Source organism: Pasteurella dagmatis, from assembly GCF_900186835.1.
Taxonomy (GTDB): domain Bacteria; phylum Pseudomonadota; class Gammaproteobacteria; order Enterobacterales; family Pasteurellaceae; genus Pasteurella; species Pasteurella dagmatis.
On record NZ_LT906448.1, the window covers coordinates 1635857 to 1693527 of the forward strand.

Genomic DNA, 57671 nt, shown 5'->3' on the forward strand with positions numbered 1-57671 from the left:
TTGATAATACGTAAACTTCTGATTCGAAGTCTGTGTGTGGTGTGATTGAACCTGGTTTAGCAAGTACTTGACCACGTTCGATTTCTTCACGTTTAGTACCACGTAATAACGCACCTACGTTTTCACCCGCACGACCTTCGTCTAATAATTTACGGAACATCTCAACACCTGTTACAGTTGTTTTTGTTGTTTCTTTAATACCAACAATTTCAACCTCTTCACCAGTACGGATGATACCACGCTCTACACGACCAGTTACTACTGTACCACGACCAGAAATTGAGAATACGTCTTCGATTGGTAATAAGAATGGCTTGTCAATCGCACGCTCTGGCTCTGGGATATAAGAATCTAAGTGACCTGCTAACTCAAGAATTTTTTCTTCCCACTCTGGTACGCCGTTTAATGCTTGTAACGCTGAACCACGTACGATTGGTGTATCATCACCCGGGAAATCATATTGAGAAAGAAGCTCACGCACTTCCATTTCAACTAATTCTAATAATTCTTCATCATCTACCATGTCACATTTGTTTAAGAATACGATGATGTAAGGTACACCTACTTGGCGACCTAAAAGGATGTGCTCACGAGTTTGTGGCATTGGACCATCTGTTGCTGCTACTACTAAGATAGCGCCGTCCATTTGTGCCGCACCAGTGATCATATTTTTCACATAGTCTGCGTGTCCTGGACAGTCAACGTGTGCATAGTGACGAGTTTCTGTATCATACTCAACGTGTGAAGTGTTGATGGTGATACCACGTGCTTTTTCTTCTGGTGCATTATCGATTTGGTCGAATGCACGAGCAGCACCACCGTAGTGTTTTGCTAATACAGTTGTAATTGCTGCTGTTAAAGTTGTTTTACCATGGTCAACGTGGCCGATTGTACCCACGTTTACGTGCGGTTTTGTACGTTCAAATTTTTCTTTAGACACGATTAAGTTTCCTCAATAGATGCCACAAGCCATAATGGCTTGTGGTTTGTTAAACAAAATTATTTTTTGCGAGCTTCAATGATTGCATCAGCAACGTTTTTCGGAGCTTCTGCATACTTCAATGGTTCCATTGAGTATGAAGCACGACCTTGAGTTTGTGAACGAAGGTCAGTTGCATAACCAAACATCTCTGAAAGTGGTACTTCTGCATTGATCTTCACAACAAATTCATTTGCTTCTTGGCCATTAACCATCGCACGACGACGGCTTAAATCACCAATTACATCACCAACATAGTCTGGTGGAGTTTCTACTTCAACTTTCATAATTGGCTCAAGTAGAACTGGGTTCGCTTTATTAAATGCTGCTTTAAATGCCAAAGATGCAGCTAGTTTAAATGCAAGCTCAGACGAGTCAACATCGTGGTACGAACCGAAATGTAAACGCACACCTAAATCTACTACTGGGTAACCGGCTAATGGACCAGACTTAAGTTGTTCTTGAATCCCTTTATCAACAGCAGGAATATATTCACCAGGAATTACACCACCTTTGATTTCGTTCACGAACTCATAACCAGGGCCTTCTGGCTCTAAAGGATATAAGTCGATTACAACGTGACCATATTGACCGCGACCACCAGATTGTTTTGCATGTTTACCTTCAACATCATTAACTCGAGTACGGATTGTTTCACGGTAAGATACTTGTGGTTTACCGATATTTGCTTCAACTTTGAATTCACGACGCATACGGTCAACGATAATATCTAAGTGTAACTCACCCATACCAGAGATAATAGTTTCACCAGATTCTTCATCAGTGTGAACACGGAATGAAGGATCTTCTTGTGCTAAACGACCTAATGCAAGGCCCATTTTTTCTTGGTCTGCTTTAGTTTTTGGTTCAACAGCAACAGAGATTACTGGCTCTGGGAATTCCATACGCTCAAGAATGATTGGCGCATCTTGTGCACATAATGTATCACCTGTACCAACATCTTTCAAACCAATTGCAGCTGCAATGTCACCCGCACGAACTTCTTTGATCTCATCACGTTTGTTCGCATGCATCTGCACGATACGACCAAAGCGTTCACGTTTATCTTTTACGGAGTTCAATACTGTGTCACCAGAGTTAATTACACCTGAGTAAACACGGAAGAAAGTTAAGTTACCAACGAATGGGTCAGTCGCAATTTTAAATGCAAGTGCCGCAAATGGCTCTTCATCACTTGCGTGACGCTCACCTTCAGTTTCATCTGGGTTGATACCTTTAATTGCAGGGATATCTGTAGGTGCTGGTAAATAGTCGATTACTGCATCAAGCATTGCTTGAACACCTTTGTTTTTGAATGCAGAACCACAGCAAACTGGAATGATTTCACCAGCTAATACTCGTTGGCGTAAACCAGCTTTAATTTCTTCTTCAGTTAACTCTTCACCACCAAGGTATTTTTCCATTAACTCTTCAGAAGATTCTGCAGCTGACTCAACTAAGTTTTGACGCCATTCTTCACAAGCATCTAACATGTCTGCTGGAATATCTTCATAGGTAAATGTCATACCTTGATCTGCTTCATTCCAGTTGATCGCTTTCATTTTCACTAAGTCAACAACACCAACAAAGCTATCTTCTGCACCGATTGGAAGTTGTAGAGGAACTGAGTTACCACCTAAACGAGTTTTGATTTGCTCAACAACACGTAGGAAGTTTGCACCAGTACGGTCCATTTTGTTTACGAACGCAATACGTGGTACTTCGTATTTGTTAGCTTGACGCCATACAGTTTCAGATTGTGGTTGAACACCACCTACTGCACAGTAAACCATTACTGCGCCATCAAGAACACGCATTGAACGTTCTACTTCAATTGTGAAGTCAACGTGTCCTGGAGTATCAATTACGTTGATACGGTGTTGTGGATATTGTTGAGACATCCCTGACCAGAATGCAGTTGTTGCAGCAGATGTGATCGTGATACCACGCTCTTGCTCTTGCTCCATCCAGTCCATTGTAGCTGCACCATCGTGCACCTCACCGATTTTATGACTCACGCCTGTATAGAATAAGATACGCTCAGATGTTGTGGTTTTACCTGCATCGATGTGCGCACTAATACCGATATTACGGTAGCGTGAAATAGGGGTTGTACGTGCCATTCTTATTTCCTTGCTGGAATTAAATATGAAATTTTAAATATGTATAAGGCTTCACCGCATAATTAAATGAGATGAAGCCTGAAAAACGTAGTTGCTAAAAAATTACCAACGGTAATGAGCAAACGCTTTATTAGCTTCAGCCATACGATGAACGTCTTCACGTTTCTTAACTGCTGCACCTTTGTTATCTGATGCATCAGACAATTCGTTAGCTAAACGTAAAGCCATTGATTTGTCACCACGTTTACGTGCAGCTTCAACGATCCAACGCATACCTAATGCGTTACGACGAACTGGACGAACTTCAACTGGTACTTGATATGTAGAACCACCCACTCGACGAGATTTAACCTCAACAGTTGGGCGTACGTTGTCAAGTGCTGCTTCGAAAGCTTCTAATGCTTCTTTACCAGTACGTTGTGCTAACGTATCTAATGCACTATAAACGATTTTTTCTGCGATAGATTTTTTACCATCTACCATTAAAACATTGATAAATTTTGCAAGTAATTCTGATCCGAACTTTGGATCTGGAAGAATCTTGCGTGGTTCAATACTACGACGACGTGGCATTGCGAATTTCTCCGTAATTAATCTTCAGGATTTTCCAAAACTCTACATTTTGCGATAAATATCGCCTTTTGACTGGAGTTTATGGTTTAAATAGTTTTACTAATTTAGACGTTTGGCCTTACTTAACGGAGAACCATTAAGATTTAGGACGTTTAACGCCGTATTTAGAACGACCTTGTTTACGATCTTTAACGCCAGCACAGTCTAATGCACCGCGTACAGTGTGATAACGCACACCTGGTAAGTCTTTAACACGACCGCCACGGATAAGCACAACACTGTGCTCTTGAAGGTTGTGACCTTCACCGCCGATGTAAGAGGTTACTTCGTAACCGTTAGTTAAACGAATACGGCATACTTTACGTAATGCTGAGTTCGGTTTTTTAGGTGTAGTTGTGTATACACGTGTGCACACACCACGTTTCTGCGGGCAAGCCTCTAATGCAGGAACGTTACTTTTTACAACCTTTTTCACACGCGGTTTGCGTACTAGCTGGTTGATAGTTGCCATTAAAAAAGCTCCAGTTTTAACAATTATTCATAAAAGAATGTTTATACGTATTTCTATTTCATACAGAAATAGACGCGCTATTATAATGAAGATGGGCAAATAATGTCAAGAATTAGACGGTTCTATTTGTGGGCTGGTCGTTTTTTTGATTAATAGAAGAAGGAAATTTATAAAAAATTACCGCACTTTTCTCACCTCAGGTTAAAGGGCAAGTTGAGGAGTATGCTGCTCAGTCAATTTGACAAGTTCAGATAATGAAATTTGTTGAATCTTATCTTGCATCTCAAGCATAGTAATTAAATTACGTGCTTCCAAATCGATATCTAGTGCATAACAAGGTGCGTTGAGTTTCTCAAACATTGTGGGGTATTTTACTAAAAGATAAACGCCATCTTGCCATAAAACAATCACATCTTGCGCTGTGGTATTCTGCAAATGTTGCATTAACTCGTGCGTTACATAATTGGATTGAGAAAAGGTATAAAACATAATCTTTCCTTAAAAGGTCAGTACTTTTTCAGTTCTGTTAAGTAATGAGACTAAAGCAGTACGGTCGATTTTTTTACAAGAAATCACACAATCCTGTAATGTCATTTGTGCTGTTTCTAATGAACTTGCACACACATAACGTTGATCAATCTCATATAAATCCAATAATTTGAGCATACTCACAATATCTTTTTGTAAGATTTTTTCTGGATTTTGACTGTTCAATAAATTAAATACGCCATCATCAAGAAAAAACACACCGATATCGGTTTCATCACAAAATGCGGTTGCCGCAAGTAACGCATCCAAACCTTCTCGGCTGCTTGAAGTACCAAAAGGTGTTCCTCGAAAAACAAAGGCCAGCTTCATCATAATGTGATAACCCTATCCGCCTCTAAAGCAGCTTTAGTAAATTCACCTAAACCAGCTAGTACAAAGTGCGGTGCTAAATTTTCACTTTTTCTATCTGCAGACGTCAATTTATCCACAATGCCACGACGTTGTGCTGCTGCTACACATAAATGTAGCGGAAATTGATATATTTGAGCGAGTTCTTGCCAAGCTTTTTGCAAATTAAACTCATCATTCGCAGGGTAAACCAATACATTACCATGCGTTACACCATCTTGAAAGAAGAACACTTGATTGAGTTGATGTCCTTGTGCAAGTAAGGTTTTAGCGAACTGGTATGCAAGAAAACTCCCTTGTTTACCATAAATCGGCTGTTTGACACAAAGTACATAACGCATTATTTTTGCTCTTCCAGATCTTGTTTAACTTGACGAATATAGAGGTAGACAGTATGACGAGAAATATCCAAACGTTCCGCAACCAAATTAATCGAATCTTTAATATCAAAAATACCTTTTTCGTATAAAGACACCACGATTTGTCGATTTTTATTGTTATTCGACACAAATCGATCCGAAGTCACTTCCTCGATCGTTTTTTCAACGGTTTGTACTACCAATTCTTCAACAGAACTTGCAAAGTTGACTGATGATGTTGCATCTTGTTCTGGTATTGGCATTAACGCTTGCATAAATTGCGAAATGGGAACATCTAAATTAATGTTAATACACAATAAACCAATAATCCGTTGACTTTTATTACGGATCGCAATAGTCACTGACTTCATTAAACCGTTACTTTTCGCACGTGTAAAATAAGGTTTGGATACGCTATCCGTTTGCATATTATGAAGAGATTTCAATGCAAGGTCAGTAATTGGAGAGCCTATTTGACGATTGGTATTATGCCCATTTGCAATGCAAACTGTTGAATGTTCAAGATCTTCTAAGGAATGTAATACAATTTCACAATGACTGCCGATTAAGGCACTCACACCATCTACTACTGCATGATAAGAATTAAGAATTGTACGATCTTCATCGGTAAAGGGGCGCTTATCCGTCAACATCATGTTTCTCTCAATAATTTCTCTAGATATGACCGCACTTTATTCTTCTTATTATCAAAGTGCGGTCTATTTTTATACTTTTTTACTCTGATTTCACATCAACTACATCGACTTCAAAATGCAATGTTGAATTTGGTGGAATGATACCCGCACCTTGATCGCCATAAGCTAATTCAGGCGCAATCACTAATTCAATTTTTCCACCTTTTTTCACAAGTTGTAAACCTTCGGTCCAACCCGGCACAACTTGATTTAATTTGAAGGAAATTGGTTTGCCATGCGTGCGATCGAATACATCACCATTTGGTAGTTTACCAACATACTTCACCGTTACTGTATCTGTTGCTTTAATCGCATCACCACTACCTGCGTTAATCACTTTATAAAGTAAACCTGATGCTGTTTTTTTCACGCCTTCTTTTTTCTCAAATTCTGTGCGATATTTATCGCCCTCTTTTTTTGCTTGTTGGCTAAGTTGTTCAATTTTTGCTTGTTGTTCTTTAACTAGTTTGGTTTGTATTTCTTGCAATACAGCTTTAAGTTGTTCATTTTTAGCAAGTTCTACTTTGCCATTTAGCACATCTTCAACACCAGCTAGAACTCTTTTTGTATCATATGTGATAACCTCTTTTTGTGATGTCATGACTTCTTTTAAATTTGTTCCTAGTAATGCACCCACCGCATAAGAAGCTTCATCATTAAATTTTTTATTATCCGTTTTGCTATCTGCAACAACCACGTTTGACGTTACTGCACCAATTAAAAGTGCAATCATTGAATATTTTTGAATTTTAAACATATTGGTTATTCCTTTATAATAAAAAATGAATTTAAATAGGTTAAAACGGATTTAACAAATTCACAACCTTTATTTGGAGTTTATCTATGCAAATTGAAGAAAAATTAGAGCAACGTATTGCTGAGCTAGAAATGAAAGTGACCTTTCAAGAGAACTTATTAGACGAATTAAATCAATCCCTAATTGAGCAACAATTTATGATGGATAAAATGCAAATCCAGCTACGTTATTTAGTCAATAAATTAAAAGATATACAACCTTCGAATATCGCCAGCCAAGCGGAAGAAACACCTCCGCCCCATTATTAATCTCTAAAAAAGAAAAAATACCTCCGCACTTTTGCCTTGTTTTCATTTCCACTTAACGGGTAATTCACATTATTTACTGATAAATAAAAAATTAATTAAAACAGTAACTACTCTATTATGGAATAAAATAAAAATTGTGATATAGTCTTTGCCTATCAATCAAACTTCTAACTGTGTCTTTCAATACTGAGGTAAGAATGAATATCCGCGATTTAGAATATCTTGTTGCACTTGCTGAACATAAACATTTTCGTCGTGCTGCTGACGCTTGCCACGTAAGTCAACCAACATTAAGTGGCCAAATCAGAAAATTAGAAGATGAATTAGGTATCATCTTGCTTGAAAGAACAAGCCGCAAAGTATTATTCACACAGTCTGGCTTGTTACTAGTTAATCAAGCAAAAACAGTATTGAGAGAAGTCAAAGTACTTAAAGAAATGGCAAGTAATCAAGGTAAAGAAATGACGGGCCCATTACACATTGGTGTCATTCCAACGGTTGGACCTTACCTCTTACCTTATATTATGCCAGTAATTAAAGAAGCCTTCCCCGAATTAGAGCTTTTCTTATATGAAGCACAAACTCAACAATTAATGGAACAATTAGAAACGGGACATTTAGATTGTGCGGTAGTGGCCTCTGTGCGAGAAACCGAAAGCTTTATCGAAGTACCTATTTTCAACGAAAAAATGCTCCTGGCTGTATCCGATAATCACCCTTGGGCAACAGAATCTTCAATTAAAATGAGCAAATTAAATGGGTTGGAAATTCTAATGTTGGACGACGGACACTGTTTACGTGATCAGACAATGGGTTACTGTTTCAGTGCAGGAGCAAGAGAAAACTCACATTTCCAAGCCACGAGCTTAGAAACCTTACGTAATATGGTTGCTGCAAATGCAGGAATGACATTAATGCCTGAGCTCGCAGTGATGAACGAAGGGGCAAGAACGGGAGTAAAATATATCCCTTGTCATTCACCAGAGCCAATCCGTACGATTTCATTAATTTATCGCCCGGGTTCACCATTGCGTAATCGCTACGAACGCATTGCACAAACGATCAGTGCTTCTGTTCGTTCTATTTTGTCCTAAGGGCTACATATGGCAGGGATTCGAGCATTACAAAAAGAAAAAACAAGGAGAGCATTAATTGATGCTGCATTTAATCAATTAACCGCAGAACAAAGCTTTTCTAATTTAAGTTTACGTGAAGTCGCACGTGAAGCAGGCATTGCCGCCACCTCATTTTACCGACACTTCAAAGATATGGATGAATTAGGTTTAACAATGGTTGATGAGGCTGGTTTAGTATTGCGCCAATTAATGCGCCAAGCACGTAAACGCCTAGAAAAAGGAGGCAGTGTGATTGCTATATCTGTTGATACCTTCTTTGAATTTATTGCCAATAACCCCAATATGTTCCGTTTGCTCTTACGTGAAAGCTCCGGCACATCACAGGCTTTCCGAACCGCAGCCGCACGTGAAATTAAGCACTTTGTTGACGAATTAACAGAATATATTGCGCATAAAAATGGTTATCCACAATACATTGCTTATGTTCAAGCAGAAGGTATGGTGACCATTGTGTTTACTGCCGGAGCAAACGCATTGGATATGGGTAAAACAGAACGTGAACAATTAAAAGCGCGTGTGATCTTGCAATTACGGATGTTAGCTAAGGGTGTAGATTACACAGCAGACAAAGATAAATACGGGAAATAACCTGTATGAATAAAATCAAAAAGCTACTCAAAAATTTGCTTTCCCTGATCTTAACCTTATTAGTCATAAGTATTTTAATCGATTTTATTCGTAAGCCAAATGTACCAAGCCAAGCGAATACAACCGTTCTAAGAGATTTACAAAATCAGCCTTTTTTCCTTTCACAATTAAGTCAAGAGCAACCCGCAGTTATCTATTTTTGGGGCTCATGGTGTGGCTATTGTAAACATACCTCGCCTGCTGTGAATAGTTTAGTACAAGATGGAGTACCTGTGCTTACTGTCGCATTACGTTCAGGTAGTGATGATCAAGTAAAACACTATTTGAGTGAAAATAACTATAAATTCAGAACTATCAATGATCCAAATGGGAGCATCAGCTATCAATGGGATATATCGGTTACACCAACAATCATTATTTTGGACAAAGGAAAAATGGAATTTGCGACAACTGGATTAGCCAGCTATTGGGGACTAAAAGTGCGGTTATTTTTAGCAAAATTATTTTAACATTGAAGAATCAACGTACATAAAACGATTTTGGAATATCCTTATCACAAACCACAAAGTCAAAATCAGCCAAGTTTGCAATATAAGCTTGCTCTACAACTCCAAATTTTGAATGATCAATCACTAAAATGGATTGCTGGGTTTTAGCCAACGCCAGTTGTTTTGCTTTCGCTTCTTCAAAATTAAAACAAGTCACACCGTATTTAATATGAATACCCGCTGCAGAAATAAACGCCTTAGTAGTACATAACGCATCAAGTTCTGAAGTACGTTGAATAGGGTTAAGAAATGCATTATGGCGAGAATAACGCCCACCAGAGAGAATCAGATCACAATTTGGTTTATCTTTCAAAGCTAAAAACACATTGATAGAACAACAAAGTGCAGTAAATTTTATTGAAGGATCAATTTGAGAAGCCACGAAGGGGATGGTAGATCCACAGTCAAAAAACACAATATCACCTTCTTGAACTAATGCTGCGGCATCCTTGCCAACACGCATTTTTTCAGCGATATTTTTACCTTGATGTTCAAAGATGTGGTAATCCAGTCTACCTCGCCCTTGCGGATTCCTAACGATATAGCCACCAAGTAACTGAACTGGACCGCTGCCGACACTAAGATCTCGTCGAATTGTCATTTCTGACACCTTCAACATTTCGGCAGCCTCGCGTAAATGAATTTTATCCATTTGCCTGAGCAATAATTCTAACTTCTGAACACGAGAATTTAACTTATCCATAAGCTTATAGTCCAATCCAACCGACTAATAGTTACTGCTAGTATCAGCCAAACCGTTAATGATTGCAATCCCTGCACTTGCACCAATACGAGTGGCCCCCGCATTGATCATCGCCACAGCAGTTTCAGTATCACGAATACCGCCAGAGGCTTTAACTCCAATATTACCAACAGTTTTTTTCATCAATGCAACATCTTCCACTGTTGCACCACCTTTACTAAAACCTGTTGATGTTTTTACAAAAGCAACGTTCAATTCTTTACAAATTTCACAGGCTTTCACAATTTCATCTTTTGTTAACAAGCAAGTTTCTAAAATCACTTTTAATGGTTTTAAACCACAAGCCATAAGAACCTCTGCGATATCCGCTCTTACTGCATCCCACTTACCTGATTTTATCCAACCTACATTGATAACCATATCAATTTCATCTGCACCAGCCTTGATCGCTTCCATACTTTCAAATGCTTTCACAGATGTTAAATTTGCACCTAACGGAAATCCTACCACTGTGCAAATTTTCACATTACTTCCCTGCAATTTTTCTTTTGCTAAAGGAATATACCCCGAATTGATACAAACAGACCAAAATTGATTTTCAATCGCTTCTTCACAAAGTTGTAAGATATCCTTTTCATTTTTCTCTGTGGTTAAAGCTGTATGGTCAATAAATTGAGCAATTTCTTTCGCGTTCATTTGATACCTCGTATTTACACTTAAATTAGAAAGTCATCCTTTTCTATGATACCTGAAAAAAATGTAAAAACTGTGATCTATGTAACTTTTTTAACATTTTATATGTAATAAACTAAATTTCAACAAATTTGTTATTTTTATCACATTTTTCATTACTATTGATTAGATGAGGTACATTATTATGGGTATTTTTAAAGAAGCACCGGACATTCCGGTCACAAAAAGCAAAGAGGAAATTGACAAAACATACCGCTATTGGCGACTACATTTAATGATTGTGAGCTATATTGGTTATGCCGTTTTCTACTTTACACGGAAAGGATTTAACTTTGTCATGCCAGCAATGTTAGAGGATTTAGGCTTACAAAAAGCAGATATTGGTATGATGGGAACAGCATTCTATCTTACTTATGGTGTGTCTAAATTCTTATCTGGTGTAATCGGAGATAGATCAAATCCGCGCTATTTTATGGGACTTGGATTAATAGCAACAGGGGTTGTTAACATTTTCTTTGGCATGAGTTCTTCGATCTTTATGTTTGTTACACTTTGGATGATCAACGCATTTTTCCAAGGTTGGGGTTGGCCACCATGTTCAAAAATTCTCAATACTTGGTATTCTCGTAACGAACGTGGACTTTGGTGGGCAATTTGGAACACTTCACACAACTTAGGTGGTGCATTAATTCCAATTATCGCAGGTGCCGTTACCTTAGCTTGGGGTTGGCGATACGGTATGATTATTCCAGGTACGATTGCAGTCATCGTTGGTCTTGGTCTATGTGTATTGTTACGCGACCGACCAAGTTCAATGGGATTGCCTACTGTAGGTGAATGGCGTAACGATAAGGCAGAACAAATCCATGAAAGTGAAGGGATTGGTTTATCTACCTGGGAAATCTTAAAAGGCTATGTATTCAAAAACAGTATTATCTGGGCACTAGCAATTTCTTACGGGTTAGTATATATCGTACGTACTGGCATTAATGATTGGGGTAACTTATATCTCACGGAAACACATGGTTATAACTTATTACAAGCAAATGCAAGTGTGAGTTTCTTTGAAATCGGTGGTTTTATTGGGGCATTATTTGCTGGTTGGGGATCAGATAAATTCTTCAAAGGTAACCGTACACAGATGAATATCATTTATGTAGTTGGTATCATTGCTGTTGCACTTACATTATGGTTTTTACCAAGTGATAACCCATTCTTAATGTCAGCATTATTCTTCTTAATGGGTTTCTTCATTTTTGGCCCACAATTCTTAATCGCAATGGCAGCAGCTGAAAACTCACATAAATATGCTTCTGGTGCATCAACAGGCTTTGTCAGTTTATTTGCCTACATCGGTGCAGCGGCTGCTGGTCTTCCATTATCATTAATTATTGAAAAATTAAAATGGAATGGTTTCTTCGGTACATTGTTTATCATTTCATTAATCTGTGCATTATTATTAGTCTTAGTATATTTCTTACAACGTCGTAAAAACAAATATCGTACAGCGTAATTAAGCCTTAAAAAAACAATAAAGCCCCTAGCTTTAGGGGCTTTTTTTCACTTAGAAAATTAGAATGCAATTTTATATACTTCTAGAATTTCTTCGGCAGTACAATCTCTTGGGTTACCACCTGTACATACGTCATTAAAGGCATCTACTGAAAGTGCCGGTAAATCTTCTTCTTTCACGCCAATCGCAGAGAGTTTTTCTGGGATATTTACATCTTTTGCTAATTGTTTAACAGCAGTAATTGCAGCATCACGATATTGTGAAGGGGTCATATCATCTATACCTTTTACACCCATCGCACGTGCGATTTCACGGTACTTTTCACCTGTATAGTTTTTGTTAAACTCCATAACATAAGGTAATAACACTGCGTTTGCAATACCGTGTGGAGTATCGTAATAAGCTGAAAGTGGATGCGCCATACTATGCACCACGCCTAAACCCACGTTTGAGAAGCCCATGCCTGCTACATATTGTCCTAACGCCATACCTTCACGACCCTCAGGCTCATTATTGACTGCGCCACGTAATGATTTTGAAATTAACTCAATCGCTTTTAAGTGTAACGCATCCGTTAATTCCCAAGCAGCTTTAGTAATATAACCTTCAATTGCGTGTGTGAGTGCATCCATACCTGTCGCAGCAGTTAAACCTTTTGGCATACTCGACATCATATCTGGGTCAACAACCGCAACTGTTGGCACATCGTGTACATCCACACAAACGAATTTACGTTTTTTCTCTTCGTCAGTGATCACATAGTTAATCGTCACCTCTGCTGCGGTACCTGCTGTGGTTGGCACAGCAATCACTGGCACACATTTTTGATGGGTTGGTGCAACACCTTCTAAAGAAAGTACATCACTGAACTCAGGGTTGTTGATAATAATCCCAATACCTTTTGAACTATCAATTGGCGATCCACCACCAATCGCAATCATATAATCCGCACCTGCTGATTTAAAACGTTCAACTCCTTTTTTGATGACTTCAACACTTGGATTCGCTTTTACTTCATCGAAAATTTCATAGGCTAAGCCCGATTCGTCTAAAAGTGCGGTCACTTTGCCTGCTACACCAAATTTAATCAAATCTTTATCGGTAACCACTAACCCCTTTTTAAAACCTCTGCTTTTCACTTCGTGAACAATATTCGAAATAGCCCCTTTTCCGTGGTAGCTTGTTTCATTAAGAATCATTCTATTCGCCATAAGTATTTCTCCTATATTAATGAAAATAATAAAAAGTGCGGTCAGTTTTTATGAAGTTTCATAAATGCGACCAAAATGAATCATTATTGAATTGCTAAGAATATGATCAGTTATCGCCCGATTAGAGTAAATAAAAGACGCATTTAGTTGTTCATTTTGTTAAGTATTTCACATTTTTCACTTACTTTTTATAGGTATTTATTATCCATATTTGCCCGTTTATATTTAGACAACGGGCAATCAGGCAGGATTGAAAGAAAAAAGGAGCAAAAACAAGTACTAAACATCCACTATTGAAAAAAATGCCATAAAAAAACACCCAACTTGTTGATGCAAATTGGGTGTTTTATTCAAACGGATTTAACTACACTGTTTGATCATACTGCAAATAAACTACTTGGGTTTGTAGATACTCTTCTAAACCGTGTTTGCCATCAGCGCCGCCGATACCTGATTTACGCCAGCCTGCATGGAAGCCTTGCATTGCTTCGAAGTTTTCGCGGTTAATGTAGGTTTCACCAAATTTCAAGCGAGAAACAAGTTTCATTGCTTTATTGATATTTTGTGTGTAAACCGATGAGGTTAAGCCGTATTCACAATCGTTGGCGAGTTTGATCACTTCATCAATAGTGTCGAATGTTGCCACTGGAATAACTGGTCCAAAAATTTCTGAACGTAGAATATCCATATTGTTATCAACATTATCAATGACTGTTGGCTCAAAGTAATAACCTTTACCTTCCACCGGTTTGCCGCCTAATAATAAGCGTCCACCCGCTTTGATCGCCTCGTCTACCATCTGTTTGGCGTGAGTTTGACCTTGTTTATTGACCATTGGTCCCATATCGAGAGTTTCATCTTCTAATGGGTTTCCTGAACGCACTTTTTTCATACGCTCGATCAATTTTTGTGTGAAGACCTCTTTTACTTCACGTTGTACATACACACGTTCTGCGCAGTTACACACTTGTCCAGAGTTAATCACACGTGAGGCGACGATTGCATCTGCGGCTAAATCAAGATCTGCATCAGCAAGTACGATAGCCGGTGCTTTACCTCCTAACTCTAAGTTCACTTTGATAATGTTTTTACTTGCCGCTTCCATTACTTTACGGCCTGCCGGTTCACTACCGGTTAATGAAACTAAACCCACTTTTGGATTGGAGGCGAGCTCATTACCCACTTCACCACCCGATCCGTGTACTAAGTTAAACACCCCTTTCGGTAAGCCGACTTGATCGACTACTTCGGCAAATAACACCGCATTAATTGGTGAGTCAACACTTGGTTTTAACACAATTGTGTTACCAGTGACTAACGCTGGTGCGGCTTTACGAGCAATCAAGAAAAATGGAAAGTTCCAAGGTAGGATCCCTGTGGTGACACCAATGGCGCGTTTATAGAGGAAAATATGCTCATTTGGGCGATCGCTTTGGATAATTTCACCTTCATAACGGCGTGCCCATTCAGACATATAGTCTAAATAGTCTGCGGTAAAATTCACTTCGACACGTGCGAGAGGAAGGACTTTCCCCATTTCAGAGGAAATCGTTTTTGCAATTTCTTCCGAACGTGCACGAATACCTTCGGCAATTTTACGCAAATAGCCCGCACGTTGAATTGCAGGTAATTGCTCCCAAGCATCTTGCGCCGCCTCTGCAGCATCAATCGCTCTCGCGGCATCAGCTGCTGTCCCCTTAGTTACTTTTGCAATCACTTCTTCTGTTGCTGGATTCAATACATCAAAAGTTTGACCGCTTTCAGTTGCGACGAATTGCCCATCGATATACATATTTAATGTTTGCATAATTGCCCTCTATACTGGTTAGTTGGGAGTAATTTGCAAAATCGCTGCAAAATTGGACCGCACTTCCTTGTATCTTTTCAGATCGACAATGACTACAAAAGGCGAATTTGACTTCGCCTTCTGTACTGACCGCCAAAAGTGCGGTCAAATTTGCGTTAATTTTGCAAGATGAATGACAAAATTAGTAAAGTACTGCTTTCGCTTCTTCTGTATCGATGTTGTCTTTAGTGACAAATACTACACCAGTATCGATGAATTTTTCTACTTTTTCACCTTTTAAGATGCGGTTAATTGTTTCAACACCTTTGTAACCCATTTGATAAGAAGACTGCACCACAATACCTTCTAAGGTTCCATCACGCACAAAGTTTTGTAAGTCTTGGTTACCGTCGAAGCCTACTGCAACTAATTTGCCTGCATAACCACGTTCTTTCACTGCACGTGCCATACCTACCGCTGTTGGCTCATTTGCGCCGAAGATTGCCGTTAAATCTGGATTTGAAGTTAACACGTCAATGGTTTGGTTAAGTGCAGTGACCATATCTGATTGTGAATATAATGGTTCCATTAATTTCACATCTTTATGTTTTTTGATTTCATCCATAAAGCCACCAGTACGTTCGATCGCTGATGCTGCACCTGGTGTATATGACATTACTGCCACTTTACCCATTTTTTCGCCGTGTTTTGCTAATAATTTTTCAGCGGCAAGTTTACCTGCTGCACGGTTATCTGTTGCTAAGAATGATTGATAGTATTTACCGTCAGAGTTGATACCTGAGTCGATAATAACCACTGGAATACCGCTTTCGAACGCTTTTTTCACAGGTGGAATTAAGGCATCTGGGTCTGATGCTGCAAGTACGATACCCGCTACACCGCGATTGATCGCATTATTCACCATATTTACTTCTTCATCGATAGCTGTTTCAGCTTGAGGACCTTGGAATGATACTTTGTATTGACCGCCAAGATCTTTCTCTGCAGCTACTGCCCCTTTCTTCACGTTTTGCCAGAAATTCGCATTTTCTGTTTTCACAATCACTGCAATTTCATTCGTTTTTGCTAAAAGTTGTGGTGCAGCGAACAGCGTAGATAAACCTAAAATAGCTGAAGCAATTAAAGTCATTTTTTTCATTGTGATTTCTCCTTGTTTTGAGATTGAGGCTTTTTACTCACTTTTTTAGTTTGACGAAGTTGGTCTAATGCCACAGTGATAATAATCACAAGACCAATAATAATTTGTTGTACAAACGCTGACACACCATTCATATTCAAGCCATTACGTAATACACCTATAATGAATGAACCGATTAATGTCCCTGGAATTGTACCAACACCACCCATAAGAGACGTTCCCCCCACGACCGCACTGGCAATTGCATCTAATTCGTAAGCCACACCACCATTTGGTTGTGCGGTAACAAGACGTGATGCAAGAATAACGCCTGCAAGACCAGACAATAAACCACTGGCAATGTAAGCATAATTTTTCACTTGATTGGTTTTAATACCAGAAAGTCTTGCTGCTTCTTCGTTTGAACCAATCGCATAAATATAACGACCGACTTTTAATTTAGATAATGCGAAAGTAAATAGAATCGCGATGAAAATCATAATAATCACAGGGTATGGAATACCTGGGAATTTCACGATTGGCAAGCCATTTGCACCTTCTTCCACAATGCGGAACAATGCACCGTTACCAAGCTCTGCAAATGACTCTGGCATACCTGAAACTGGCGCAGCATTTGTCACATAAAGAGCTAAACCGCGCGCCACCATCATTGTACCTAAGGTTGCGATAAACGGTGGTAAGCGCATTACAGTCACGATCATACCGTTGGCTAAACCGCAAAGACCGCCCACTAAAATACCAAATAAGATACCAAGAGGCACTGGCACACCAGCATTCACCACCATCGCAGCAGCAACACCTGATAATGCCACGACTGAACCGGTACTCAAGTCGATACCTCCAGTTAAGATAACGATAGTTGCACCGATACCGATTAAGGCAATGGTTGAGGTTTGTAAGCCGATAGTGAGCACGTTATTTAACGTGAAAAAGTATTCGTTAGTGAATGTGAAAGTTATCACTAATAAAATTAAGCCTGCGAGTGATGCTACTTTGCGTAGCATTTCTTTTTGTTTCTCGTTCATTTATGCCTCCTGGCTCTTGCGAGCGAACATATCTTTTACACCTGTTGCGTAGTGCATAATTTCTTCTTGGTTTGTATTTTTGGTTTCCAACATTGCGGTCATTCGTCCTTCACGCATTACGATAATGCGGTCTGATACCCCTAACACTTCCGGTAACTCAGAAGAGATCACAATAACACCTACGCCGTTGGCTGCTAACTCATCAAGTAATTGATAAATCGCATATTTCGCGCCCACATCGATACCACGAGTTGGCTCATCGAAAATCATCACTTTAGCATCGCGGAACAACCATTTACCGATAACCACTTTTTGTTGGTTACCACCACTTAAGTTATTCACTAACTGCTCGATAGTTGGCGTTTTAATTTCCATTTTATCGATGAACGTTTTTGATGCTTTGGCTTCTTCAGCGTGAGAGATCACGCCTGCACCGTTACACACTTTATCCATTGATGCCATTGTGATGTTTTCACGAATGGACATTCTCACTGCCACACCGTTGAGTTTGCGGTCTTCGGATAAGTACGCAATACCGGCTTTGATTGAGTCTGCTGGGCTTTTAATACTCACTTTGTTGTGATGAACAAAGATTTCGCCAGAATCTAATGGATCTGCACCGAAAATTGCACGTGCAAGTTCAGTACGTTTAGCCCCGACAAGACCGGTGATACCCAAAATTTCACCTTTGAATAAAGCAAAGTCTAGAGCTTCAAATACACCGTAACGTTCAGCTTGATATACAGACATCACGACTTCGTTTTCATCTACAACAGCAGTTTTTGGTGGGAAGTGATTATCTAAAGAGCGACCTACCATTTTAGTAATGATTTCATCCATTGTGATTTCTTTAAACACGTGGTCTGAAACATAAGTACCATCACGGAAAATCGTAATGTGGTCACAAATGCGTTTAAGCTCTTCCATACGGTGTGAGATATATACGATACTCACGCCTTTTTCTCTTAGCTTATTAACGAGTTCAAATAACTTATCGATTTCTTTTTCAGTTAATGCAGATGTTGGCTCATCCATAATCAACACTTCAACGTCAAAAGAAAGGGCTTTGGCGATTTCTACCATTTGTTGTTTCGCCACAGAAAGTGACCGCACTTGATCTGTTGGTTTTACATCAATGTCAAATAAGGAAAGTAATTTTTCGGAATCACGAATCATTTTATCCTTATCGACCATTCCATATTTAATTGGCTCACGCGCAAAGAAAATATTTTCAGCTACGGTCAAATGAGGAATTAAGTTCAACTCTTGGAAGATCATACTAATCCCTTGATGTTGTGCTTCCAACACTGAGTTGAAATTCACTTCTTTTCCTTTATAGGTGATCGTGCCTTCGTCTTTTTGATACACGCCTAATAAGCATTTCATTAAGGTAGATTTTCCTGCACCGTTTTCGCCCATCAGTGCATGAACCTCGCCTTTGCGTAATGTTAGCTGCACATCTTTTAATGCCTGTACTCCAGCAAAGCCTTTGCTAATATTCCGCATTGTGAGTATCGTTTCGTGCATAATGATGCCCTCTCTGCTTTATTCTTCGATTCTTAATCCATAAGATTTAAATTTATTTAGCACAACGTTCATTTCTTCTTTGCCTAGTAATGGAATCTCTAAACCTGTTGCTAAAAGTTTGATATACCACTCGGCTAATACTTCAACTTCATGTGCAAGCCATAGGGCTTTATCTAAGTTTTTCTCAGCGGCAATCAATCCGTGATGCGCTAATAAAATAGCTTTGCTTTCTTTAATGCCTTCTTTCACATATTCCGCTAATTTGTGTGTACCAAAAGTCGCATAAGGTACGCAAGGAATATGGTCTGAACCACCCACCGCAATCATATAATGGAACGGAGGAATTGCTTTTTCTAAGATAGACACTGCCGCACAGTTGATAGAATGGTTGTGTACCACTGCATCAACATCTGGGCGAGACTCATACACTGCTAAGTGGAAATGCCATTCACTTGAAGGTAATTTGCCTTCTTCGTGTTTACCATTTTTGTCCACATACACAATGCTATCTGGCGTCATTAAATGATACGGCGTACCAGTTGGTGTAATTAACATACCGTCTTGATAACGCACACTCACATTACCTGCTGTGCCTTGGTTTAATCCCAATCTTGTCATTTCAAGACAGGTATCGATAATTTTTTGTGAAAGCTCAACTCTGTTCATTTTTTATACCCCTTAAAAGTTAATTTTAAGAAACTGGTGTCACACCTTTTTTAATAATAATGTTGCCGTATTTTGCAGTTTCGCCAGTTACCACCACTGCATACGCTTGTTTCGCGCGGTCATAGAAAGCGAAGCGGTCAATACGAGTTAAATTTGGTACAGAACCGACCGAACTTTTGATTGCTTGTAAGTAACGAGCTTCAACATTTGGATCTAAACTGTCACCTTCGACGGCTTGCATCATAATTAACGGCGCATCAACATAAGCATCAAACTCAAATAATGGACTAATTGCGGTGAGTAATGTATCTACGCCAAGACCATCTGCTCGTAGCACTTTTTGATGTAATTGATGTGCTGGGAAATGTGCATCTGACAGAACAAGCTCATCGCCGTGCCCCATTTCAGCCAGAATTTTGAGTAAATTAGGTGAGATTGCTGGATGAATACCTTTTAACATAGTTATTTTTCCTTTTATTTATCTCTGTTGTAAGCCAACGAAGTGCGGTCGTCTTTTTTAATTTTTTTCATTCAACGCTTTATACAGCACCGCATTTTCTGACGGCAGAATACGTTGGGTTTGTGGTTTCATTTGTTGTTGTGCATGGTCAAAATCTTGGTAAACTCCAAGTCCTGCGAAGGTAAACATCGCAGCCCCTAAAACGGTACTTTCAGCCACGTCAACCACATCAATCGGTAAGCCTAAAACATCTGCACGGATTTGATTCCATAAACGGTTTTTAGATCCACCACCGACACAAATTAAGCTTTCTGCTTTAAATTTACTGACTTGTTGCAACACGCCTAAGCCGTCTTTCAAACGAAATGCCATATATTCCAGCGCCGCACGATAAATTTGTCCACGACGGGTATGCATTGATAAGCCAACAATATTGCCTAAGCCTGATTGTTGATCGTTCGCATTGAACTGACCTTGTAAACGCACACCACCAGCGCCGACTACTTCTGCCTCGCCTTCGTTGATCATTGTGCTGTAATAATCTGCAGTGCCTTTTACATCGGCAAAAAGCAATTTACCGATCCATTCCATTACGCCAGATCCCACCCATTGCACTGCTGGGTTAAAGCAATGTGCTTTGGCATCAAATTCCGTAGTTAAGCCATTTGGTACAAATTGGAAATGCGGTTCTGCGGATTCAGTTCTCGCCATTAAGATTTCCCAAGTGCCAGAACTTAAAACAGGTTGATTTAAGCCCGCACCTGAACCAAACACCGCAAATTGTGTATCGTGCCCAGCTGAAATTACTGGGATTTCACCTAAACCGAATTTCGCTGAAAGTGCGGTAGTTAAATGGCCAATTTTTTCACCAGCGTGTTTCATTGGTGGAAAGTGCTGTGTGGTTAAACCTAATTTTTGCAACACTTCAGTATCCCAATCGCCAGTTTGTAAATTAGTCATCATTGAAGTGCCTGCCATTGTGTGGTCTGTGCTAAATACTCCAGTTAAACGTTGGCTTAACATTGAAGAAATAAACACAAATTTGTCCATTTTGGCGAATACATCTGGTTGGTTTTCTTTCAGCCAAATTAATTTGAAGAGTGTGTTAAAGCTGTATTGCCCAATACCATTGCGTAAGTAAAGCTCTTTAACATCAAAATACTTAGCGAGATTTTCCATTACTGGAATTGTGCGTGGGCATTTCCAAGAAATGATTGGATAAAGCTGGTTGCCGTCTTTATCGAAAGGTGCGCCATCAACACCGAAAGTGGTCACAGAAATACCAATCACATCGTTTAAATCAATCTGTTGCTGTTTTAACTGCGCCAATGTGTTGTCAGCACAAGTCATTAATTTTTGCCAGATTTCTTCAAAATCCCAAATGTGATAGTCGGCGGATTCAGCACCCGGTTGAGTATTATTGGCAATATGATGAGAGGCGACAATTTTGCCTTTTTCATTCATCGCAATCGTGCGTAAATTGGTTGCCCCACAATCGAAAATCAAAACAATTGACATAAAATCCCCCTAAATGCGCTGAAAACTCACCGCACTTTGTGTCCTTATGGTGTATTTATGTTATTGGAATGTGGGAGCAAGCATCTCACTTGCTCCCCAATACAGATTATTTATAAAGCGGTCCGAAGTTCGCGCAAGCACGATAATCTTGACCTTCTTTATCTTGACCAAAGCCATTCCAAGCACTTGGGCGGAAGATATCTTTATCTTCCAAGTTGTGCATACACACTGGAATACGTAGCATTGAAGCAAGGGTAATGAGATCTGCACCAACGTGACCGAAGGTTGCTACGCAGTGGTTTGCCCCCCAGTTCGCCATTACTGAATACACATCAGTGAATGCACCTTTTCCGGTGAGGCGTGGTACAAACCAAGTAGTTGGCCAAGTTTCGTTAGTACGTTTATTTAAAATATCGTGTACCTGTTCTGGTAAATCGATTGACCAACCTTCGGCAATTTGAAGTACAGGGCCAATGCCTTTGATGATATTAATGCGGTGCATTGTGAATGGCATACCGCCTTTAGTTAAGAATTGAGATGAGTAACCGCCCCCACGGAAATATTCGTGTACAGCTGGGCACCAACGTGTATGTTCTAAACAACGTTTACCGTCTTCTTCAGTCACTTGCCAAGCTGGTTTAATCACTGGGTTGCCGTCTTTATCAGAATGTTGACCTGTGCCGTCTAATGCTGCTGAACCAGAGTTAATTAAGTGAATAAAGCCAGTTTCTGGACGGAAACCAGTTACACGCTCAACTGCATCTTCACTCCAGTAAGTACGCACGTCAGCAAACACTTGCGCTTGACCTGTTAATTGGTGACCAAACAACATATTCACGCCGTTTAAGCTGTCATTTTCAGTTGCTAATACATACGGAGGACGCACGCCATTCCAGTCGTAAGTTGAGTTAAGCATCGCTTCCATAAAGTCACCATTTGGTAAATGGTCTGTCCAATGACGTTGACCTTGGAAACCAGCCACAATCGCATTGTGACCTAACGCTTCTTCACCGAAGTTAAGTTCTGCAAGTTTTGGGTTACCAGCCATTAAGTCGCGTGTAATAATTGCCATTTTCACGCAGTTTGACCAAAGTTCTTCACGTTGTTCAGCTGTGCGTTGATTTTCTTCGCTGTTTACATCAATACCTTCTTTGCAATATTGTTTCACCCAAGAAAGTGCTAATTCCACTTCTTTTTCATCGTAGATTTTGCGATCTAAACGGCGTTTAATTTCGGTCATATCCACGTATTCATTACGCATACCAAGATATTCTTGAAAGAATTGTTGGTTCACGATAGAACCTGCGATACCCATTGATACAGCTCCGATAGATAAATAAGATTTGCCACGAATATTTGCAACCGCTAAACCTGCTCGAGCAAAGCGTAATAGTTTTTCTTTTACATCATCAGGAATCGATGTATCTGAAGAGTCTTGAACTTCTGTGCCGTAAATTGAGAATGCTGGTAAGCCCATTTGTGAATGACCTGCAAGTGCAGCGGCTAAATAAACTGCCCCAGGGCGTTCTGTACCATTGAAGCCCCAAATTGCTTTTGGCATATGTGGATCCATATCGATCGTTTCAGAACCATAGCACCAGCAAGGTGTCACAGTAATGGTTAAGCCTACGTTATTTAATTTGAATTTTTCTGCACAAGCTGCTGCCTCTGCAACGCCACCGATACAAGTATCGGCAATCACACATTCAACAAAAGTACCATCTGTATGACGGATATGGCTATGTAGCAAATCAGCTACCGACTTCGCCATATTCATTGTTTGAACTTCTAATGATTCTCTGACTCCCATACGGCGACCATCAATCGTCGGACGAATACCAATTTTGATACGATTTACTGTGCTCATCTTATCTATCCTCTTATAAGCTAAAAGTATGAAATAAATAGTCAAACAACAACTTGATGAGTTTATTTTTCCTTAAAAAACATAGAGAGAATAGCGATTATCGAAATTGAATGTTGAATCTGTGAAAAGGATCACGAAAAAGAAGCAAAGATGTTGGGATTTTTTGCCCGAATATCCAAAAAAATAACAAATATCGGTCAATTCGGGCAAATTTTAAAATTAGACGGTCAATAAAATATCGTGTTCTGAACAATAATTTTGCAATTCAGTATCCGGCTTTTGATCACTAAATAAAATATCAATTTGGGACAAATCACCGAGTCGAATTAAGTTCTTCTGGCCAAATTTTGACGAATCTACGAGCAAAAAGCGTTGTCCTGAAGCATCCATCATTTTGCGTTTAATCGAGGCATTTAGCTCATTAGACTCCCAAATACCACCCGAATTATCAATGCCAATGCAAGAGAAAATCCCGATATCAATGTGCAAACGCAGTAATAATTGCTCTGATAACGGCCCATAAAATGCATCATATTTACTGGAATACACCCCACCAGTTGCAATAGTTTTGATATTCGGCTTGTTCACAAGTGCGGTGATATTATGCATAGAATTAGTAACAACTGTGCAAGGAATATCAGGAATTTGCTGCGAAAAATGCCAACTTGTCGAACTAGCATCTAAGCCAATCACCGCCCCTTCAAATACATATTCCACCGCATTTTGTGCGATCAAACGTTTTGCATCATAGTTTGAACGCTGTCGAACCTGAAAAGAACTACCGAGATCTTTGGTTTTCTTACTTACTGCTCCACCGTGAATACGATATAACAGCCCTTTTTTCTCAAGTGCGGTCAAATCTCGACGAATTGTTTCTACCGCAACCGAAAATTTATCTGCCAGCTCAATCACGGTCATTTTTCCGGTACGATTAATTTCTTGTAGAATTAAATCTTTCCTTCTTTGCATAGCCACCTCTTTATAAGAAACGGTCAAAACGGACATCTTTATTATAGAACTATTTTCCGAAATACCAAAAATGATAACCTATGCAAAATACTTAAACACATCTGGTGTAAAATCCATTACAATATTGTGAGTATTAACCAACAGAGGACATATTATGATTATCGTAACTGGCGGTGCTGGATTTATTGGTAGTAACATTGTCAAAGCCTTAAATGAGTTAGGGCGTACAGATATTTTAGTTGTAGATAATTTAAAAGACGGTACTAAATTTGCCAATTTAGTAGATCTTGATATTGCAGACTACTGCGATAAAGAGGACTTTATTGCGTCAATTATTGCAGGCGATGATTTTGGTGATATCGATGCTATTTTCCATGAAGGTGCGTGTTCAGCAACCACTGAATGGGACGGTAAATATATGATGCAAAACAACTATGAGTATTCAAAAGAATTACTGCATTATTGTTTAGATCGTAAAATTCCGTTCTTCTATGCTTCATCTGCAGCCACTTACGGCGATAAGACAGAGTTCCGTGAAGAGCGTGAATTTGAAGCACCATTAAATGTTTACGGTTATTCAAAATTCTTGTTTGACCAATATGTCCGTGCAATTCTACCAGAAGCGAATTCACCAGTTTGTGGCTTCCGTTATTTCAACGTGTACGGACCACGTGAAAACCACAAAGGCTCAATGGCAAGTGTGGCATTCCACTTAAATAACCAAATTCTAAAAGGCGAAAATCCAAAATTATTCGCAGGTAGCGAAGATTTCCGTCGTGACTTCGTATATGTGGGCGATGTTGCCGCTGTGAATATTTGGTGCTGGCAAAACAACATTTCTGGTATCTATAACTTAGGTACAGGCAATGCAGAATCATTCAAGGAAGTGGCAAAAGCTGTCGTGAAATTCCACGGCAAAACCGAAGCGGATATTGAAACTATTCCATTCCCAGACCACTTAAAAAGCCGTTATCAAGAATACACTCAAGCGAATTTAGAAAAATTACGCGCAACTGGTTATGACAAACCATTCAAAACCGTTGCTGAAGGTGTAGCAGAATATATGGCGTGGTTAAATCGTAAATAAGATTTATCTCCTCAATTTCATTGCATGGCGCTCTTATCAGGGCGCTATTTTTTATCCTAAACACTTTTCTAAAATAGACCGCACTTTTGTTATTCCAAACTTAAAATTGCCTCTTTTGTAACTGCATAGCCACTTTTTAAAATGAAGAGGCTTAAAATTAAGCTTGCTAGGGCATCTACCCACACCCAATCAAACAAGAAGATACTTAAGCCGGCTAAGATCGCCACTATAGAGCCCAGTAAATCGGCTAACACATGCAAATATGCTGCGCGAAGATTTAAATGATGCAAATCGCCTTTCAGCATAATCCATACCACAAGTGCATTTATACACAATCCCACCATAGAAACAATTAACATTGGTAGCGATTGAATAGTTTGTGGATATTGCCAACGCTCAACAGCTTCCCAAATAATATACAAGGCAACCACAATCAACGAAAAACCATTCAATACTGCAATACGATTTTGATTTTTTTCTTTTAAATATGATGCTATTAAAGCAATGAGTAATGCTAAACTATCATTCGCCATATGCCCTGCATCCGCTATCAGCACCAAACTATTAAAATAATAACCACTTAAAAACTCAATAACCATAAATACGCTAATTAAGGAAAAACTTATCATAAGCACTTTACGGTTATTCGTATAGCGATGATGTGTATCATGGTGTTTCATACTACCTCCCATCAAATTAAATCAGCAGACTCGTATCACTTGATGACTTTCAAAATACAGATTCATTCAACTTATGACCATGAAAAGGACAACAATTTTACTTTGTATTTACCCTTCTTGCCGTTAGAATGTTGAATACTTCTTTAGCCAATAATGGTAAGTATTCAATATGATGCGACATTTTCTAACTTTCGGCTTTCTTCTGATATTGTTTGCATGTCAGTCAAATACGCAAAATTCGACTCAATACTTTGTAGATAAACAAACACAAATTACATTGCCTTCATTGGAGGGGCTCCCTAATTTAGATACCCAACAATTGCTACATATTACTTACCCTCAACAAAAAACAGATACTGCATTATTAGTCGCCTTACAAACATCACCAGAAAAAATTAAATTAACTTTACTTTCAACTCTAGGCATAAAATTAGCACAAGTGACTTATGACGGTAATCAAATTTACGCTGAAAAGCAGTTACACTTAGGCAAAATGCCACCAGCAAACCAAGTATTAGGAGATATTTTATTGATTCTTCTCCCCCCTTACCGTTGGCAGTTGCCTGAAGGCTGGATATTATCAGAAGAAAATAGGCATAGAACCCTCTATGATAACAAGCAACAGAAAGTTATTAGTATCCGTCATGAAAAATGGCAATTAGAACAAAATACTTACTTAGAACATCATAAATTTAATTATAAAATTCATATAAAAACACTTTCCACTGCACATAGAAAATAATGAAAAGTTCACATATTTATATTCAGGACTATGCTTTTTGTAATGTATTAGGCTCATCAAAAGATGAAATTTGGGAGAATCTTTCTCAAAACCGTTTTTTATTACAAAAAGACTCCTCTTTTTTGGCTAATGGTAGCACTTATTTAGGACATATTCGAACTGAATTGCCAAAGCTCCCGACGTATTTAAAAGAATATCATTGTCGCAATAATCAGGTCCTTGCACTCTGCTTAAATCAATTAAAAAGCCAAATTGATGAATTGATCGTGCGTTACGGAAACACCCGCATTGGCGTTGTGATGGGAACAAGTACCGCAGGCATTGATTTAGGTGAACAAGCGATCCAACGTTTCCAACAGACAGGGACGATGGATCCCGACTATCATTATCGCTGCCAAGAATTAGGTTCAACTTCTGGATTCGTGGCTAAATATTTAGCCATAAATGGACCGCACTTAAGTATATCAACAGCTTGTTCTTCTAGTGGTCGAGCATTTCTTTCCGCGCAACGGATGTTATGCAGCCAGTTAGTTGATGCAGTGATTGTTGGAGGTGTTGATACACTTTGCCATCTTACTGTCAATGGCTTCTCTTCACTGGCTTCTTTATCTGCACAACCAAATGCGCCCTTTGCTCAACAACGCAAAGGTATTAATATTGGTGAAGCTGGTGCCGTGTTTATTTTAACGAAAGAGAAAAGTACACTTATGCTAGCAGGCGTTGGAGAAAGTAGTGATGCTTATCATATTTCGGCCCCTGAACCACAAGGCTTAGGAGCAGAAATAGCCATGCGAACTGCATTAGAAGCTGCACAACTTGCGCCAAAAGATATTGGCTATCTAAACTTACATGGCACTGCGACACTACTTAATGATCAAATGGAAAGTTTAGCAGTTTCTCGTGTATTTGGCAGGGTGCCTTGTAGTAGTACTAAGTCCCTTACTGGTCACACATTAGGTGCAGCGGGCGCAACAGAAGCCGCAATTTCTTGCCTATTACTTGAAAAGTGCGGTCAAAATTCAACAAATTTTTTACCAATGCAAACGAGCAAAGCATCTACTTTAGATGACACATTGCCTGAAATCGGTTTAATCACCCAACCAAATCAAAAACTCCTTTCACCAGCCATTATGAGCAACTCATTTGCCTTTGGTGGAAACAACGTGAGTGTTATTTTTAAGAGAAGAGAATAGATAATGTATAATTTAGCCTCACATCAAGCCAGTGAATATTTATTACATAATGCCCCTATGCTGCTGGTTGATGAGATTCTTCAAGTATCAGATACACATATTGAAGTAAAAATTGAAATTGATGAAAAACATCAATTATTTTTCAATCAAGCACAACAAGTCCCCGTTTGGGTGAGTATTGAATTAATGGCACAAGCTGTCGGCACTTGGGCTGGCGTACAAAGTAAAATTAAAGACAATAGCCAAGCTCAAATTGGTTTTTTACTCGGCGCTAGACAATGCAAACATTTTGTTTCGCATTATCAAATGCACGAAATTTTGCGAGTTTATGCACATTTATTAATACAAGATCAGCGAATGGCCAGCTTTGATGTTAAAATTATTAATTCGCAAAATCAGGTAACAGCCGAAGGACGATTAACTACCTATCAACCTGATCAGAATGAGTTAGGACAATTATTGAATAAAGAGTAAACAATGAATAGAACAGTTTTAGTGACAGGCGCAAGCAAGGGAATTGGAAAAGCGATTGCCATTGAACTCAGCAAGCAACAATTTGAGATTGTTGTTCATTATTTATCAGATAAACAAGGTGCAGAAGATACACTGCAACAAATTTTTGCTGCTGGTGGAACCGGTCGTTTAATACAATTTGATGTGTCTGATCGCCAAGCATGCCGTACAGCTATTGAACAAGATATTGAAGCAAACGGCAGCTATTACGGTGTGATTTTAAATGCAGGTATCATTCGTGATGGTGCATTCCCAGCTTTATCCGAAGATGATTGGGACTCTGTCATTCATACTAACTTAGATGCCTTTTATCACGTCATTCATCCAGTGATTATGCCCATGATCTCAGCACGTAAAGGTGGACGTGTTATCACTATTTCTAGTGTGTCGGGGCAAGTAGGAAATCGAGGACAAGTGAATTACAGTGCTTCAAAAGCAGGTTTAATTGGTGCAACCAAAGCATTAGCACTTGAATTGGCTAAACGTAAAATTACGGTAAACTGTATCGCACCGGGGTTAATTGAGACTAGTATTTTTGATGAACACGTAGTCAAACACGCATTACCCTTAATTCCAATGCAACGTCTAGGACAAGCACAAGAAGTTGCTGATTTAGCCGCATTTTTAATGAGTGACAAAGCTGCCTATATTACTCGCCAAGTCATTGGTATTAATGGTGGAATGGTATAAGTTTAAAAAGGAATAACATAATGACAAAACGAGTTGTCGTCACAGGCATGTCTGGCGTAACTGCATTTGGACAAACGTGGGAGCAAATCAAAACCAAAATGTTCACCTATCAAAATGCGGTCTGTTATATGCCACAGTGGGAAGTATTTGATGGGCTACAAAGCCGATTAGCTGCACCAATTTTAGATTTCAAATTACCGCCACATATCACTAAAAAACAAAGCCGTAGTATGGGGCGAGTATCGCAACTTGCGGTAGTCGCAACCGAACAAGCTCTTACACAAGCGGGTTTATTAAATGATCCTATTTTAAAAACAGGTAATGTTGGAGTTGCTTATGGTTCTTGTACAGGAAGCACAGATCCCATTAGAGCTTTTGCCACGATGTTAACAGAACATCACACGCACGATATTACCGCACAAACCTATATTCAAATGATGCCACACACCACTGCTGCAAACATTAGTTTGTACTTTGGGTTGCAAGGACGTGTTATTCCATCTTCAACAGCTTGTACATCAGGTAGCCAAGCTATTGGTTACGCTTATGAAGCTATTAAACACGGCTATCAAACAATTATGGTTGCAGGTGGAGCTGAAGAACTTTGCCCAAGTGAAGTAGCTGTGTTTGATACCTTATTTGCTACCAGCCAACGCAATGATGAACCACATTTAACTCCACGCCCATTCGATAAAAATCGTGACGGTTTAGTACTTGGAGAAGGGGCTGGCACGCTGATTTTAGAAGAATACGAACACGCAAAAGCACGTGGAGCAACTATCTATGCAGAATTAGTGGCATTTGCTACTAACTGTGATGCGGCACACGTGACCCAACCACAACAAAACACCATGCAAATTTGCTTAGAACAAGCAATTAAGCAAGCCGATATTAATACGGATGACATTGGTTATGTATGTTTACACGGTACTGCAACAGAGCGTGGAGATATTGCAGAAAGCAATGCGACTTACAACATTTTTTCTAATAAACCGCTTGTTTCTTCGCTAAAAAGCTATTTAGGTCATACTCTTGGAGCCTGTGGTGCATTAGAGGCCTGGTTCAGCATTGAAATGATGAACGAAGGTTTATTTATTCCAACGATTAACCTTGAAGATGTAGATGAACGTTGTGGACAGCTGAACTACATTCAAAAAAGTGCGGTAGAAAAACAAACAAATTATGTCATGAGTAACAACTTTGCTTTTGGAGGTATCAATACCTCACTCATTTTTCAAAAATTTAATACAGTGAAATAAGAGGACTAAAATGAAAAAACTATTACTTATCTCTGCAATGATTATGCTTACTGCTTGTTCAGCGCGTAATGATGCGATGTACTTACCAATTAGAGATGTGGTAAATTCACCTGAGGCGAAACGACATTTAGAACCCAAAATTAAAATGGCATTTGCTTCAAAATTAGATGGAAAAGTCGTTGAAAAAAATGTCACAACAAGTAGATCAGCGAATGCATTTGGTAAAGATGATATTAAAGCTTGTGAAAGAGCAATGCTATCAGCCTTAATCCACTTGCAAAAAAAAGCTATTGATTTAGGAGTGACAAAAATTTCTAATATTCAAAGTAACTACAAACATCAACCATACAGTAGTTCAACTAAGTATGAATGTCACGTAGGGCACTTCCCTGCAAATGTGGCATTAAAGGCGGACTTTGTTAAATAAGCATTTGTTTTGAATTCCTATGTTGACGTTTAATATCACAAAATTAAAAGCATACAGTGCCAACCTGACGGATGAGACACAATGGCAAACTTGGGCAAATCAAGAATTTCGACCTCTTGAAGCAGGGATTAAATTTCCTACGCCATTAATTCCTATGATGCAAGCTCGCCGAATGGGGCTCGCTGATAAAATGGCAATTCAATTGGCGTTGGAATTGAACCAACAAGCAGAAATTGATTTTGTGGTATTTGCCAGCAGACACGGACAGCTTAACCGTACGCATAAACTTTTGACACATTTTTTCCAACAAGATGAAATGTCACCAACAGATTTTGCCACAGCTGTACACAACGCACCTGCTGGGCAATTTAGTATTCTAGCTAAACAAACTGCACCGATAAGCTCAATCGTAGCGGAAGAAAATACATTCTGTGCATCGATATTAGAAGCATTACTTGCCTTGGACAATGGTAAAAAATCAGTTTTAGTCGTTTTCTTTGATGATCAAATTCCTGATTTTTATAAAGATTATTTTCCCGAAAATGAAATATCTGAAGCATATGCGATAGGCTTATTGCTTACATCAGGCAATGAATGGAAACTTTCACTTAATAGCAGTGATAAGCAAGCAACAGAATGTCAACAAGGACTCGCATTCTTACGTGCTTATTTCCAACAAAAACGAGAATTTTCATTATATTACGAACAACAGCAATGGCAATTTTCACGCAACTAAATAAAGTTTGGCGACTTATTGGCACTGGTCTAGCGTTTGTTATTTTTGGACTAGGTGGACTAATTTTAGGTAACTTATGGTTTGCCTTATTACGCCTATTTTATAAAGCACCTGATATGCGTCGAAAAGCAAGTCAACGTAGTATCAGCTTTTGTTTCCGTGCATTTGTAAAAAGTCTCAAATTTTTAAAAATTATTGATTATAAAATTGAAGGTGCTGAAATTTTGCAACAAGATCAGGGCTGCTTACTTATTGCAAATCACCCTACAATTTTAGATTATGTATTAATTGGTTCAGTATTACCTGAAATGGATTGTGTAGTAAAAGAAGCCTTATTCCATAATCCATTTTGTCGTACTGTGGTACGTTGCGCGAGCTATATTCCAAATTCTGCCGAGCCAGAAAAATTATTGGAAGCCTGCAAAGAGCGGTTAAAAAATGGCGGAAAATTTCTGATTTTCCCTGAAGGCACAAGAACACCAATGCACGCCACTGAACTTAAATTACAGCGTGGTGCAGCAAATTTGGCAATACGTTGTGAAGTTCCAATGCGAGTGATCCATATTTGTTGTGAGCCGATTAGTTTAAATCGCAGTATGCCTTGGTATAAAGTACCCGAAATAAAATCCTTTTTTTATATAAAAGTACAACAATTAGAATCTATTACACCTTATCTTGAAGAGAGCATACCGCCCTCTAAAGCAGTAAGAAGGCTAAATAATCATTTAACACATATTTTAAAACCATCCGATGAAATGGTAGCGATCACAAGGAGCTTATCTTGCAAACATTAGAAAATGAAATCAAACAACTGATTATTGATTCTCTGAATTTAGAAGATCTTTCAATTGATGAGATTGAAACAGAAATGCCATTATTTAATGAGGGATTAGGATTAGATTCCATTGATGCCTTAGAGCTTGGATTGGCTATTAAAAATAAATTTAAAGTACAACTTAACGCTGAAAATGAAGAAGTACATCAGCATTTCTACTCGGTAAAAACATTAGCGGATTTTATTCGCTCACAATACGAGGTATAAAATGGATAAAAATGAAATTTTTGAACAAATTAAAGTCTATTTAGAAGAACTATTTGATATTGATCCAAGCACCGTTACCCTAGAATCACACATTGTTGATGATCTTGAGTTAGACAGTATTGATGCGGTTGATCTGATTGTACATTTACAAAATAAAATTAAAAAACGTGTTAGCCCTGAAAATTTCAAAAATGTAAGAACTATCGGGGATATTGTTGATGTAATTGAGCAATTATGGAATAAAGATCAATAAGTGAATAAATTAGCGAATTTATTGCTATCTATACTAATTGTTGCCTATCCATTTCTCATTTTTTTTAGCTTAGATAGGCTCCCTTTAAACGCAATTGTAACTTGCTTATTTGCTTTATTTATTTTGCGTTTATTATTTGTATTTAGAGCGAAAAAACAGATCAACTACCTAAAATATTTTGCTTTATTATCTGCAATACTTGGTTGTGTACTTTCATTATTTGCTTTAGTGTCACAAAGTGAAAACAGCTTACTATTTTATCCAGTTATAATGAATATTATTGCGTTTGTAATCTTTGGCTTTAGCTTACTGTATCCTCCAAGTATTATTGAACTGTTTGCTCGCTTAGTTAATAAAAACCTCCCTGATCAAGCTATAAATTATACACGAAATGTCACGATAACTTGGTGCATTTTCTTTATCATTAACGGAAGTATTGCATTTATTACTGTGCTTTCAAATGACCTTTCTCTATGGACTTGGTATAACGGATTAATTAGCTACATTTTAATGGGGATTCTCTTTATTATTGAATTTTGTATTCGCCAATATGTTAAACGAAAACTCACACACTAAGTTGAATACACAGCTCACTAAACAGTTTTTAGTAAGCCAAGATCAACTTGTTCCACTAAAACAAATGCTTTATCAAATGCGTAACAAAGATGATCTGATTTGTATCGGTGAAAAACGACTTTACACTTGGCAAGATTTAAAAAGCCATACGGCATTTTTGGTTCAGCAACTTGAATCTCATCCAGCAGAACAACAAATCGCACTGGTTTTTAAAAGTGGTTTTTTAATGTTATGTGGTTTATTCGCCGCATTACATTGCAAGCGTAAAATTGTGCTACCTTCATTACAAACAGTAGCTCATTTAAAAGATATTCGTGAGCATTTTTCTCTGCTCTGTACTGATGATGAAACGTTCCTCACTGCTCTAAACAACCCAGTCTGCCTATTTCAATGTGGTAATACAGCACCAATAGATAACCTTACAATGCCAAAGATTAATGATAATGAAGCAGAAATTTTACTCTTTACTTCTGGCAGTACGGGAAAACCAAAAATCATTGAAAAATACGTACACCTTTTTGATCGCCAAATTGCGGTTGAGTACAAACTGTTAAAAGAAAGAATTCAAGGATCAGTGATGTATTCAACTGTTAATCATAATCATCTACTTGGCTTAATGTACCGCTTATTACAACCTTTTGCCTTTAGAATGCCATTTTTTGAATACAGTTTAGTCATTCCAGAACAATTACAAAAAATTGATACCGATTATACACTTATTAGTAGCCCCGCATTCTTACGCTTTTTAGATCCAAACTTAGCTTATCCCCAAGCAAGAGTCATTTTTTCATCGGGAGGAAAGCTACCAACAAAGAGCGGTCAAAATGCACAAAATTTATTACAATGTGAAGTCATGGAATTCTACGGTTCAAGTGAAACGAGTGCAATTGCGTATCGTTCATTCCCACAGCAAAACTGGTTCTTACTTGAGGGTATCGAATTCAAACAACACGAAAAAGATGAATGTTTAATGATATCATCGCCATTCTTACTTTCATCAGAATGGTATAAATTAGAAGATAAAGTGCGGTTAAATTCTGATAGTTTTGAATTATTAGGACGCATCGATCGAGTCGCTAAAATAGGGGATAAACGCGTATCTCTCACACAAATAGAGTATTTGTGTTTAGAACTCTCAGAAATTGAAGAAGTCAAAGCCTTAGTAATTAGCGATGAAATTCGAGAAAGTGTTGGCATTGTCGCAGTCTTATCAGAACAATATCGCCATTTAACGAATAAAGAAGCACTGGCATTATTACGTCAGCATTTACGCTATCGTATAGAATTGATTGCATTGCCACGTAAAATTCGTTGTGTTGAATTTATGCCAATGAATGAACAAGGAAAATTAAATTTACAGCAACTAGGACGCCTATTTGAATGATCTTACCTGAATATCAATTACAAAAATGTACTGATCATGAACTTGAAGTGATCTGTTTTTTTCACTCGGACTATCCTTATTTTGAAGGACATTTTCCTAATTTACCTATTCTTGCTGGCGTTGTTCAGCTTGGTTTAGTGTACGAGTTTATTCAACAATATTGGCGACAAGATATACGTCTGAATCCGATTAAACAAGTAAAATATCAGAAATTACTTTTCCCTGAAAATACGTTAGTGTTACAGGTGAAAAAAGAAACTAACAAAAAGCGTATTACGTTTGAATATCGCTGTGGTGATACTACAATTAGCTCTGGAATTTTTAGCCTATGACAAATTATCGCCCTTGTGTTGTCATCCCTTGCTATAACCACTCTAAATTTATGCCGAAAGTGCTTGAGCAATTAGCAACATTTAATTTGCCTATTTTTGTATTAGATGACTGCTCGGATTCATATAATCAGCAACTGCTCGTACAACTACAACAACAATACCAATTTGAGTTGTATTCACACCCTGAAAATTTAGGTAAAGGTGCGGCAATTAAGACCGCACTTCATTGGGCTTCATTTAACGGTTACAGCCATATTTTACAAGTCGATGCTGATGGCCAGCACAATTTGTCAGATATTCCATTATTGCTTGAAAAAAGTAAACAGCAGCCTGATTCGCTTATTTCAGGTAAACCTATTTATGATGAATCAGTGCCGAAAATTCGCTATTACGGGCGTTATTTAACTCATTTTTGGGTGTGGCTAGAAACTTTATCTTTTAATATTCAAGACAGTTTATGCGGATTTCGGATTTACCCAGTCATGCCAACATTATCAATTATTCAGCACGTTTATACTGGTAACCGTATGCAATTTGATATTGAAATTATCGTGCAATATTATTGGCGAATGCAGAAAAAAGTAGCCTTTATTCCAACGAAGGTGATTTATCCTGAAGAAGGCGTGTCACACTTTGACCAACTGTGGGATAATGTACGTTTGACTAAAATGCACTTCCGCTTATTTCCACAATTTCTGTATCATATTCCATCACTATTAAAAAAGAAGAATAATGAATAAAAACCAACATTGGTCAGCAATGTCTGAAACAGGCACAAAACTTGGTATTCAAATTCTCCTCTTTATTTATATGCTGTTTGGGAGAAAGGGATTCCGTCTATTACTTCGCCCTGTGATCTTTTACTACTGGTTGTTTTCACGCAAACATCGACAAGCCTCAAAGCAATATTTACAGAAACTTAAAGCAACTTATCCTGTACTTGCTAATAATTCAAAACTCAATAGTTTCAATCACCTAACTTATTTCGCAGAAAGCCTTTTACATAAAATTATGGCTTGGAAAGGAAATATACAGTTGTCCGACTTGCATTTTCATTTGCCTCCACAATTGGCAGATAAGGGAGATTTACGTAGCGTAATGCTATTAGGTTCACACCTTGGCGATTTAGAATTATGTCGTGCATTAAGTACACAAATTCCAAATATAAAAGTGACCGCACTTGTGTTTACTAAGCACGCAATGCGTTTCAATGAAATTCTGAAAGAATATCAATCAACCCAGCAAGGTGAATTTGACTTATTACAAGTTGACGAAATTTCTCCGGCAACTTTGATTCTGTTACAACAACGTATTGAGCAAGGACATATTATTGTGATTGTGGGTGATCGCACTAGTATCCAAGGTCAAAGCCAAAATAACAGCTATCGTACAACATTTCTTGGTGAAAAAGCTGATTTTCCACAAGGACCTTATATTCTTGCGCATTTGTTAAAAGTCCCTGTGTATTTAATCTTTGCTCTACGTCACCCTACTGAAACCGGAAAATTTGATCTTTATTTAGAAAATTTTGCAGATCAAGTTCATCTTCCTCGTCGAGCAAGAGAAAATCATGGTGTGCAACCTTATGTGGAAAAATATGTCCAACGTTTGGAACATTATTGTCAACATTCACCGCTTGAGTGGTTTAATTTTTATGATTTTTGGCGGAAATAAATGAAACGAAATATTCCTGTACTCATTAGCCATCGCACTGATCTCAAACCTGCATTTCAAGATCTGGATATTATGAACGTTGTATGGCACGGGCGTTATTGGCAATTTATTGAAACCGCACGTAATGCGCTTTTTCAAAAAATCGGCTACGGCTATCCAGAAATGATTACGACGGGTTACCAATATCCAATTGTGCAAGCAGACATTAAATATATCCGCCCAATTACGTTGGAACAGGATTTTTATATTATTTCTGATTTGCTCGAATTTGAAAATCGCATCAAAATCAAATTCCGTTTTTACGACAATAAAACTGACCAACTGTTATGCGAAGCCTCAAGTACACAAGTGGCAATGGTAACAGGTGAACAACATCTGCAATTTGTCACGCCAGAATGTTGGCAAAGTAAAGTGCGGTCAATTTTAGAAGAGAATCCAAATGAAATTTAATTATAGAAAGGCATATCAGCCACTATTAGCACTATCAGCTTGTTTATTCCCCTTCTTTAGCAACGCAAGTCTCATGCAAATTCAACATAATTTAGCGATTTTTCCGCTATTTCAATGTGAATTTAGCCAAACTCGTCAGCTAAAAGAAATGAACCTGAATTTACAATCCAGTGGTGAGTTTATACTATCACAACAAAAAGGCGTTATTTGGCAACAAACGGCGCCTTTCCCACAAACCATAGTGATGACTGAAAAACAAATTTATCAATCCGTAATGGGGGCAGTACAAATCATTTCAGCCAAAGATCAACCACAATTATTTCATTTTACCCAACTAATGTCAGATATATTACAAGGCAATTGGCAGGCATTAGGTGATTATTTTGTTCTACAAAGCCAACCCGCTCAAGAATCAGAATGGCAAGTGCTGCTAACGCCGAAGAAATCGCCTTTCCAACAGATTTTTAACCAAATCACCTTAACGGGTGACAAAATCATTAAATCTGTTCTGATTCAAGATAAGCAAGGTGACAATACTCATTTACAATTCCAACATTGTAAAGCTTTAAAAACATTAACCGATGAACAAGAAAAACTTCTGGCACAATAACCTATTACGCGCTGTATTATGGGGTAGCATAATGCTATTTTCCACAATATGGCTAGTACTAAACTTTTCGCAGATTAAAATTGAAAATAATTTGACCGCACTTTTGCAAGGTCAAAGTAACGTACCACCACAAATTGAGCGACAACTAGCCAGCCAACTCAATCGTTCTATTATGTGGCTTGTTGGTGCAGACACGCTCTATGACGCCACACAAACAGCCAAAAAATTAGAATATGCACTGCTCAATTTACCTCAATTAGAGGCAATTGAAGCCCATCAGCCCAAACATCAATCCGATTGGCAAGAATATATTTTCTTACATCGCAGCCAATTACTGACTCCGGCTTTACAGCAGCAATTGGAACAGCCAGAAAGCTATTTTCAATATATATTATCTCAAATCTATTCGCCGATGAGTGGAATTTCAGCCAAAGAGTTGCAAAACGATCCGTTATTACTCACGCGTAATAAAGCACTGCACAACAAACAAAGTATTTTACAGTGGCAAGATGGCTGGCTTTATGCAAAATCAGAAGGGAAATATTATGTGCTAGTGCGTGCTATGCTGAAAGAGGAATATGACAATCTTGAGCAAAAAAGTGGTGTTGTACTTGCACTACAACAAATTCAGCAGCAACTCAAACAACAATATCCACAAATTGAAATTGACAGTCGAAGTTCCATTTACTTCAGTGATTATGCAAAGAAAAGTGTCGAAAAAGACATTAAAATGATTGGAATAGGATCAATAATTGGTATTTTATTATTGATGCTACTAACCTTCCGCAGTTTAGTTCCACTTGCGCTATTACTCTGCTCTCTTGCAACGGGCATTTTGTGGGGATTCTTCGCTATTTGGGCTATTTTTGGTGAAATTCATTTACTCACTATCGCACTCAGTACCAGCCTGATAGGCGTTTCAGCGGATTACAGTCTACATTTTTTAACCGAGAGATACTTCAATCAAAATAATGAAAAAGTTGACCGCACTTTGAGCAGACTTAGACCAACATTATTATTTGCCTTTATTACTACCGCAATGGCTTACGCAATCCTAGGCTTTGCACCATTAAGTATTTTAAAGCAAATGGCGGTTTATGCTATGTTTGGTCTAGCTGGGGCATTATTTACTATTTTTATACTCTATCCAGCTCTTACACAGAAAAACCAAAAACGCACTTTCATACATTGGGCAAAAATTGAAAGTTACATACGATTCTGGCAAAACGGACAAAAACTGCCTTGGCTGATTGGCACAGTTGCAATAAGTTGCTTTATATCATTAATTCATCTTAATGTGAGTGATGATGTACGTTTGCTACAAGCTCAACCTACACATTTACAAAAAATTGAGCAAAAATTTGACCGCATTTTGCAACAAAATAGTCAGTTATTGTACTTTATCGTCCAAAGCAATGATGAAAATGACTTGTTAGTACGTTTAGAAGCTCTCTCATCACATTTATCAAAAACAGAGAAAATTCAAACGATTATTTCAGTGAGTGACTATTTACCAAGTCTAGGCACACAGAAAAATAATCACCAATTAGTACAAAATGCCTTACAAAGGCTAACTCCGCATTTTGCACAAATGGGAGTATCAGCCAACAGTTATCCTTACTCCCCAATCACACTCAATGTTTTTTTGAAGTATCCGGTTTCACACAATTTACGTCCCTTTTTCTTTCAAGATGCAGAAAATTATTACACATTGATTCCCCTAACAAAATCAGATGATAAAGCCGCTCTCGAAATTGCAAATCAGTTAGAAGGAGTAAGTTATCACAATACAACACAAGATTGGTCAACTTTATTTGAACAAAGTCGTAACCATATTCTATTTATTTTATTGGGTAGTTTTATTGTGGCAGGAGCGATTCTTAGCTATCAATTTGGCTTACGAATAGCGCTCACAATGTTAAGTGTAATTGGTGTATCAATGCTAGTTGCTTTATCTTCACTGGTATTGACAGGGCAATATTTTAATTTATTCAGCGCATTAGCTTTAATTTTAATCTTGGGAATGGGATTAGATTATGGGATTTTCCTATTGAAAAGTCAGAAATTTATTTCCACATCCTTCATTGCTGTTATCTTATCAGCCCTCACAACACAGCTTTCCTTCGGCTTGCTGATGCTCAGTAGTACTACCGCACTGGTGAGCTTTGCTACTGTGCTATGTGTCGGTATCTCTTTTGCATTCTTACTTTCACCATTTGTTTTAAGAGCCAAACGATAACCAAGCAATAAAAAAGTGCAGTTAAAATTTTTGATTTTTTAACCGCACTTTTACGCTGTATTGAGTTTATTTGATTTGTGTTTCAATCACACCACCACCAAGGCAAACTTCGCCTTGATAGAATACGGCTGATTGCCCCGGTGTGACTGCGATTTGCGCTTCATCAAACACAACTCGAATTGTTTCATCATCGATCGGTTGGATTTCACAAGGGATATCTTCCTGACGATAACGTGTTTTGACTGTGCAACGCACAGGTTTACGAATCACTTTTCTATCGACCCAATGCAACTGGCTTGCAATCAGACCAGAAGAAAGCAATGCAGAATTATCGTGTCCCTGAGCGACTACTAACACATTATTAGCTAAGTCTTTTTCTACCACATAAAACGGATCTTCACTCATTCCTTTTACGCCACCAATACCTAAACCTTTGCGTTGACCCAAAGTGTGATACATCAGTCCATCGTGGCGTCCAACTACAACACCATCAACAGTTTTAATTTCACCAGGCTGTGCAGGCAAATAACGTGCGAGGAAATCTTTGAATTTTCGCTCTCCGATAAAACAAATGCCAGTTGAGTCTTTTTTCTTCGCTGTGATTAAGCCAAGATCTTCAGCAATAGCACGCACAATTGGCTTTTCAATTTCCCCTACAGGAAATAAACTTTGAGCCACTTGATCTTTGCTTAAAGTATATAAGAAATAACTTTGATCTTTGTTGTTGTCTAAGCCACGTAATAATTGGCACTCACCATCTTTTTCACTGCGACGTACATAATGCCCTGTTGCAATATAATCTGCCCCTAAGTCTTCAGCTGCGTATTCTAAAAAGGCTTTAAATTTAATTTCTTTGTTACATAAAATATCTGGATTTGGCGTGCGCCCTGCTTTGTATTCTTGCAAGAAATGTTCAAATACATTGTCCCAATACTCTGCTGCAAAATTAATTTTATGTAATTTAATACCTAGCTTATCGCATACAGCCTGTGCATCGGCTAAGTCTGCTGCTGCGGTACAATAATCTGTGTCATCATCTTCTTCCCAATTCTTCATAAATAAGCCTTCCACTTGATAGCCTTGTTGTTGAAGAATAAAAGCTGATACAGAAGAATCTACACCACCAGACATGCCACAAATCACTTTCTTTTTGCTATTTTCACTCAGTTGCGCGGTGCTTAACGGAGGGAAATGGATATCATAAGTTTTTGATTTCATATTTCTTTATCAATTTATATTGAGTTCATCACTATAGACTAATATGGGTTAAGGGCTTTGCACCTTACTTCTGATACAAAGCCCTTAATCCGAATTTTCATCAATATGTGATGAATAAAACTATTTTACTTCATAAAAGTGCGGTTCATTTTTTACAAATTTTTCATTGTACTCTTGTTGTGCTTCTTCATCACCCATTGCTAATTTAGCTTTGAGGTTATCACAAGGCTCTTCACAATCACAAACCTTTTTCAAACCTAATGAAGAAATACCACCACAACTACCTGCAATCGTTTTTTTCTTAAATATATAACCAATTGCCATTCCTGCAATGACTAATAAGAAAATCCCAAATGTAATTAAAAAAAGCCCCATATTATCTCCTATCACTTATCATTAATCAGTTTTTCAAATGCGGAAGACATTCTCGCTTCAAAACCATTATCTGTTTTCACAATCAAATACACTCGTAAATTGTATTTTTCTGCCACTTCTAATGCTTTTTCTTCCCCTAATACATAGAGCCCAGTGGCTAAACCATCTGCTGTCATTGCGGAGTCTGTGATAACTGTAATAGAAGCTAAACGATGTTTAATTGGATAACCTGTTTTCGGATCGATCTCGTGCGAAAAACGTTCACCATTCTCTTCAAAATAATTACGATAATTACCTGAAGTCGCCATTGCCATATCTTTTAAACTAACAATTTGTGAAATCGCACGTGAACCATCAAATGTTGGTTTTTCAATTGCGATTTGCCACGCTTTACCATCAAGCTTTTTGCCTTTGGTACGTACTTCACCACCAATTTCTACCAAATAGTTTTTTGCTCCAATACTTTCCACATACTGTGCAACTTTATCTACGCCAAATCCTTTTGCTATTGAAGATAAATCAATGTAAAGCTGTGGAATTGTCTTTTGTAATAGGTACTTATTATTAATGTGGTATAACTTCATTTTATCAATACCTATCCATTGTTTAACTTTTTGTACCTTATCATCCATACTTTCATTAGTCTTTCTTTTCTCTGGGCCAAATCCCCATAAATTGACAATTGGACCGACAGTGACATCAAGCGCCCCCTCTGTAATAGCATTCAGGCGGATGGATTCTTGTAGCACAATACCTAAATCATTTGAGATCTCAATTGGAGCTTCTGTCCTTGTGCTTTGGTTAAACATACTCAGCTCTGAAGTTGCAATGTAAGTAGACATTTTGTTATTCACATCACGTAGCAACAATTCAATTTTTTCGTGCACATCCTTTGAACGTTGTTTTATTTGAGCATCATCAATATATTTAACACTATAAGTTGTCCCCATTGTTTTTCCCTGTAATATCACAACTTCAGGTGCTTTATTACAGCCAATGAGTAAAATACTCATACTTAACAACATAAAACGCGACAAAATTTGCTTTAATTTCACGATTCATTCCTTTCTTCAAAAGTTTGAAAATTTGAATTTTCTTCTCACTGTCTTATGTCACAAAAGCCAAATTTTCAAATTTTCTTAAGGGAAATGCGGTCGATATTACAATATATTGTAAAATTCAACCGCACTTTAATTTTTTATGACAACATTTCAGTTGTCAGTATTATCAGATGAAAATCAACCACCAAAGTCATCTAATAGAATGTTTTCATCTTCAACACCAAGATCTTTTAACATCTTAATTACCGATGCATTCATAATTGGCGGTCCACACATATAATATTCACAATCTTCTGGCGCCTCATGATTTTTCAAGTAGTTTTCATAAAGCACATTATGAATAAAGCCTGTATAGCCATCCCAGTTATCATCTGGTAGTGGATCTGAAAGTGCTACATGCCATACGAAATTATCATTTTCTGCTTGTAACGTATCAAAATCTTCCACATAGAACATTTCACGCTTAGAACGAGCACCATACCAGAATGACATTTTACGTTTTGATTTCAAGCGTTTTAATTGGTCAAAGATATGCGAACGCATTGGCGCCATACCAGCACCACCACCGATAAATACCATTTCTGCATCTGTTTCTTTAGCAAAGAATTCACCGAATGGACCAGAAATAGTCACTTTATCACCCGCTTTTAATGACCAAATATAAGATGACATTTGACCTGGAGGGGCATCAGGGTTATTTGGTGGAGGTGTTGCAATACGCACATTAAGCATAATGATGCCTTTCTCTTCAGGATATGAAGCCATTGAGTATGCTCGGATAATATGCTCATCGACTTTAGACACATAACGCCATAAGTTATATTTATCCCAATCTTCATGATATTCTTCTGGAATATCAAAATCTTTATAGTTAACCACATGTGGATCAGCTTCGATTTGGATATAACCACCTGCGCGGAATGGTACTTCTTCACCTTCAGGAATTGCTAATTTAAGTTCTTTGATGAAAGTCGCCTTGTTATCATTAGAGATAACTGTACATTCCCATTTTTTCACACCAAATACTTCTTCTGGCAATTCAACCTTCATGCTGTTTTTCACATTTACTTGGCAAGAAAGGCGATAACCTTCTTTTGCTTCACGTTTTGAAATATGTGAAAGTTCAGTCGGGAGAATGTCACCACCACCTTCTGTCACTTTAACTAAACATTGGCCACAAGAACCACCGCCACCACAAGCTGAAGACACGAAGATACCTTTACTTGCTAAGGCACCTAATAATTTTCCACCTGCAGGCAAATGAATTGCTTTGCTAGGATCGTCGTTAATTTCAATTGTAATGTCACCTGAGTTCACTAATTTTGATTTAGCAAATAAAATAATCACTGCTAAAGCCAAAACAATAACGGTGAACATTGCAATACCAAGAGTAATTTCCATTCTGTATCCCCTTTCTTACAACTGAATACCTGAGAATGACATAAACCCAAGTGCCATTAAGCCAACAGTGATAAAAGTAATACCTAAACCACGTAAACCTGCTGGTACGTCAGAATATTTCATTTTTTCAGTAATTCCTGCAAGTGCAACAATTGCTAACATCCATCCAGTGCCGGCACCTAAACCATAAACAACAGATTCTGCGAAGTTATAATCACGCTGAACCATAAATGATACACCACCGAAAATCGCACAGTTCACAGTAATAAGTGGTAAGAAGATCCCTAATGCGTTATAAAGCGCAGGGAAATACTTATCAAGCACCATTTCAAGAATTTGAACTAATGCAGCAATCACACCGATAAAAGTAATGAAGTTTAAGAAGCTTAAATCAATACCTTGTACCAATGCGCTGTCTTTTAAAATATAGGTATAAACCAATTGGTTTACTGGTACGGCAATACCTAATACCACGATAACCGCAATCCCCAAACCAAATGAAGTCGACACTTTTTTCGATACAGCAAGGAATGTACACATCCCTAAGAAGAAAGAAAGTGCCATATTTTCGATAAAGACAGATTTAATGAAAAGACTAATATAATGTTCCATAGACTATTTCTCCACCTGCTCTGGTTTTAAGGTACGGATACCCCAAATAATAAAACCTATAATAAAGAATGCACTTGGTGCAAGTAGGAATAAACCATTAGTTTGATACCAACCACCATCTTGGATAGTTTGGAAAACAGTCATACCAAATAATTTTCCTGAACCAATCAATTCGCGGATAAATGCAACCGAAATTAAGATTGCGCCATAACCTAAGCCATTACCAATGCCATCCACAAAACTTTCCACTGGTTCTGATTTCATTGCGAAAGCTTCTGCACGTCCCATTACGATACAGTTTGTAATAATCAAACCCACGAAAACAGAAAGCTGTTTTGATAAACCGTATGCATAAGCACGTAGGATTTGGTCAACTAAAATTACCAAGGAAGCAATAATCGCCATTTGCACGATAATACGCACGCTATTTGGAATATAGTTACGAATCAATGAAATAAATAAGTTAGAGAAAGCTGTTACGAAGGTCACTGCTAAGGTCATTACAACCGCAGTTTCTAACTTTGTGGTCACCGCTAAAGCAGAACAAATACCTAAGATCTGCAATGCGATTGGGTTGTTGTCCATAATTGGAGATAACAACAAGCCTTTTAACTTTTTAGTATCAGCCATTGTTCAACACTCCTGCTTTAAGTTTTGCTAAGAAAGGACCGAAACCTTTTTGACCTAACCAGAACTTGAATGAATTATTCACACCGTTACTCGTTAATGTCGAACCTGAAATTGCATCAATACCGTGTTCAGCATTTGCTGATGCCCCTTTACCTACGAATAAACCAATTTGGTTATCCGCTGTGTAAAGTTTTTTACCTGGGAATTGTGCTTGCCATTTCGGGTTTTCAATTTCACCACCCAACCCTGGGGTTTCACCTTGATCGTAGTAAGTAATACCATTTACAGTGTTACCATCTGGTTGAACTGACATAAATCCGTACATTACAGACCATAAACCAGTACCATAGAATGGTAAAACAACTTGAGTTACATTACCTGTATCATCTTTCACTAAATACACTTCAGCAAAATTTGCACGAACACGAATATTCGCAACATCGTCTTCTACTGAAAGTTTTGTGCTCTGCGCAGGATCTTTTACTGCTTTCGCCGCATCAAACCCTGGTTGAGCTGGTGCAAAATCACCTGTATTTAGATCAACTAAGCGTGCTTCAATATTTTTTGCGTAGATCGTTTTGATTTCACTTGCTTTAGTACCATCTTTTAGTAAACCAGCAACACTTAAAATATTTTTTTGCTTATCTAATTCTTTTTGTTCAATTTGAGTCGGTTTTAGTAATACCGCAGAACCAGCCACGATAATAGAACAAACTAAACTCAATAACACAATGACGAGAAGTGTTCCGCCAACGCTATCTTTATTCTTAAACATTGCGAGCTCTCCGACGTTTAATATTGGCTTGAACCACTAAGTAATCAAATACTGGTGCAAACAAGTTAGCAAATAAGATCGCTAACATCATACCTTCTGGGTATGCTGGGTTAACTACGCGAATCAACACTGCCATTGCACCAATTAAAATACCGTACCACCACTTACCTTTGTTAGTGAACGCTGCTGAAACTGGATCTGTTGCCATAAAGAACATACCAAGTGCGAAACCACCCAGCACTAAATGCCAATACCAAGGCATTGCAAATAATGGGTTTGTATCAGAACCAACAAAATTAAAGAGTGTTGATACTGCTACCATACCGATCATAACACCAGCGATGATACGCCAAGATGCAATACGTGCGAATACAATCACAGCTGCACCAATTAATAATGCAAGTGTTGAAACTTCACCAATAGAACCTGGGATGTTACCAATGAATGCGTCCATCCAAGTAATTGGCTGACCAGTAACTACGTGTTTTAAGCCTGCTTCGCCACCTACTGCCCATTGTGAAAGTGCTGTTGCACCAGAGAAGCCATCTGCTGCAACCCAGACTGTGTCACCTGAAATTTGAGCTGGGTAAGCAAAGAACAAGAATGCACGTGCAGCTAAGGCTGGGTTCATAAAGTTTTTGCCCACACCGCCAAAGATTTCTTTTGCAACAACAACACCGAAAGTAGTTGCTAATGCTGCTTGCCATAACGGTAATGTTGGCGGCACGATCAAAGCTAAAAGAATCGAAGTTACGAAGAAACCTTCATTGATCTCGTGCTTACGTACCATTGCGAATAATACTTCCCAGAAGCCACCCACTAAGAATACAGTTAAGTAAATTGGCAAGAAGTATGTTGCGCCTAACAACATTTTGCTCACCCAACCAGCTGATGCTGTTAAATCTGCACCTAATGCGCTACTTAAGGCATATTGCCAGTTATTTGCGATTGATTGTTGTAATGTACCTAATGCATCTGTCGCTAAAATTGCTTGTGCGCCAACGTTATACATTCCATAGAACATCGCAGGGAACAATGCAAGCCATACTAGCACCATCATACGTTTTGAATCTAACGCATCACGCACGTGAGAAGCTTTATGCGTTACTGTACCTGGCGTATATAAAAAAGTTGCAGTTGCTTCAAACAATGCATACCATTTTTCATATTTACCACCAGGTAAAAACGCAGGTTCAATTTTCTCTAAAAAATGTTTTAAACCCATTTTTAACCTTCCTTCTCGATCTTATCTAAAGCTTGACGTAAGAATGCACCGTATTCATTTTTACCAGGGCAAACGAAAGTACAAAGTGCTAAATCTTCTTCATCTAGCTCTAAACAGCCTAATGCTTGAGCAGAATCTGTATCACCAGATGCTAAGTCACGTAACAATAATGTTGGAATAATATCCAATGGCATTACACGCTCATAAGCACCAATGGGTACCATTGCACGCTCACCACCATTAAGTGCGGTTGTAAAATTAAATAATTTCTTAGAGAAGTGACCCAATACTGTACGAGAAATTGAGAATTTATTTGCACCAGGCATAATCCAGCCAAGAAACTCTTTCTCACGACCTTCCAAAATCACTGACACTTGTAATGCATAACGACCTAAATAATCTACTGGTCCAAATGCTTTCGCACCACTTAAAACTGAACCTGAAATCACACGGTTCTCACCATCTTTCAATTCGTTTGCAGTTAATTGGGATAAGTTAGCCCCCAAGACTGTACGTACTAACGCTGGATTTTTCACTTGAGGACCTGCTAACGCAACCACTCGAGACACATTTAATTCACCTGTTGTGAATAATTTACCCATCGCAATCACATCTTGGTAATTCACATACCAAACGAATTTTGTTGCACTTACCGGATCAATGAAGTGAATGTGTGTACCACTTAAACCTGCAGGGTGTGGACCAGCAAATTCTTTCACTTCCACATTTGCAAGACTTACTGTTGGCACGGTCGCACCTGCAGCCTTACAAAGATACACTTTACCTTCGTGTAAACGACTTAATACTGTTAAACCGTTTAGGAAATCTTCCTCATTCGCTTGTAAAACCACTTGAGGATCAGCCGCTAATGGATTGGTATCCATTGCATTCACGAAAATTGATGCAGGCGCCGCATCAACTGCTGGTACTTTACTGAAAGGGCGTGTACGAAGTGCGGTCCATAATCCTGAAGTTTGTAAATTTTGACGAACTTGCTCTGAAGTAAGCTGTGTTAATTGATCCGCTGAATATTTTTCAAAAGTGATTTGATCATCACCCTCAACTTTAATTACAACAGATTGTAAAACACGCTTAGCACCACGGTTAATCGCAGTTACAGTACCACTTGCAGGTGCAGTAAACATCACGCCAGGGTTCTTTTTATCTTCAAAAAGAACCTGACCTTTCTTCACGACATCACCTTCGCGAACCTTCATTGAAGGACGCATTCCCACATACTCTTCACCAAGCAAAGCAACTTCGGTGATAGCATTGCCATCACGGATTACCTGCTCCGGCTTCCCTGCAATAGGAAGATCCAAGCCTTTTTTAATCGTAATCATATTGTTTGCACTACTTTTAGTCAGATTAAAAATATAGCTACAGTCTAAATAACTGTAACCTCGTCTTGAGTAATGATTTCAGCAAGCACCTGCAAATAGCTTAAAAGCGACCACAAGCTCTCGCTTAATTTCACATAAATTAAAACTCAAATTCTGTTGTCGTTTCTATTTTGAACATCACTAGTTACATTGAAATTGTTCAAAATACAAACGTTAAAATTTTGCTAAAATAAAACGCTTTATTTTAACTAAATAATAACGTTCGTGCCACTTTCCCAAGTTTTTTTTCTTAAATTTTAGTTAAAAAAAATGATTTTTTTGAAGAAGGTCAAATTTTACGCAAATAAGAAAACTCAAGGTTACTCATAAAGTGTTATAAAATACCCACCTAATTCGTGACCATTTTTTATTCATTTATAAAATAAGTATTACACCTATATCGAAAGGTAAATAAGAAAGGAAAAATACGACCTAGCTAAGCTTCAAGGTTAACTAGGTAACATAGCTATGACTATTCTCTAAAAAACAAACGTTTCAAACGCTGAGTAGACACTTCTCCACGACGCAGTTGATCCAAAAAAACCGCTAAAATAATCACTAAACCAATGATTAAACGCTGTAAATAAGATGTTACATTTAACAAAGTCAGCCCATTTTGTAGCACCCCCATAATTAATGCGCCGATTGAAGTGCTAATTACTGATCCAACACCACCAATTAAGCTTGTACCACCAATCACTGTAGCTGCAATTGCATCTAGTTCGTAACCATTACCTGCAATAGGCTGCGCTGCATTTAATCGTCCCACTAAAATAACAGCACCAACTGCAGCCAATGCTCCGTTAATCACGTAAGCTTTAATTTCCAGTTTTTCAACATTAATACCAGATAAACGCACTGCCTCACGGTTACCACCTAAGGCATAAATTTGTCTTCCAAACATAGTCTGAGTCAATACATAAAAACTCACTAAAACAACAATTGCAGCAATAATAACAGGAACTGGGATAGCAAAAGTTTCAGTTAAAGAGATTCGCCCATTTCCTAAAAAACGTAGCATATCTGGAAAATTATAAATAGTTTTTCCATCTGAAATAGTTAATGCTAATCCTCTAGCAATCCCCATCATTCCTAATGTAGTAATAAAAGGAGTAACTTTACCATAAACAATCACTAAACCATTCACATAACCACAAAGCACACCTACAAAAATAGCACCTAATACAGCAGCAATGACGACTAACAGCACTGCAAGACTTGAGGGAGTTTCACCTAACCAATTCATTCCCCAATGAGTAAATACTCCTAAACATACCGCACTTAACGCAACAATAGAACCGACAGATAAATCAATCCCCCCTGTTAAAATCACATAAGTCATCCCTACGGAAATCACGCAAATGATAGACACCTGTAATAAAATATTCATAATGTTATTGGCAGATAGAAACACATCTGAACTAAACGACATACCAATAATCATAAGTAGCAAAATGATGCCGATTCCTAATTTTGAAAAGACTTTTCTTAAACTTGTCATAGCCCACCTACTCATCTACACCAATCATTAAACGCATTAAATTTTCTTCTGAAATCTCTGATTTATCGGTTACTTCTTTAACAATTGCACCTTGTCGCATCACAATCACTCTATCAGACATCGTAATCAACTCAGGTAAATCTGAAGAAACCATAACAATAGAACCACCCTTATTTGTGAATTCACGCATCAAATCATAAATTTCTGATTTTGCACCAACATCAATACCTCGTGTTGGTTCGTCGAAAAACAAAATCTTAACGCCACTTTCTAACCAACGCGCAATGATCACTTTTTGTTGGTTACCTCCTGAAAGTGTTTTAGTGATTTGCTCTTGATTTTGAGAAGCAATGCGTAATTTTTGCCGATTTTCTTCTGCCACTTTACTTTCCAACGCTTTATTTAAAACAAACCCATTCCAAAAACGTTTTAAAATTGGCAATGTGATATTCTCTCTAATGCTGAGTCCTAATACTAAACCCTGCTGTTTTCGATCTTCTGTGATGAAACCAATTTTATGTTGGACAGCATCTTCAGGAGAGCGAATTTGGACATGTTTTCCAAAAACGGAAATATTTCCCTGCGCATCATCAGCACCAAAAATTGCTCTTAATAGCTCTGTTCGTCCAGCACCAACCAAACCTGCGAAGCCAAGGATTTCCCCTTCATGTAAAACAAAAGAGGCTGGTTTCTTAATATGTTGATTAGTCAAATTCTTAATACGTAACACTTCTTTCACTGGCACATAATTACGTTGATACGCTGAAAAATTAATTTCACGCCCAACCATTAATCTCACAATTTCATCTGGCGATGTTTCACTATAAGCCATTGTGCCAGTCAATTGGCCATCTCTTAAAACAGTTACTTTATCCGCAATAAATTTAAATTCCTCAAGACGATGAGAGATATAAATCATTGCCACATTTTTTTCTTTTAACTGATGGATGATTTTAAAAAGAGTTTGAGTATTTTTTCTTGAGATTGAGGAGGTGGGTTCGTCAAAAATAATTACTTTATATTCACTAAAGACCGCTTTTGCAATTTCTACCATTTGCTGCTGAGCAATAGATAATTCGGCAACCTTAGCATCAGGATCAATGTCTAGCTCTAATTCATTAATAATTTGTTGCGTTTTTTGCCGCATAGCCGACCAATCCATTTTTCCACAATATTCCACCTGTTCATTTCCTAAAAAAATATTTTCTAGTACAGACAATTGTGGCACTAACATTAATTCTTGATGTATGAATCCAATACCTATCGCTTGTGCTTCTTTTACATTTTGTGGAGAATAAGGTTTTCCCTCAAAAAACATTTCTCCTTGTTCAAAAGAATAAATACCTGCAATAATCTTACATAGCGTTGATTTTCCAGCGCCATTTTCGCCCACTAAGCAATGAACTTCACCTGCATAAATATCCATATCTATATCTTTCAGAATAGGCACACCAAAAAAACTTTTATCAATATTTTTTAGCTTCAATATGCAATTTTTACGTTCCATAAAATAAATCCATACTTTATTCAGTTTCAATTGATAGCATAATTTAAACTGAGTACAAAAAATGTGAAAGAAGTCACGGTTTGAAAATTTTAATCTGTCTATACTGAAACTTCCTAATTCACTCTTAGAGGAGATAGATAATGGTGTCAACACTTTTCAAGAAAACGATAACTGCAACAGCATTACTCATCGCATTATCAAGTTCCGCATTGGCAGCTGAAAAGCCACAAATCGCGTTGCTAATGAAAACCCTAAGTAATGAATACTTTATCACTATGCGACAAGGTGCAGAAGAAAAAGCAAAAGAGGTCAATATTGATCTTATTGTGCAAGTCGCTGAAAAAGAGGACTCTACTGAACAGCTTGTAGGTCTAGTAGAAAACATGATTGCTAAGAAAGTAGATGGAATTATTGTTACTCCAAATGACTCTATTGCATTTATTCCTGCTTTTCAAAAAGCAGAAAAAGCAGGGATCCCAATTATTGATTTAGATGTACGCTTAGATGAAAAGGCGACTAAGAAAGCAGGACTCAAATTTAATTATGTTGGTGTCGATAACTTCCATGGTGGTTATCTCGCAGCAAAAAATCTGGCAGAAGCGTTAAATAATACGGGTGATGTCGCTATTTTAGAAGGCATTCCTGGTGTGGATAATGGTGAACAGCGCAAAGCAGGTGCGCTTAAAGCATTTGCAGAAGCAAAAGATATTAAAGTCGTTGCTTCGCAATCAGCTAACTGGGAAACTGAACAAGCCCTTAATGTGACAACGAATATTTTAACTGCTCATCCAAATATCAAAGGTATTTTCGCAGCGAATGATAATATGGCGATTGGCGCGGTTACTGCGATTGAAAATGCAGGCTTAGCAGGAAAAGTTCTCGTTGCAGGCTATGATGGTATTCCACTTGCGATTGACTATGTAAAACAAGGAAAAATGCAAAATACCATTGATCAACTACCTAAAAAACAAGTAGCTGTCGCTATTGAAAGTATTTTGAAAAAATTGAACAAACAAGAACTACCAGAGTTCTATTATGTTGATCCTGTTGTTGTTGATAAAGAAAAATCGAAAGAATACTAAGTAATCTAACGCAATTTTCTAAAAAGCAACCGCACTTTTAGCCATCTTAAAGTGCGGTTTTTATTGCATGACAACTATTGTCCAACACCAAGGCAATTAGGTGATTTAGGAAAAGTCTCATTTAATGCTTGCCATTCTGCTTTGTTATACAAGTGTAAAGCGAGAGCATGAATACCTTTTTGCAAGTCTTCAGCTAAAAATTGATATACTTTACGATGACGTGCAACTTTCGTTAACCCTTCAAAGCAATCACTGACTAAAACCACTTTAAAATGCGAATCAGCACCACGCCCTGAACTATGCATGTGACTTTCGTTTTCCACCTGTAAAAAGTGCGGTGCAAATGCTTGCGATAATCGCGTAGTAAGCTCAGCTTGTTTTGACATTTTGATTTCCTAAATATTTATTTAAAATCCAATGTTAAAGGCTATACATTCCACAGCAACTTTGCAAGAATAATGTGATGTTTCTTTTATCGGTGAATCGAAATATTCACCCCATTTATTTCATTGAGGACATTATGAAACAAATTAAACGTTTAGCATTCGGTGCATTAATCTCAAGTGCAATTTTACTCACTGCGTGCCAATCTCAACCAAATACTTTAACTTTTACCCCGCCACCACCAACAGCAGTAATGAATGTACACCAAAGTGCGGTCGTTTTTGTGAATGTTCGTGATATGCGTCCACAACAAGAAATCGCAAGTTATACGGCTGATGGCCAGTTAGTGAAATTAACAGCTTCGCCGAATGTAACGCAATTATTTCAACAAATACAACAACAAGACTTAGTCAGCAAAGGTTTCCGCATTGGACAAGCGCAAAACTCTAATGCATCTGTGACAGTGGACATCAACGCTTTCTATGCAAATGTAGAACAAGGTAGCCTACGCTATAACTTAGATAGCAAAGTGCAAGTGACTGTTCACGTACAAGGTGCAAAAGGTCAATTTAGTAAAAACATTAATGCTAACCGCTCTTACTCTGGCGCATTTTCAGCAAAAAATCCTGAAATCCAAAAAGTGCTAGGCGAAACATTTAATGAAGTGGTGAATTCGATCTATCGTGATCAAGAAATAGCAAATGCAATTAACCAAGTCGCACAATAAAAATTTTGATAGAAAAAAGCGTGATTAATATCACGCTTTTTTAATTGCTAAATCCGCAATTATTCACTCAATGAATATAAAATATTTTCGCCATTTTCGTAGCTTAGAATTTGCATTACACCATCTTTGAATGTAATACCTTGTGGATTCATAATTCCACTAAACTCATAAACTTGAGTGATTTGTTTGCTTACCGGATCTATTTTCAGTACTTGTGAGAATTGTTTACTCACCGCATATAATGCACCGTCATGCGCTGTGAGCCCCATAATATAGTAATCAGCTAACGCTTTTCCTTCTCTCAATGTCATTCCGTCTTTTACAGCAGGTATGAATTCTTCAGAAAGCAAATTATCTCTTTTATCAAAACGAGAAATAATCAGTTTTTTATGTTTCATACTTGGTACTGTTGCAGAATATACACTATTATTTTCAGGCAAGTATGCCATTGATAACACGTGATGCATTCTTGCTCTGACGGTGTTGTATGCACCTCGTGCAGTTACTGAATATTGATCTAGCCCTTCAATAAAACTTGGGAAATTTTGTTTTGCGGTACGAGTATCATCTTCTTTAAAGAAGACAAAGATCTTATTCCAACCTAAAACACCAAATTCAGTTTCACTAAAAAAGGCACTTCCAACAGGAACTCTACCATTTGCACCATTTAAGTGATCTAATACGGCAAAGCGTTTCACATTTTCTAATGCATTATCAAGTAAATATAGTCCCCATTTTTCTGTTGTCACGAGATATTTATCAGCACCATTAAATGCAATATCCGTTGCTGGAGCATTAAGTGGAACTTTAATTTTATCTTGTTTAATCACTGCAAGTTTATTAGTTGAAACTAATGGTGCCTGTGCAGAATCAAGAATAAATTGCTGAGTTGAAGGTTGGCTTGGTAGATCAGGTTGCTCTACATCCCAAGAGTTACGAAATCCAGTTGGGCGATTTAGGCGTTTCCAACTATCGGTTGTCCAATACCAATAATCAGGATTAAATGACAATCTTGTTGGATTACCAACCCCCATATTTGGTGGATAACCAGTACTAATAAATGCTTGCACAATATTACCTGCCACCACAACCATAAAGGCAACCATTGTGGTTTTTGTCAACTTGCTAAATGGTTTATAAGACTCACTCACAAAACTATAAACATTCTTAGTAAACAAAAATAATAATGCGGTAAAAACTAACACTACGCCCTGAATTACAATTGGCCAAGTATAAGTATGTGCACCTAAAATTTCAGCCCACCATCCTTGATGAATATCCCAAGCAAAGCTACCCGAGGAATGTCTGAAACCAGCAAACATCCCAAAAACACCAATAAATATAATCCACCCAACATATTTCGGTTTTGGCCCATATCTGACAATCATAAAAGCAAACATAACTGTACCAATCATCAACATTCGATGAGCCCAACAAAGGATACAAGGTGATTCTTTATCAATAAATCCTAAATAAAAAGAGGCGACACCTAGCACAATTGCGATAACTAGAGCAGATAAGCTCAATATGCTATTAAACACTTTTTCATTCATTTTTATCTTCTCCAAAACTAATAATTAACACCAGGTAAAATCATCGCTTTGGTCGCCATGAAAAAAACAAAAAATGCACTGATCACCACAAAACAGGTAATACGATAAGCAATTTTTTCTTTTTCCGGCTTAGCAAAAATGAAATAAGCTGCCAGTAAATAAAGACAAAGTTGTACTGTTTCCATATAAACTCCTTAATTCAACTAATACAATTGCTAATATCGATGTAAGTCAATATCTATACTAAAAACTGTACAGAAATTTCATACAATTTCAACAAATAGCCTTTTCATCAAAGATATAAATCGGGTAAAAAATAGCCCCAACTTATTCTTCATTGATCTAAAGCAACTGATTTAGTTGGAATACTAGAAGAATAAAAGTAGCTTAAGAAGGTGCTGATAAGCAAAGTATACTTAACTCATCATAACCTCCAGCAAGTCAAATATTGATTTCTTTCTATGAGATGATATTAACCAATGAGAGCGACAAAACACGGCATAATAAATTTCTTAATTCAAAATACGCTATGACAGGAAAATTCAAACTGAAGTAGTAAGAAAGAGAAAAAGTGCGGTCAGAAAAATAAAAGAATCTGAAATGAAAAAACCCGCTATTTTTTATTAGCGGGCTTTAGTAATTTGGCTCCTCCTGCTGGACTTGAACCAGCGACATACGGATTAACAGTCCGCCGTTCTACCGACTGAACTAAGGAGGAAAAGTGGTGCCTCGAGGCGGAATCGAACCACCGACACGGGGATTTTCAATCCCCTGCTCTACCGACTGAGCTATCGAGGCAACTCATCAGTGGTGCGTATTAAACGTTTTTTTCATGTTTAAGTCAACACCTAAATTAAAAAAAATTGTATTTTTTTATTCGGTTGCATAATTAACAAACTAAAAGTGTAAAAATAACACAAATTTTACTGTTTTTTATGTTTTTTTATTAAAAATAAATAACAAAAATGCTCACTATCATAAAAGATTAAGCGAGCATTTTTCATTCAAAAGATAAAGTTATCGTCTTACACGATAGCTTTTTTGTGCCTGATCGACTTTCAACAGGTAATTTCTCGCTTGAGCAGATGGATGTTGAGTAGTTAAAATACGATACACTTGCTCAGGATATAAGCTATTGATTTTTTGTACCGCAGTTGCTTTATCTTCATCAAACACTCTTAACACAGCACCTGCCCCACTGTTATAAGCAGAAATCATCGCAAAACGTTTTGACGTTGGGTTGGTTATACCGTCTAAATATTTATTTTGTAGAATCCATAAATACGATACCCCCGCATCAATATTTTTCTCTGGATCAAATAAATACGCTTTTGACGGTTGTCCACCTTGACCTTTCAATTGGAAAATATCACGTCCTGCTGTATTTGGTACTACTTGCATTAAACCAATTGCATTGGCATAGCTAATCGCATAAGGGTTAAAGCTCGACTCGGTTTGCATAATCCCGAGAATCAGACTTTCATCCATATTGTAACGACGCGCTATTTTTCGCACTAACGGTAAATATTTCTGTGCACGCACAGCAACGTGGTTTGCAATCATTGGGATCACCACATATTGCACTGTATGCCCATTACTTAAACGACGACTTTGTAATTTATTTTGCAATAAATAATTGGCAAAATTGCCTGCAATAGTTGTGTTAGTAATAGATCCACCTAAATGGTCAATTACTTGTCCCACAAGGAACGGGCGAGAGCTAATTGGCACATCACCTGAAGCAAATAAATCAATACCGTTTGCATCAGAACCCATTAAC

General features: G+C 37.9%; 63 protein-coding genes and 2 tRNA genes (2 of these 65 running past the window's edge). 26 read left to right on the plus strand and 39 right to left on the minus strand.

Features of this window, described 5'->3' with window-relative positions; genetic code table 11:
- From tuf to CKV78_RS07405, 9 genes are all read right to left on the minus strand, one after another.
- Nucleotides 1-940 carry the 5' portion of an elongation factor Tu gene (gene tuf, locus CKV78_RS07365; protein ID WP_095075298.1) on the minus strand. It extends 245 nt beyond the left edge of the window, so only the first 940 of its 1185 coding nucleotides appear in the window; the start codon lies at nt 938-940; the stop codon falls past the left edge of the window.
- A gap of 59 nt (nt 941-999) precedes the next feature.
- Nucleotides 1000-3102, minus strand: a complete 2103-nt coding sequence (gene fusA / locus CKV78_RS07370) for an elongation factor G (protein ID WP_005763447.1) — start codon at nt 3100-3102, stop codon at nt 1000-1002.
- A gap of 102 nt (nt 3103-3204) precedes the next feature.
- Nucleotides 3205-3675 carry a 30S ribosomal protein S7 gene (gene rpsG, locus CKV78_RS07375; protein WP_005763451.1) on the minus strand — a complete coding sequence of 157 codons (471 nt, stop codon included), beginning with the start codon at nt 3673-3675 and terminating at the stop codon, nt 3205-3207.
- Nucleotides 3676-3811: 136 nt separating this feature from the next.
- Nucleotides 3812-4186 carry a 30S ribosomal protein S12 gene (rpsL, locus tag CKV78_RS07380; RefSeq protein ID WP_005717858.1) on the minus strand — a complete coding sequence of 125 codons (375 nt, stop codon included), beginning with the start codon at nt 4184-4186 and terminating at the stop codon, nt 3812-3814.
- 201 nt (nt 4187-4387) lie between these two features.
- On the minus strand, nt 4388-4675 hold the full coding sequence (tusB, locus tag CKV78_RS07385; protein WP_032855379.1) for a sulfurtransferase complex subunit TusB: 288 nt from the start codon (nt 4673-4675) through the stop codon (nt 4388-4390).
- A 9-nt stretch (nt 4676-4684) separates the two neighbouring features.
- Nucleotides 4685-5044 carry a sulfurtransferase complex subunit TusC gene (gene tusC, locus CKV78_RS07390; protein ID WP_155811616.1) on the minus strand — a complete coding sequence of 120 codons (360 nt, stop codon included), beginning with the start codon at nt 5042-5044 and terminating at the stop codon, nt 4685-4687.
- A complete protein-coding gene (gene tusD / locus CKV78_RS07395; protein WP_005763461.1) occupies nt 5044-5424 on the minus strand; it encodes a sulfurtransferase complex subunit TusD in 381 nt (126 codons plus the stop codon). Before tusD ends, tusC begins: the two co-directional genes overlap by 1 nt.
- Complete coding sequence (locus tag CKV78_RS07400; protein ID WP_005763464.1) at nt 5424-6098, minus strand: helix-turn-helix transcriptional regulator; 675 nt, start codon at nt 6096-6098, stop codon at nt 5424-5426. Before CKV78_RS07400 ends, tusD begins: the two co-directional genes overlap by 1 nt.
- 79 nt (nt 6099-6177) lie before the next feature.
- Nucleotides 6178-6894 (minus strand): FKBP-type peptidyl-prolyl cis-trans isomerase, encoded by a 717-nt coding sequence (locus CKV78_RS07405; RefSeq protein WP_005763467.1) that lies wholly within the window; start codon nt 6892-6894, stop codon nt 6178-6180.
- A gap of 86 nt (nt 6895-6980) precedes the next feature.
- Between CKV78_RS07405 and CKV78_RS07410 the strand changes: the two genes are divergently transcribed.
- The 4 genes from CKV78_RS07410 to CKV78_RS07425 all read left to right on the plus strand — a co-directional run bounded on the left by CKV78_RS07410 (nt 6981) and on the right by CKV78_RS07425 (nt 9435).
- Nucleotides 6981-7202 (plus strand): SlyX family protein, encoded by a 222-nt coding sequence (locus CKV78_RS07410; protein ID WP_005763469.1) that lies wholly within the window; start codon nt 6981-6983, stop codon nt 7200-7202.
- Nucleotides 7203-7399: 197 nt separating this feature from the next.
- On the plus strand, nt 7400-8296 hold the full coding sequence (oxyR, locus tag CKV78_RS07415) for a DNA-binding transcriptional regulator OxyR (protein ID WP_005763471.1): 897 nt from the start codon (nt 7400-7402) through the stop codon (nt 8294-8296).
- 9 nt (nt 8297-8305) lie between these two features.
- On the plus strand, nt 8306-8926 hold the full coding sequence (gene fabR / locus CKV78_RS07420; protein ID WP_005763474.1) for an HTH-type transcriptional repressor FabR: 621 nt from the start codon (nt 8306-8308) through the stop codon (nt 8924-8926).
- A 5-nt stretch (nt 8927-8931) separates the two neighbouring features.
- Nucleotides 8932-9435 carry a protein disulfide oxidoreductase gene (locus tag CKV78_RS07425; RefSeq protein WP_005763477.1) on the plus strand — a complete coding sequence of 168 codons (504 nt, stop codon included), beginning with the start codon at nt 8932-8934 and terminating at the stop codon, nt 9433-9435.
- A 10-nt stretch (nt 9436-9445) separates the two neighbouring features.
- Here the strand turns inward: CKV78_RS07425 and deoR are convergent, their stop codons facing one another.
- Together deoR and deoC are read right to left on the minus strand one after the other, a co-directional pair.
- Nucleotides 9446-10177 carry a DNA-binding transcriptional repressor DeoR gene (gene deoR, locus CKV78_RS07430; RefSeq protein WP_005763479.1) on the minus strand — a complete coding sequence of 244 codons (732 nt, stop codon included), beginning with the start codon at nt 10175-10177 and terminating at the stop codon, nt 9446-9448.
- A gap of 24 nt (nt 10178-10201) precedes the next feature.
- Nucleotides 10202-10873, minus strand: a complete 672-nt coding sequence (deoC, locus tag CKV78_RS07435; protein ID WP_005763481.1) for a deoxyribose-phosphate aldolase — start codon at nt 10871-10873, stop codon at nt 10202-10204.
- A gap of 181 nt (nt 10874-11054) precedes the next feature.
- Between deoC and uhpC the strand changes: the two genes are divergently transcribed.
- The gene (gene uhpC / locus CKV78_RS07440; RefSeq protein ID WP_005763483.1) at nt 11055-12383 is read left to right on the plus strand and encodes an MFS transporter family glucose-6-phosphate receptor UhpC; all 1329 of its coding nucleotides are present in this window, start codon (nt 11055-11057) and stop codon (nt 12381-12383) included.
- Between the two features lie 59 nt (nt 12384-12442).
- On the opposite strand, the gene fucO is transcribed toward uhpC, so the two are convergent.
- The 10 genes from fucO to CKV78_RS07490 form a co-directional block, all read right to left on the minus strand.
- Entirely contained in the window at nt 12443-13594 is a 1152-nt protein-coding gene (gene fucO / locus CKV78_RS07445; protein ID WP_005763485.1) for a lactaldehyde reductase, read from the minus strand.
- A 364-nt stretch (nt 13595-13958) separates the two neighbouring features.
- A complete protein-coding gene (gene aldA, locus CKV78_RS07450; RefSeq protein ID WP_005763487.1) occupies nt 13959-15401 on the minus strand; it encodes an aldehyde dehydrogenase in 1443 nt (480 codons plus the stop codon).
- 181 nt (nt 15402-15582) lie between these two features.
- Complete coding sequence (locus tag CKV78_RS07455; protein ID WP_005763488.1) at nt 15583-16539, minus strand: ABC transporter substrate-binding protein; 957 nt, start codon at nt 16537-16539, stop codon at nt 15583-15585.
- Nucleotides 16536-17564 (minus strand): ABC transporter permease, encoded by a 1029-nt coding sequence (locus tag CKV78_RS07460; protein ID WP_005763489.1) that lies wholly within the window; start codon nt 17562-17564, stop codon nt 16536-16538. Before CKV78_RS07460 ends, CKV78_RS07455 begins: the two co-directional genes overlap by 4 nt.
- A complete protein-coding gene (locus CKV78_RS07465) occupies nt 17565-19091 on the minus strand; it encodes a sugar ABC transporter ATP-binding protein (RefSeq protein ID WP_005763491.1) in 1527 nt (508 codons plus the stop codon). It abuts the gene before it with no gap.
- 18 nt (nt 19092-19109) lie between these two features.
- Nucleotides 19110-19757, minus strand: a complete 648-nt coding sequence (gene fucA / locus CKV78_RS07470) for an L-fuculose-phosphate aldolase (protein WP_005763492.1) — start codon at nt 19755-19757, stop codon at nt 19110-19112.
- A 25-nt stretch (nt 19758-19782) separates the two neighbouring features.
- A complete protein-coding gene (fucU, locus tag CKV78_RS07475) occupies nt 19783-20217 on the minus strand; it encodes an L-fucose mutarotase (protein ID WP_005763494.1) in 435 nt (144 codons plus the stop codon).
- 57 nt (nt 20218-20274) lie between these two features.
- Nucleotides 20275-21735, minus strand: coding sequence for an L-fuculokinase (fucK, locus tag CKV78_RS07480; RefSeq protein ID WP_005763496.1), 1461 nt, complete (start codon nt 21733-21735; stop codon nt 20275-20277).
- A 106-nt stretch (nt 21736-21841) separates the two neighbouring features.
- Complete coding sequence (gene fucI / locus CKV78_RS07485; protein WP_005763499.1) at nt 21842-23602, minus strand: L-fucose isomerase; 1761 nt, start codon at nt 23600-23602, stop codon at nt 21842-21844.
- 219 nt (nt 23603-23821) lie between these two features.
- Nucleotides 23822-24571: a DeoR/GlpR family DNA-binding transcription regulator gene (locus CKV78_RS07490; RefSeq protein WP_032855382.1), complete on the minus strand. Its 750-nt coding sequence runs from the start codon at nt 24569-24571 to the stop codon at nt 23822-23824.
- Nucleotides 24572-24725: 154 nt separating this feature from the next.
- Between CKV78_RS07490 and rfaD the strand changes: the two genes are divergently transcribed.
- Nucleotides 24726-25658 carry an ADP-glyceromanno-heptose 6-epimerase gene (gene rfaD / locus CKV78_RS07495; protein ID WP_005763504.1) on the plus strand — a complete coding sequence of 311 codons (933 nt, stop codon included), beginning with the start codon at nt 24726-24728 and terminating at the stop codon, nt 25656-25658.
- Between the two features lie 89 nt (nt 25659-25747).
- Here rfaD and CKV78_RS07500 read toward each other — a convergent pair whose 3' ends face one another.
- Nucleotides 25748-26338 carry a cation diffusion facilitator family transporter gene (locus tag CKV78_RS07500; protein ID WP_032855383.1) on the minus strand — a complete coding sequence of 197 codons (591 nt, stop codon included), beginning with the start codon at nt 26336-26338 and terminating at the stop codon, nt 25748-25750.
- A 169-nt stretch (nt 26339-26507) separates the two neighbouring features.
- Here CKV78_RS07500 and CKV78_RS07505 point away from each other — a divergent pair, with 169 nt between their 5' ends.
- Genes CKV78_RS07505 through CKV78_RS07590 form a run of 18 tightly spaced genes read left to right on the plus strand, consistent with a single transcriptional unit; the run spans nt 26508 to nt 40458 of the window.
- A complete protein-coding gene (locus tag CKV78_RS07505; protein ID WP_005763508.1) occupies nt 26508-27080 on the plus strand; it encodes a DUF3261 domain-containing protein in 573 nt (190 codons plus the stop codon).
- Nucleotides 27080-28273: a beta-ketoacyl-[acyl-carrier-protein] synthase family protein gene (locus CKV78_RS07510; RefSeq protein WP_005763510.1), complete on the plus strand. Its 1194-nt coding sequence runs from the start codon at nt 27080-27082 to the stop codon at nt 28271-28273. The genes CKV78_RS07505 and CKV78_RS07510 overlap by 1 nt, the downstream gene beginning before the upstream one ends.
- Nucleotides 28274-28276: 3 nt before the next feature.
- Nucleotides 28277-28747: an ApeP family dehydratase gene (locus CKV78_RS07515; RefSeq protein WP_005763512.1), complete on the plus strand. Its 471-nt coding sequence runs from the start codon at nt 28277-28279 to the stop codon at nt 28745-28747.
- 3 nt (nt 28748-28750) lie between these two features.
- Nucleotides 28751-29476, plus strand: a complete 726-nt coding sequence (locus CKV78_RS07520) for a 3-ketoacyl-ACP reductase FabG2 (RefSeq protein ID WP_005763514.1) — start codon at nt 28751-28753, stop codon at nt 29474-29476.
- A 20-nt stretch (nt 29477-29496) separates the two neighbouring features.
- A complete protein-coding gene (locus CKV78_RS07525) occupies nt 29497-30735 on the plus strand; it encodes a beta-ketoacyl-ACP synthase (RefSeq protein WP_005763516.1) in 1239 nt (412 codons plus the stop codon).
- Nucleotides 30736-30745: 10 nt separating this feature from the next.
- Nucleotides 30746-31162, plus strand: a complete 417-nt coding sequence (locus tag CKV78_RS07530) for a hypothetical protein (RefSeq protein ID WP_005763518.1) — start codon at nt 30746-30748, stop codon at nt 31160-31162.
- Nucleotides 31163-31181: 19 nt separating this feature from the next.
- Nucleotides 31182-31898 carry a beta-ketoacyl synthase chain length factor gene (locus CKV78_RS07535; protein ID WP_005763520.1) on the plus strand — a complete coding sequence of 239 codons (717 nt, stop codon included), beginning with the start codon at nt 31182-31184 and terminating at the stop codon, nt 31896-31898.
- Nucleotides 31877-32692, plus strand: coding sequence for a lysophospholipid acyltransferase family protein (locus CKV78_RS07540; protein ID WP_005763523.1), 816 nt, complete (start codon nt 31877-31879; stop codon nt 32690-32692). The genes CKV78_RS07535 and CKV78_RS07540 overlap by 22 nt, the downstream gene beginning before the upstream one ends.
- Complete coding sequence (locus tag CKV78_RS07545; RefSeq protein ID WP_005763525.1) at nt 32680-32940, plus strand: phosphopantetheine-binding protein; 261 nt, start codon at nt 32680-32682, stop codon at nt 32938-32940. Before CKV78_RS07540 ends, CKV78_RS07545 begins: the two co-directional genes overlap by 13 nt.
- Nucleotide 32941: 1 nt before the next feature.
- On the plus strand, nt 32942-33193 hold the full coding sequence (locus tag CKV78_RS07550) for an acyl carrier protein (protein ID WP_005763527.1): 252 nt from the start codon (nt 32942-32944) through the stop codon (nt 33191-33193).
- Complete coding sequence (locus CKV78_RS07555) at nt 33194-33769, plus strand: COG4648 family protein (protein ID WP_005763529.1); 576 nt, start codon at nt 33194-33196, stop codon at nt 33767-33769.
- On the plus strand, nt 33744-35153 hold the full coding sequence (locus CKV78_RS07560; protein ID WP_005763531.1) for an AMP-binding protein: 1410 nt from the start codon (nt 33744-33746) through the stop codon (nt 35151-35153). Before CKV78_RS07555 ends, CKV78_RS07560 begins: the two co-directional genes overlap by 26 nt.
- Nucleotides 35150-35485 carry an ApeI family dehydratase gene (locus CKV78_RS07565; protein WP_005763534.1) on the plus strand — a complete coding sequence of 112 codons (336 nt, stop codon included), beginning with the start codon at nt 35150-35152 and terminating at the stop codon, nt 35483-35485. The genes CKV78_RS07560 and CKV78_RS07565 overlap by 4 nt, the downstream gene beginning before the upstream one ends.
- Complete coding sequence (locus tag CKV78_RS07570; protein WP_081442237.1) at nt 35482-36225, plus strand: glycosyltransferase family 2 protein; 744 nt, start codon at nt 35482-35484, stop codon at nt 36223-36225. The genes CKV78_RS07565 and CKV78_RS07570 overlap by 4 nt, the downstream gene beginning before the upstream one ends.
- On the plus strand, nt 36218-37159 hold the full coding sequence (locus CKV78_RS07575; RefSeq protein WP_005763537.1) for a hypothetical protein: 942 nt from the start codon (nt 36218-36220) through the stop codon (nt 37157-37159). The genes CKV78_RS07570 and CKV78_RS07575 overlap by 8 nt, the downstream gene beginning before the upstream one ends.
- A complete protein-coding gene (locus CKV78_RS07580; protein WP_005763540.1) occupies nt 37160-37609 on the plus strand; it encodes an acyl-CoA thioesterase in 450 nt (149 codons plus the stop codon).
- Nucleotides 37599-38219, plus strand: coding sequence for an outer membrane lipoprotein carrier protein LolA (locus tag CKV78_RS07585; protein ID WP_005763542.1), 621 nt, complete (start codon nt 37599-37601; stop codon nt 38217-38219). The genes CKV78_RS07580 and CKV78_RS07585 overlap by 11 nt, the downstream gene beginning before the upstream one ends.
- A gap of 31 nt (nt 38220-38250) precedes the next feature.
- Nucleotides 38251-40458 carry an MMPL family transporter gene (locus CKV78_RS07590; protein ID WP_032855385.1) on the plus strand — a complete coding sequence of 736 codons (2208 nt, stop codon included), beginning with the start codon at nt 38251-38253 and terminating at the stop codon, nt 40456-40458.
- Nucleotides 40459-40524: 66 nt separating this feature from the next.
- On the opposite strand, the gene mnmA is transcribed toward CKV78_RS07590, so the two are convergent.
- The 11 genes from mnmA to CKV78_RS07645 form a co-directional block, all read right to left on the minus strand.
- On the minus strand, nt 40525-41676 hold the full coding sequence (gene mnmA, locus CKV78_RS07595) for a tRNA 2-thiouridine(34) synthase MnmA (protein ID WP_005763546.1): 1152 nt from the start codon (nt 41674-41676) through the stop codon (nt 40525-40527).
- Nucleotides 41677-41796: 120 nt separating this feature from the next.
- Complete coding sequence (gene nqrM / locus CKV78_RS07600; protein ID WP_032855388.1) at nt 41797-42051, minus strand: (Na+)-NQR maturation NqrM; 255 nt, start codon at nt 42049-42051, stop codon at nt 41797-41799.
- An 11-nt stretch (nt 42052-42062) separates the two neighbouring features.
- Complete coding sequence (locus CKV78_RS07605) at nt 42063-43076, minus strand: FAD:protein FMN transferase (protein WP_126374318.1); 1014 nt, start codon at nt 43074-43076, stop codon at nt 42063-42065.
- 213 nt (nt 43077-43289) lie between these two features.
- Nucleotides 43290-44513, minus strand: a complete 1224-nt coding sequence (nqrF, locus tag CKV78_RS07610) for an NADH:ubiquinone reductase (Na(+)-transporting) subunit F (RefSeq protein ID WP_005763551.1) — start codon at nt 44511-44513, stop codon at nt 43290-43292.
- Between the two features lie 15 nt (nt 44514-44528).
- Nucleotides 44529-45125, minus strand: a complete 597-nt coding sequence (gene nqrE, locus CKV78_RS07615) for an NADH:ubiquinone reductase (Na(+)-transporting) subunit E (RefSeq protein ID WP_005763552.1) — start codon at nt 45123-45125, stop codon at nt 44529-44531.
- A gap of 3 nt (nt 45126-45128) precedes the next feature.
- Nucleotides 45129-45755: an NADH:ubiquinone reductase (Na(+)-transporting) subunit D gene (locus CKV78_RS07620; protein ID WP_005763554.1), complete on the minus strand. Its 627-nt coding sequence runs from the start codon at nt 45753-45755 to the stop codon at nt 45129-45131.
- Nucleotides 45748-46530, minus strand: coding sequence for a Na(+)-translocating NADH-quinone reductase subunit C (locus tag CKV78_RS07625; RefSeq protein ID WP_005763556.1), 783 nt, complete (start codon nt 46528-46530; stop codon nt 45748-45750). The genes CKV78_RS07620 and CKV78_RS07625 overlap by 8 nt, the downstream gene beginning before the upstream one ends.
- Nucleotides 46523-47755: an NADH:ubiquinone reductase (Na(+)-transporting) subunit B gene (locus tag CKV78_RS07630; protein WP_005763558.1), complete on the minus strand. Its 1233-nt coding sequence runs from the start codon at nt 47753-47755 to the stop codon at nt 46523-46525. Before CKV78_RS07630 ends, CKV78_RS07625 begins: the two co-directional genes overlap by 8 nt.
- Nucleotides 47756-47757: 2 nt before the next feature.
- Nucleotides 47758-49098: a Na(+)-translocating NADH-quinone reductase subunit A gene (locus CKV78_RS07635; protein WP_005763561.1), complete on the minus strand. Its 1341-nt coding sequence runs from the start codon at nt 49096-49098 to the stop codon at nt 47758-47760.
- 511 nt (nt 49099-49609) lie between these two features.
- Nucleotides 49610-50638, minus strand: a complete 1029-nt coding sequence (locus CKV78_RS07640; protein ID WP_032855393.1) for an ABC transporter permease — start codon at nt 50636-50638, stop codon at nt 49610-49612.
- 7 nt (nt 50639-50645) lie between these two features.
- Entirely contained in the window at nt 50646-52145 is a 1500-nt protein-coding gene (locus tag CKV78_RS07645) for a sugar ABC transporter ATP-binding protein (protein ID WP_005763564.1), read from the minus strand.
- 140 nt (nt 52146-52285) lie between these two features.
- Here CKV78_RS07645 and CKV78_RS07650 point away from each other — a divergent pair, with 140 nt between their 5' ends.
- A complete protein-coding gene (locus CKV78_RS07650; RefSeq protein WP_005763566.1) occupies nt 52286-53227 on the plus strand; it encodes a sugar ABC transporter substrate-binding protein in 942 nt (313 codons plus the stop codon).
- A gap of 74 nt (nt 53228-53301) precedes the next feature.
- On the opposite strand, the gene CKV78_RS07655 is transcribed toward CKV78_RS07650, so the two are convergent.
- Nucleotides 53302-53613, minus strand: coding sequence for a BolA family protein (locus tag CKV78_RS07655; RefSeq protein ID WP_005763568.1), 312 nt, complete (start codon nt 53611-53613; stop codon nt 53302-53304).
- Nucleotides 53614-53747: 134 nt separating this feature from the next.
- Between CKV78_RS07655 and CKV78_RS07660 the strand changes: the two genes are divergently transcribed.
- Nucleotides 53748-54338 (plus strand): YajG family lipoprotein, encoded by a 591-nt coding sequence (locus CKV78_RS07660; protein ID WP_005763570.1) that lies wholly within the window; start codon nt 53748-53750, stop codon nt 54336-54338.
- Nucleotides 54339-54397: 59 nt separating this feature from the next.
- Here CKV78_RS07660 and CKV78_RS07665 read toward each other — a convergent pair whose 3' ends face one another.
- The 5 genes from CKV78_RS07665 to mltC all read right to left on the minus strand — a co-directional run.
- Nucleotides 54398-55891, minus strand: a complete 1494-nt coding sequence (locus CKV78_RS07665; RefSeq protein WP_005763572.1) for a disulfide bond formation protein B — start codon at nt 55889-55891, stop codon at nt 54398-54400.
- A gap of 17 nt (nt 55892-55908) precedes the next feature.
- Nucleotides 55909-56076, minus strand: coding sequence for a hypothetical protein (locus CKV78_RS10555; protein WP_005763574.1), 168 nt, complete (start codon nt 56074-56076; stop codon nt 55909-55911).
- 457 nt (nt 56077-56533) lie between these two features.
- A tRNA-Asn gene (locus CKV78_RS07670) sits at nt 56534-56609 on the minus strand.
- 4 nt (nt 56610-56613) lie between these two features.
- Nucleotides 56614-56689 (minus strand) — tRNA-Phe (locus CKV78_RS07675).
- A gap of 219 nt (nt 56690-56908) precedes the next feature.
- A protein-coding gene (gene mltC / locus CKV78_RS07680; RefSeq protein WP_005763575.1) for a membrane-bound lytic murein transglycosylase MltC crosses the window boundary here: on the minus strand, nt 56909-57671 show its 3' portion. It continues 317 nt past the right edge of the window; the window shows 763 of its 1080 coding nt (coding positions 318-1080); its start codon lies off the right edge, out of view — the gene reads right to left on this strand; its stop codon occupies nt 56909-56911.

Coding starts and splice junctions, on each gene's coding strand:
- CKV78_RS07520 (WP_005763514.1), top strand. CDS start 28,751: ATGAATAGAACAGTTTTAGTGACAGGCGCAAGCAAGGGAATTGGAAAA.
- mnmA (WP_005763546.1), bottom strand. CDS start 41,676: ATGAAATCAAAAACTTATGATATCCATTTCCCTCCGTTAAGCACCGCG.
- CKV78_RS07565 (WP_005763534.1), top strand. CDS start 35,150: ATGATCTTACCTGAATATCAATTACAAAAATGTACTGATCATGAACTT.
- CKV78_RS07465 (WP_005763491.1), bottom strand. CDS start 19,091: ATGCACGAAACGATACTCACAATGCGGAATATTAGCAAAGGCTTTGCT.
- fabR (WP_005763474.1), top strand. CDS start 8,306: ATGGCAGGGATTCGAGCATTACAAAAAGAAAAAACAAGGAGAGCATTA.
- CKV78_RS07625 (WP_005763556.1), bottom strand. CDS start 46,530: ATGTTTAAGAATAAAGATAGCGTTGGCGGAACACTTCTCGTCATTGTG.
- CKV78_RS07410 (WP_005763469.1), top strand. CDS start 6,981: ATGCAAATTGAAGAAAAATTAGAGCAACGTATTGCTGAGCTAGAAATG.
- CKV78_RS07580 (WP_005763540.1), top strand. CDS start 37,160: ATGAAACGAAATATTCCTGTACTCATTAGCCATCGCACTGATCTCAAA.
- fucA (WP_005763492.1), bottom strand. CDS start 19,757: ATGAACAGAGTTGAGCTTTCACAAAAAATTATCGATACCTGTCTTGAA.
- CKV78_RS07460 (WP_005763489.1), bottom strand. CDS start 17,564: ATGAACGAGAAACAAAAAGAAATGCTACGCAAAGTAGCATCACTCGCA.
- CKV78_RS07425 (WP_005763477.1), top strand. CDS start 8,932: ATGAATAAAATCAAAAAGCTACTCAAAAATTTGCTTTCCCTGATCTTA.
- CKV78_RS07515 (WP_005763512.1), top strand. CDS start 28,277: ATGTATAATTTAGCCTCACATCAAGCCAGTGAATATTTATTACATAAT.
- CKV78_RS07605 (WP_126374318.1), bottom strand. CDS start 43,076: ATGTTGTTAAGTATGAGTATTTTACTCATTGGCTGTAATAAAGCACCT.
- nqrE (WP_005763552.1), bottom strand. CDS start 45,125: ATGGAACATTATATTAGTCTTTTCATTAAATCTGTCTTTATCGAAAAT.
- CKV78_RS07540 (WP_005763523.1), top strand. CDS start 31,877: ATGGCAATTTTCACGCAACTAAATAAAGTTTGGCGACTTATTGGCACT.
- nqrF (WP_005763551.1), bottom strand. CDS start 44,513: ATGGAAATTACTCTTGGTATTGCAATGTTCACCGTTATTGTTTTGGCT.
- fucK (WP_005763496.1), bottom strand. CDS start 21,735: ATGTCAATTGTTTTGATTTTCGATTGTGGGGCAACCAATTTACGCACG.
- CKV78_RS07575 (WP_005763537.1), top strand. CDS start 36,218: ATGAATAAAAACCAACATTGGTCAGCAATGTCTGAAACAGGCACAAAA.
- CKV78_RS07570 (WP_081442237.1), top strand. CDS start 35,482: ATGACAAATTATCGCCCTTGTGTTGTCATCCCTTGCTATAACCACTCT.
- CKV78_RS07585 (WP_005763542.1), top strand. CDS start 37,599: ATGAAATTTAATTATAGAAAGGCATATCAGCCACTATTAGCACTATCA.
- tusB (WP_032855379.1), bottom strand. CDS start 4,675: ATGTTTTATACCTTTTCTCAATCCAATTATGTAACGCACGAGTTAATG.
- rpsL (WP_005717858.1), bottom strand. CDS start 4,186: ATGGCAACTATCAACCAGCTAGTACGCAAACCGCGTGTGAAAAAGGTT.
- CKV78_RS07535 (WP_005763520.1), top strand. CDS start 31,182: ATGTTGACGTTTAATATCACAAAATTAAAAGCATACAGTGCCAACCTG.
- oxyR (WP_005763471.1), top strand. CDS start 7,400: ATGAATATCCGCGATTTAGAATATCTTGTTGCACTTGCTGAACATAAA.
- CKV78_RS07400 (WP_005763464.1), bottom strand. CDS start 6,098: ATGATGTTGACGGATAAGCGCCCCTTTACCGATGAAGATCGTACAATT.
- CKV78_RS07645 (WP_005763564.1), bottom strand. CDS start 52,145: ATGGAACGTAAAAATTGCATATTGAAGCTAAAAAATATTGATAAAAGT.
- deoC (WP_005763481.1), bottom strand. CDS start 10,873: ATGAACGCGAAAGAAATTGCTCAATTTATTGACCATACAGCTTTAACC.
- CKV78_RS07490 (WP_032855382.1), bottom strand. CDS start 24,571: ATGCAAAGAAGGAAAGATTTAATTCTACAAGAAATTAATCGTACCGGA.
- CKV78_RS07635 (WP_005763561.1), bottom strand. CDS start 49,098: ATGATTACGATTAAAAAAGGCTTGGATCTTCCTATTGCAGGGAAGCCG.
- CKV78_RS07630 (WP_005763558.1), bottom strand. CDS start 47,755: ATGGGTTTAAAACATTTTTTAGAGAAAATTGAACCTGCGTTTTTACCT.
- nqrM (WP_032855388.1), bottom strand. CDS start 42,051: ATGGGGCTTTTTTTAATTACATTTGGGATTTTCTTATTAGTCATTGCA.
- CKV78_RS07455 (WP_005763488.1), bottom strand. CDS start 16,539: ATGAAAAAAATGACTTTAATTGCTTCAGCTATTTTAGGTTTATCTACG.
- CKV78_RS07655 (WP_005763568.1), bottom strand. CDS start 53,613: ATGTCAAAACAAGCTGAGCTTACTACGCGATTATCGCAAGCATTTGCA.
- deoR (WP_005763479.1), bottom strand. CDS start 10,177: ATGGATAAGTTAAATTCTCGTGTTCAGAAGTTAGAATTATTGCTCAGG.
- CKV78_RS07505 (WP_005763508.1), top strand. CDS start 26,508: ATGATGCGACATTTTCTAACTTTCGGCTTTCTTCTGATATTGTTTGCA.
- rpsG (WP_005763451.1), bottom strand. CDS start 3,675: ATGCCACGTCGTCGTAGTATTGAACCACGCAAGATTCTTCCAGATCCA.
- CKV78_RS07640 (WP_032855393.1), bottom strand. CDS start 50,638: ATGACAAGTTTAAGAAAAGTCTTTTCAAAATTAGGAATCGGCATCATT.
- fucO (WP_005763485.1), bottom strand. CDS start 13,594: ATGGCGAATAGAATGATTCTTAATGAAACAAGCTACCACGGAAAAGGG.
- aldA (WP_005763487.1), bottom strand. CDS start 15,401: ATGCAAACATTAAATATGTATATCGATGGGCAATTCGTCGCAACTGAA.
- CKV78_RS07525 (WP_005763516.1), top strand. CDS start 29,497: ATGACAAAACGAGTTGTCGTCACAGGCATGTCTGGCGTAACTGCATTT.
- CKV78_RS07405 (WP_005763467.1), bottom strand. CDS start 6,894: ATGTTTAAAATTCAAAAATATTCAATGATTGCACTTTTAATTGGTGCA.
- CKV78_RS07530 (WP_005763518.1), top strand. CDS start 30,746: ATGAAAAAACTATTACTTATCTCTGCAATGATTATGCTTACTGCTTGT.
- CKV78_RS10555 (WP_005763574.1), bottom strand. CDS start 56,076: ATGGAAACAGTACAACTTTGTCTTTATTTACTGGCAGCTTATTTCATT.
- CKV78_RS07500 (WP_032855383.1), bottom strand. CDS start 26,338: ATGAAACACCATGATACACATCATCGCTATACGAATAACCGTAAAGTG.
- CKV78_RS07650 (WP_005763566.1), top strand. CDS start 52,286: ATGGTGTCAACACTTTTCAAGAAAACGATAACTGCAACAGCATTACTC.
- CKV78_RS07620 (WP_005763554.1), bottom strand. CDS start 45,755: ATGGCTGATACTAAAAAGTTAAAAGGCTTGTTGTTATCTCCAATTATG.
- tusC (WP_155811616.1), bottom strand. CDS start 5,044: ATGAAGCTGGCCTTTGTTTTTCGAGGAACACCTTTTGGTACTTCAAGC.
- CKV78_RS07510 (WP_005763510.1), top strand. CDS start 27,080: ATGAAAAGTTCACATATTTATATTCAGGACTATGCTTTTTGTAATGTA.
- CKV78_RS07590 (WP_032855385.1), top strand. CDS start 38,251: ATGCTATTTTCCACAATATGGCTAGTACTAAACTTTTCGCAGATTAAA.
- fucU (WP_005763494.1), bottom strand. CDS start 20,217: ATGTTAAAAGGTATTCATCCAGCAATCTCACCTAATTTACTCAAAATT.
- CKV78_RS07550 (WP_005763527.1), top strand. CDS start 32,942: ATGGATAAAAATGAAATTTTTGAACAAATTAAAGTCTATTTAGAAGAA.
- CKV78_RS07660 (WP_005763570.1), top strand. CDS start 53,748: ATGAAACAAATTAAACGTTTAGCATTCGGTGCATTAATCTCAAGTGCA.
- CKV78_RS07560 (WP_005763531.1), top strand. CDS start 33,744: ATGTTAAACGAAAACTCACACACTAAGTTGAATACACAGCTCACTAAA.
- tusD (WP_005763461.1), bottom strand. CDS start 5,424: ATGCGTTATGTACTTTGTGTCAAACAGCCGATTTATGGTAAACAAGGG.
- rfaD (WP_005763504.1), top strand. CDS start 24,726: ATGATTATCGTAACTGGCGGTGCTGGATTTATTGGTAGTAACATTGTC.
- uhpC (WP_005763483.1), top strand. CDS start 11,055: ATGGGTATTTTTAAAGAAGCACCGGACATTCCGGTCACAAAAAGCAAA.
- fusA (WP_005763447.1), bottom strand. CDS start 3,102: ATGGCACGTACAACCCCTATTTCACGCTACCGTAATATCGGTATTAGT.
- fucI (WP_005763499.1), bottom strand. CDS start 23,602: ATGAGCACAGTAAATCGTATCAAAATTGGTATTCGTCCGACGATTGAT.
- CKV78_RS07665 (WP_005763572.1), bottom strand. CDS start 55,891: ATGAATGAAAAAGTGTTTAATAGCATATTGAGCTTATCTGCTCTAGTT.